General features: G+C 67.1%; 57 protein-coding genes (1 of these 57 only partly in view). 27 read left to right on the top strand and 30 right to left on the bottom strand.

The window, feature by feature from the left end; translation table 11 throughout:
* On the top strand, positions 1-63 hold the 3' portion of the coding sequence (locus ACO2Q2_RS00285; RefSeq protein WP_423253776.1) for an NfuA family Fe-S biogenesis protein. The gene continues 546 nt to the left of window position 1, outside the view; the window shows 63 of its 609 coding nt (coding positions 547-609); its start codon lies off the left edge, out of view; the stop codon is at positions 61-63.
* Between the two features lie 69 nt (positions 64-132).
* Here the strand turns inward: ACO2Q2_RS00285 and ACO2Q2_RS00280 are convergent, their stop codons facing one another.
* The 6 genes from ACO2Q2_RS00280 to ACO2Q2_RS00255 form a co-directional block, all read right to left on the bottom strand.
* Positions 133-483 (bottom strand): c-type cytochrome, encoded by a 351-nt coding sequence (locus ACO2Q2_RS00280; RefSeq protein ID WP_423253775.1) that lies wholly within the window; start codon positions 481-483, stop codon positions 133-135.
* A gap of 19 nt (positions 484-502) precedes the next feature.
* Entirely contained in the window at positions 503-826 is a 324-nt protein-coding gene (locus ACO2Q2_RS00275; RefSeq protein ID WP_423253774.1) for a c-type cytochrome, read from the bottom strand.
* A gap of 139 nt (positions 827-965) precedes the next feature.
* A complete protein-coding gene (locus ACO2Q2_RS00270; RefSeq protein WP_423253773.1) occupies positions 966-2,213 on the bottom strand; it encodes a TraB/GumN family protein in 1,248 nt (415 codons plus the stop codon).
* Positions 2,214-2,310: 97 nt separating this feature from the next.
* Complete coding sequence (locus ACO2Q2_RS00265; RefSeq protein WP_423253772.1) at positions 2,311-3,201, bottom strand: carbon-nitrogen hydrolase; 891 nt, start codon at positions 3,199-3,201, stop codon at positions 2,311-2,313.
* 39 nt (positions 3,202-3,240) lie between these two features.
* A complete protein-coding gene (locus tag ACO2Q2_RS00260; protein ID WP_423253771.1) occupies positions 3,241-4,278 on the bottom strand; it encodes an agmatine deiminase family protein in 1,038 nt (345 codons plus the stop codon).
* Between the two features lie 98 nt (positions 4,279-4,376).
* Positions 4,377-4,715 carry a hypothetical protein gene (locus ACO2Q2_RS00255; protein WP_423253770.1) on the bottom strand — a complete coding sequence of 113 codons (339 nt, stop codon included), beginning with the start codon at positions 4,713-4,715 and terminating at the stop codon, positions 4,377-4,379.
* 161 nt (positions 4,716-4,876) lie between these two features.
* On the opposite strand from ACO2Q2_RS00255, the gene ACO2Q2_RS00250 reads away from it, so the two are divergent.
* The 9 genes from ACO2Q2_RS00250 (at position 4,877) to lysS (ending at position 15,196) form a co-directional block, all read left to right on the top strand.
* Positions 4,877-6,907, top strand: a complete 2,031-nt coding sequence (locus ACO2Q2_RS00250; RefSeq protein ID WP_423253769.1) for an ABC-F family ATP-binding cassette domain-containing protein — start codon at positions 4,877-4,879, stop codon at positions 6,905-6,907.
* 13 nt (positions 6,908-6,920) lie between these two features.
* On the top strand, positions 6,921-7,835 hold the full coding sequence (locus ACO2Q2_RS00245) for a phosphoglycerate mutase (protein ID WP_423253768.1): 915 nt from the start codon (positions 6,921-6,923) through the stop codon (positions 7,833-7,835).
* Positions 7,799-9,544 (top strand): single-stranded-DNA-specific exonuclease RecJ, encoded by a 1,746-nt coding sequence (gene recJ, locus ACO2Q2_RS00240; RefSeq protein WP_423253767.1) that lies wholly within the window; start codon positions 7,799-7,801, stop codon positions 9,542-9,544. Before ACO2Q2_RS00245 ends, recJ begins: the two co-directional genes overlap by 37 nt.
* Before the next feature lie 92 nt (positions 9,545-9,636).
* A complete protein-coding gene (locus ACO2Q2_RS00235; protein ID WP_423253766.1) occupies positions 9,637-10,002 on the top strand; it encodes an STAS/SEC14 domain-containing protein in 366 nt (121 codons plus the stop codon).
* Between the two features lie 62 nt (positions 10,003-10,064).
* Positions 10,065-10,193, top strand: coding sequence for a hypothetical protein (locus ACO2Q2_RS00230; protein WP_423253765.1), 129 nt, complete (start codon positions 10,065-10,067; stop codon positions 10,191-10,193).
* A gap of 97 nt (positions 10,194-10,290) precedes the next feature.
* Entirely contained in the window at positions 10,291-11,982 is a 1,692-nt protein-coding gene (asnB, locus tag ACO2Q2_RS00225) for an asparagine synthase B (protein WP_423253764.1), read from the top strand.
* A gap of 86 nt (positions 11,983-12,068) precedes the next feature.
* Positions 12,069-13,194, top strand: a protein-coding gene (gene prfB / locus ACO2Q2_RS00220; RefSeq protein ID WP_423253763.1) for a peptide chain release factor 2 whose coding sequence is annotated in 2 segments (ribosomal slippage) — positions 12,069-12,143 and positions 12,145-13,194 — 1,125 coding nt in all. Because the reading frame shifts where the segments join, the coding sequence is not laid out codon by codon here.
* A gap of 22 nt (positions 13,195-13,216) precedes the next feature.
* On the top strand, positions 13,217-13,612 hold the full coding sequence (locus ACO2Q2_RS00215; protein ID WP_423253762.1) for a four helix bundle protein: 396 nt from the start codon (positions 13,217-13,219) through the stop codon (positions 13,610-13,612).
* Between the two features lie 57 nt (positions 13,613-13,669).
* Positions 13,670-15,196 carry a lysine--tRNA ligase gene (gene lysS / locus ACO2Q2_RS00210; RefSeq protein WP_423253761.1) on the top strand — a complete coding sequence of 509 codons (1,527 nt, stop codon included), beginning with the start codon at positions 13,670-13,672 and terminating at the stop codon, positions 15,194-15,196.
* A 308-nt stretch (positions 15,197-15,504) separates the two neighbouring features.
* Here the strand turns inward: lysS and ACO2Q2_RS00205 are convergent, their stop codons facing one another.
* From ACO2Q2_RS00205 to ACO2Q2_RS00140, 14 genes are all read right to left on the bottom strand, one after another.
* Entirely contained in the window at positions 15,505-16,353 is an 849-nt protein-coding gene (locus ACO2Q2_RS00205; RefSeq protein ID WP_423253760.1) for a F0F1 ATP synthase subunit gamma, read from the bottom strand.
* Positions 16,350-17,876 (bottom strand): F0F1 ATP synthase subunit alpha, encoded by a 1,527-nt coding sequence (locus ACO2Q2_RS00200; RefSeq protein WP_423253759.1) that lies wholly within the window; start codon positions 17,874-17,876, stop codon positions 16,350-16,352. Before ACO2Q2_RS00200 ends, ACO2Q2_RS00205 begins: the two co-directional genes overlap by 4 nt.
* Complete coding sequence (locus ACO2Q2_RS00195) at positions 17,857-18,603, bottom strand: hypothetical protein (protein ID WP_423253758.1); 747 nt, start codon at positions 18,601-18,603, stop codon at positions 17,857-17,859. Before ACO2Q2_RS00195 ends, ACO2Q2_RS00200 begins: the two co-directional genes overlap by 20 nt.
* 13 nt (positions 18,604-18,616) lie before the next feature.
* Positions 18,617-18,865, bottom strand: a complete 249-nt coding sequence (locus tag ACO2Q2_RS00190; protein ID WP_017461027.1) for a F0F1 ATP synthase subunit C — start codon at positions 18,863-18,865, stop codon at positions 18,617-18,619.
* Complete coding sequence (locus ACO2Q2_RS00185) at positions 18,862-19,578, bottom strand: F0F1 ATP synthase subunit A (RefSeq protein ID WP_423253757.1); 717 nt, start codon at positions 19,576-19,578, stop codon at positions 18,862-18,864. Before ACO2Q2_RS00185 ends, ACO2Q2_RS00190 begins: the two co-directional genes overlap by 4 nt.
* On the bottom strand, positions 19,575-19,889 hold the full coding sequence (locus tag ACO2Q2_RS00180; RefSeq protein ID WP_423253756.1) for an ATP synthase subunit I: 315 nt from the start codon (positions 19,887-19,889) through the stop codon (positions 19,575-19,577). The genes ACO2Q2_RS00185 and ACO2Q2_RS00180 overlap by 4 nt, the downstream gene beginning before the upstream one ends.
* A gap of 10 nt (positions 19,890-19,899) precedes the next feature.
* Positions 19,900-20,202 (bottom strand): AtpZ/AtpI family protein, encoded by a 303-nt coding sequence (locus ACO2Q2_RS00175; protein ID WP_423253755.1) that lies wholly within the window; start codon positions 20,200-20,202, stop codon positions 19,900-19,902.
* Positions 20,199-20,624 carry a F0F1 ATP synthase subunit epsilon gene (locus tag ACO2Q2_RS00170; protein WP_423253754.1) on the bottom strand — a complete coding sequence of 142 codons (426 nt, stop codon included), beginning with the start codon at positions 20,622-20,624 and terminating at the stop codon, positions 20,199-20,201. Before ACO2Q2_RS00170 ends, ACO2Q2_RS00175 begins: the two co-directional genes overlap by 4 nt.
* Complete coding sequence (gene atpD / locus ACO2Q2_RS00165) at positions 20,621-22,033, bottom strand: F0F1 ATP synthase subunit beta (protein WP_423253753.1); 1,413 nt, start codon at positions 22,031-22,033, stop codon at positions 20,621-20,623. The genes ACO2Q2_RS00170 and atpD overlap by 4 nt, the downstream gene beginning before the upstream one ends.
* Positions 22,034-22,102: 69 nt before the next feature.
* Positions 22,103-23,317: an acetate/propionate family kinase gene (locus ACO2Q2_RS00160; RefSeq protein ID WP_423253752.1), complete on the bottom strand. Its 1,215-nt coding sequence runs from the start codon at positions 23,315-23,317 to the stop codon at positions 22,103-22,105.
* Positions 23,314-24,753 (bottom strand): bifunctional enoyl-CoA hydratase/phosphate acetyltransferase, encoded by a 1,440-nt coding sequence (locus ACO2Q2_RS00155; protein ID WP_423253751.1) that lies wholly within the window; start codon positions 24,751-24,753, stop codon positions 23,314-23,316. The genes ACO2Q2_RS00160 and ACO2Q2_RS00155 overlap by 4 nt, the downstream gene beginning before the upstream one ends.
* A gap of 31 nt (positions 24,754-24,784) precedes the next feature.
* Positions 24,785-25,531 (bottom strand): acetoacetyl-CoA reductase, encoded by a 747-nt coding sequence (gene phbB / locus ACO2Q2_RS00150; protein WP_423253750.1) that lies wholly within the window; start codon positions 25,529-25,531, stop codon positions 24,785-24,787.
* Positions 25,521-26,009, bottom strand: coding sequence for a hypothetical protein (locus tag ACO2Q2_RS00145; protein ID WP_423253748.1), 489 nt, complete (start codon positions 26,007-26,009; stop codon positions 25,521-25,523). Before ACO2Q2_RS00145 ends, phbB begins: the two co-directional genes overlap by 11 nt.
* Before the next feature lie 168 nt (positions 26,010-26,177).
* Entirely contained in the window at positions 26,178-27,944 is a 1,767-nt protein-coding gene (locus ACO2Q2_RS00140; protein WP_423253989.1) for a PHA/PHB synthase family protein, read from the bottom strand.
* A 215-nt stretch (positions 27,945-28,159) separates the two neighbouring features.
* Between ACO2Q2_RS00140 and ACO2Q2_RS00135 the strand changes: the two genes are divergently transcribed.
* The 4 genes from ACO2Q2_RS00135 (at position 28,160) to zipA (ending at position 33,345) form a co-directional block, all read left to right on the top strand.
* A complete protein-coding gene (locus ACO2Q2_RS00135; RefSeq protein WP_423253746.1) occupies positions 28,160-28,459 on the top strand; it encodes a YciI family protein in 300 nt (99 codons plus the stop codon).
* The gene (locus ACO2Q2_RS00130) at positions 28,456-28,719 is read left to right on the top strand and encodes a BolA family protein (RefSeq protein ID WP_423253744.1); all 264 of its coding nucleotides are present in this window, start codon (positions 28,456-28,458) and stop codon (positions 28,717-28,719) included. The genes ACO2Q2_RS00135 and ACO2Q2_RS00130 overlap by 4 nt, the downstream gene beginning before the upstream one ends.
* Positions 28,720-28,850: 131 nt before the next feature.
* Entirely contained in the window at positions 28,851-32,351 is a 3,501-nt protein-coding gene (gene smc, locus ACO2Q2_RS00125; protein ID WP_423253742.1) for a chromosome segregation protein SMC, read from the top strand.
* 10 nt (positions 32,352-32,361) lie between these two features.
* Positions 32,362-33,345 carry a cell division protein ZipA gene (gene zipA / locus ACO2Q2_RS00120; RefSeq protein WP_423253740.1) on the top strand — a complete coding sequence of 328 codons (984 nt, stop codon included), beginning with the start codon at positions 32,362-32,364 and terminating at the stop codon, positions 33,343-33,345.
* Positions 33,346-33,471: 126 nt separating this feature from the next.
* On the opposite strand, the gene ACO2Q2_RS00115 is transcribed toward zipA, so the two are convergent.
* Positions 33,472-33,900: an H-NS family nucleoid-associated regulatory protein gene (locus ACO2Q2_RS00115; RefSeq protein WP_423253738.1), complete on the bottom strand. Its 429-nt coding sequence runs from the start codon at positions 33,898-33,900 to the stop codon at positions 33,472-33,474.
* Between the two features lie 99 nt (positions 33,901-33,999).
* Complete coding sequence (locus ACO2Q2_RS00110) at positions 34,000-34,413, bottom strand: HU family DNA-binding protein (RefSeq protein ID WP_423253736.1); 414 nt, start codon at positions 34,411-34,413, stop codon at positions 34,000-34,002.
* A gap of 33 nt (positions 34,414-34,446) precedes the next feature.
* Here ACO2Q2_RS00110 and ACO2Q2_RS00105 point away from each other — a divergent pair, with 33 nt between their 5' ends.
* The 10 genes from ACO2Q2_RS00105 to ACO2Q2_RS00060 all read left to right on the top strand — a co-directional run bounded on the left by ACO2Q2_RS00105 (position 34,447) and on the right by ACO2Q2_RS00060 (position 43,254).
* The gene (locus ACO2Q2_RS00105) at positions 34,447-34,665 is read left to right on the top strand and encodes a hypothetical protein (protein WP_423253734.1); all 219 of its coding nucleotides are present in this window, start codon (positions 34,447-34,449) and stop codon (positions 34,663-34,665) included.
* Between the two features lie 308 nt (positions 34,666-34,973).
* Positions 34,974-36,758, top strand: coding sequence for a methanol/ethanol family PQQ-dependent dehydrogenase (locus ACO2Q2_RS00100; RefSeq protein ID WP_423253732.1), 1,785 nt, complete (start codon positions 34,974-34,976; stop codon positions 36,756-36,758).
* Positions 36,736-37,308 carry a c-type cytochrome gene (locus tag ACO2Q2_RS00095; protein ID WP_423253730.1) on the top strand — a complete coding sequence of 191 codons (573 nt, stop codon included), beginning with the start codon at positions 36,736-36,738 and terminating at the stop codon, positions 37,306-37,308. Before ACO2Q2_RS00100 ends, ACO2Q2_RS00095 begins: the two co-directional genes overlap by 23 nt.
* On the top strand, positions 37,305-38,303 hold the full coding sequence (locus tag ACO2Q2_RS00090; RefSeq protein WP_423253728.1) for a cytochrome c oxidase subunit II: 999 nt from the start codon (positions 37,305-37,307) through the stop codon (positions 38,301-38,303). Before ACO2Q2_RS00095 ends, ACO2Q2_RS00090 begins: the two co-directional genes overlap by 4 nt.
* A gap of 10 nt (positions 38,304-38,313) precedes the next feature.
* Positions 38,314-40,212: a cytochrome c oxidase subunit I gene (gene ctaD, locus ACO2Q2_RS00085; RefSeq protein WP_423253725.1), complete on the top strand. Its 1,899-nt coding sequence runs from the start codon at positions 38,314-38,316 to the stop codon at positions 40,210-40,212.
* Positions 40,209-40,817 carry a cytochrome c oxidase subunit 3 gene (locus ACO2Q2_RS00080; RefSeq protein ID WP_423253723.1) on the top strand — a complete coding sequence of 203 codons (609 nt, stop codon included), beginning with the start codon at positions 40,209-40,211 and terminating at the stop codon, positions 40,815-40,817. Before ctaD ends, ACO2Q2_RS00080 begins: the two co-directional genes overlap by 4 nt.
* On the top strand, positions 40,808-41,152 hold the full coding sequence (locus ACO2Q2_RS00075) for a hypothetical protein (protein WP_423253722.1): 345 nt from the start codon (positions 40,808-40,810) through the stop codon (positions 41,150-41,152). Before ACO2Q2_RS00080 ends, ACO2Q2_RS00075 begins: the two co-directional genes overlap by 10 nt.
* On the top strand, positions 41,149-42,102 hold the full coding sequence (locus ACO2Q2_RS00070; protein WP_423253721.1) for a cytochrome c oxidase assembly protein: 954 nt from the start codon (positions 41,149-41,151) through the stop codon (positions 42,100-42,102). Before ACO2Q2_RS00075 ends, ACO2Q2_RS00070 begins: the two co-directional genes overlap by 4 nt.
* Complete coding sequence (locus tag ACO2Q2_RS00065; protein WP_423253719.1) at positions 42,077-42,403, top strand: hypothetical protein; 327 nt, start codon at positions 42,077-42,079, stop codon at positions 42,401-42,403. The genes ACO2Q2_RS00070 and ACO2Q2_RS00065 overlap by 26 nt, the downstream gene beginning before the upstream one ends.
* Before the next feature lie 35 nt (positions 42,404-42,438).
* Positions 42,439-43,254 (top strand): substrate-binding domain-containing protein, encoded by an 816-nt coding sequence (locus ACO2Q2_RS00060; RefSeq protein ID WP_423253717.1) that lies wholly within the window; start codon positions 42,439-42,441, stop codon positions 43,252-43,254.
* A gap of 400 nt (positions 43,255-43,654) precedes the next feature.
* On the opposite strand, the gene ACO2Q2_RS00055 is transcribed toward ACO2Q2_RS00060, so the two are convergent.
* Entirely contained in the window at positions 43,655-43,963 is a 309-nt protein-coding gene (locus tag ACO2Q2_RS00055; RefSeq protein WP_423253716.1) for a DUF3247 family protein, read from the bottom strand.
* A 215-nt stretch (positions 43,964-44,178) separates the two neighbouring features.
* Here ACO2Q2_RS00055 and ACO2Q2_RS00050 point away from each other — a divergent pair, with 215 nt between their 5' ends.
* Positions 44,179-45,819 carry an ABC1 kinase family protein gene (locus ACO2Q2_RS00050; protein ID WP_423253714.1) on the top strand — a complete coding sequence of 547 codons (1,641 nt, stop codon included), beginning with the start codon at positions 44,179-44,181 and terminating at the stop codon, positions 45,817-45,819.
* 193 nt (positions 45,820-46,012) lie between these two features.
* Here the strand turns inward: ACO2Q2_RS00050 and ACO2Q2_RS00045 are convergent, their stop codons facing one another.
* A complete protein-coding gene (locus ACO2Q2_RS00045) occupies positions 46,013-49,054 on the bottom strand; it encodes a Tn3 family transposase (RefSeq protein WP_423253712.1) in 3,042 nt (1,013 codons plus the stop codon).
* Between the two features lie 31 nt (positions 49,055-49,085).
* Positions 49,086-50,378 (bottom strand): tyrosine-type recombinase/integrase, encoded by a 1,293-nt coding sequence (locus ACO2Q2_RS00040; protein WP_423253710.1) that lies wholly within the window; start codon positions 50,376-50,378, stop codon positions 49,086-49,088.
* A 299-nt stretch (positions 50,379-50,677) separates the two neighbouring features.
* Here ACO2Q2_RS00040 and ACO2Q2_RS00035 point away from each other — a divergent pair, with 299 nt between their 5' ends.
* Positions 50,678-51,745: a DMT family transporter gene (locus tag ACO2Q2_RS00035; protein ID WP_423253709.1), complete on the top strand. Its 1,068-nt coding sequence runs from the start codon at positions 50,678-50,680 to the stop codon at positions 51,743-51,745.
* 188 nt (positions 51,746-51,933) lie between these two features.
* On the opposite strand, the gene ACO2Q2_RS00030 is transcribed toward ACO2Q2_RS00035, so the two are convergent.
* From ACO2Q2_RS00030 to ACO2Q2_RS00020, 3 genes are read right to left on the bottom strand one after another with little or no spacing between them, the layout of a single operon-like run.
* Positions 51,934-52,149, bottom strand: a complete 216-nt coding sequence (locus ACO2Q2_RS00030) for a GDCCVxC domain-containing (seleno)protein (protein WP_423253707.1) — start codon at positions 52,147-52,149, stop codon at positions 51,934-51,936.
* Complete coding sequence (locus ACO2Q2_RS00025) at positions 52,139-52,426, bottom strand: heavy-metal-associated domain-containing protein (RefSeq protein ID WP_423253706.1); 288 nt, start codon at positions 52,424-52,426, stop codon at positions 52,139-52,141. Before ACO2Q2_RS00025 ends, ACO2Q2_RS00030 begins: the two co-directional genes overlap by 11 nt.
* 10 nt (positions 52,427-52,436) lie before the next feature.
* Positions 52,437-52,793, bottom strand: coding sequence for a mercuric transporter MerT family protein (locus ACO2Q2_RS00020; protein ID WP_423253704.1), 357 nt, complete (start codon positions 52,791-52,793; stop codon positions 52,437-52,439).
* Between the two features lie 40 nt (positions 52,794-52,833).
* Between ACO2Q2_RS00020 and ACO2Q2_RS00015 the strand changes: the two genes are divergently transcribed.
* Positions 52,834-53,232, top strand: coding sequence for a MerR family DNA-binding protein (locus tag ACO2Q2_RS00015; protein WP_423253703.1), 399 nt, complete (start codon positions 52,834-52,836; stop codon positions 53,230-53,232).
* Between the two features lie 35 nt (positions 53,233-53,267).
* On the opposite strand, the gene ACO2Q2_RS00010 is transcribed toward ACO2Q2_RS00015, so the two are convergent.
* Both ACO2Q2_RS00010 and ACO2Q2_RS00005 read right to left on the bottom strand, forming a co-directional pair.
* Complete coding sequence (locus tag ACO2Q2_RS00010; RefSeq protein WP_423253701.1) at positions 53,268-53,627, bottom strand: copper-binding protein; 360 nt, start codon at positions 53,625-53,627, stop codon at positions 53,268-53,270.
* A partial coding sequence (locus ACO2Q2_RS00005) for an efflux RND transporter permease subunit (RefSeq protein ID WP_423253700.1) occupies positions 53,624-54,573 on the bottom strand: 950 nt, incomplete at its 5' end. The genes ACO2Q2_RS00010 and ACO2Q2_RS00005, both read right to left, overlap by 4 nt.

Genomic DNA, 54,573 nt, shown 5'->3' with positions numbered 1-54,573 from the left:
GATCATGCCAGCGGCGCCAAACCGTATTACGAAGGCAGGCAGGGCCGCTCGGCGATCGGCTGAAGTCACGCCATGCGCCCACAAAAAAGCCCGCTTGCGCGGGCTTTTTTGTGGGCGACTCGCCGCAGCGGATTACTTGTCGCCCTGGATATGTCCCTGCAGCGTGCCGAGCTTGGTCGGCAGGCGGGAGAAGTAGGCAGTGATGTCCTCGATGTCCTGGTCGGACAACGTGGCGGCGAAGCCCTTCATGATGGCGTTGTTGCGACCGCCGCTCTTGTACTCGCGCAGCGCCTGTTCGAGATAGCCCTGGTACTGGCCGGCGAGGCGCGGGTACTGCGGATCGACGGCATTGCCGTCGGCGCCGTGGCAGGCGAAGCAGACCGCCGCCTTGGTCTTGCCGGCTTCGGGACTGCCCGCGGCCATCAGCGAGGTGGACGCGAACGCCAGCGCGGCGAACGAAAGCAGGGTGAACGCACGGGTCATGCGGAATCCTCTGTACGGCTTACTTGGCAAGGCTGGAGAGATAGGCGGCGATGTCTTCGATGTCCTTGTCGGACAGACTCTGCGCCTGCGCCATCATCGTCGGGTGGGTGCGCTCGCCGCTCTGGTAGCCGTGCAGCGCATTGATGATGTACTGCTCGTTCTGGCCGGCGATGCGCGGCACCGGGTAGTCCGGATAGGCGTTGGTATAGCCTTCCACGCCGTGGCAACCGTTGCAGGTGTAGACAAGCGTGCGTCCGGCGGCCTTGTCGCCTTCAGCGTGCGCGCTGCCGATGGTGAGGAGGGCGGCGGCCGCGGCAAGGCCAAGCAGTTGCAGTCGAGTCATTGAGTTTTTTCCCACGGGTCCGGCCGGTACAGGGCAACAAAGTCGCGGAAGTATAGTCGTTGGCTGCAAGCAGCGACAACCGCGCGGCACCGTGGTGGCACGCCGCAGCGGCCGCCGCCGGCGCGGCAGGTTCTTGCGCTCAGAACAGGCTCTTGACGATGTGGACGCCGGCGCTGTACTCGCCGATCAGGGTGCCCACGCTGACCAGGAAAAAGTTGAGCAGGGTGCGCGCCACCCGGTTCTTCCACCAGCCACTCCAGTGGCCGACCTGTTCGCGCAGCATCTCGAAGTCGCCCACGCGCGGCTTGCGCACCCATGCTTCGACCATCGCACTGATGCCGCCGGCGGGGATGCCCGGCCGGAACGGCTTGATCGGTGCGGCGACGAAGGCGGCGGCAATGCTGAGCGGATGACCGCCGGCCAGCAGCGCACCGAGCGCCGCAAAGCCGCCGGTGAACAGCACCCAGTTCATCAGCACTTGGGTGCCCAGCGCGGTGTTGCGATGGAACGCGTAGGCGATCAGCGCGAATACCGCGATCACCAGGCCGACCGCCAGCCACTTCGGCCAGCGCGCCTTGGGCGGTGTCTGCGCCAGCGTGGCGACGGTGGTGGCCGGATCGTCCTGGCCATCGCGCAACCGGGTCGCCAGACCCTTGAGGTGACCTGCGCCGATCACCACCAGCACCCGGCGCATCTCGCCGGTGACACCGCGCCCGGCCTCCTCGCGCAATCGCGCGGCCATGTAGTCATCGCGCTCGGCGATCAGGCTGCGGTAGAGCGGCTCGGACTGGCTGGCGAAGTCGCTGAAGGCGCTCTCCAGCAGGTCGCTCTGCTTGAGCTTCTCGATCTCGTGCTCGGCGATGTCCTCGCGGTCGAACACGCTGGCCAGCAATCCGCCGAGCAGGCCGAAGCGCTGCCAGAAGCCGACGCTGCGCCAGGCGCGCTTGAGCGTGATGCCGACGTCGCGATCGACCACCCACAGCGGCGTGCCGCGCGCTTCGGCGTCGTCCATCGCCGCCTTCATCTCGGCGCCGGGCTGGATGCCGTACTGGTCGGCCAGACGCTGCTGGAACGAGGACAGCACCAGGCTCGCCGCCACCATGCCGGCCTTGCCCTGGCGGATCACCTGGAACAGGTCGGTCTGGCGGAACGCGTCCGGATCGCGCATGCCCTGGGCGCGGCTTTCGCACAGCTCGATCGCCACGGCGTCGAAGCTTTCGTGCGCCAGCATGGCGTTGACCGCATCCACGCTTGCACGCGATACGTGCGCCGTGCCCAGCAGCACGTAGTCCACGCCGTCGCGCCGCACGCGCTCGATCGGCTGGTCGACGAGCGCCTGTGGCAGGACCTCGCGCAGGGCGTCGGTGGGAATCGCGTCAAGGCTCATGCGCGGGGCAGATCCATCAGGGGGGAAGTCCAAGCATGGGGACCGCGCCGCGCCCCGACAAGCGCGACCTGCGGCACGGTTCAGCCAGGGCCGCCGATCAATCGCGGAAGCGCTTCAGCAGATCGCCATAGGCGTCGATGCGGCGGTCGCGCAGGAACGGCCAGATGCGCCGCACCTGCTCGCTGCGCGCCATGTCCACGTCGACGATCAGCAGCTCGCGCGCGTCGGTGCCGGCGCGGGCGAGGAACTCGCCCTGCGGCCCGGCCACGAAGCTGGTGCCCCAGAACTGGATGCCCGCGCCCACGCCCGACGGATCGGCCTCGTGACCGGTGCGGTTGCATGCCAGCAACGGCAGGCCGTTGGCCACCGCATGGCCGCGCTGCACGGTGACCCACGCCTCGCGCTGGCGGTCCTTCTCGTCGGGCGCGTCGTTCGGGTCCCAGCCGATCGCGGTGGGGTAGAGCAGCAGTTCGGCGCCGGCCAGCGCCATCAGGCGCGCGGCCTCCGGATACCACTGGTCCCAGCACACCAGCACGCCGAGCCGGCCGACCGAGGTGTCGATCGGATCGAAGCCCAGGTCGCCCGGCGTGAAGTAGAACTTTTCGTAGAACGCCGGATCGTCCGGGATGTGCATCTTGCGGTACTTGCCGGCGATCACCGCCGAGCAGTCGAACACCACCGCGGTGTTGTGGTATAGCCCGGTGGCGCGCTTCTCGAACAGCGAGGCGACCACCACCAGCTTGAGTTCCTCGGCGAGCTTGCCGATGCGCGCGGTGCTGTGGCCGGGGATCGTCTCGGCCAGGTCGAACTCGTCCACCGACTCGCGCTGGCAGAAGTACGGCCCGTTGTGCAGCTCCTGCAGCAGCACCAGTTCGGCGCCGGCGGCGGCCGCTTCGCGCAGGCCGGCCTCGATCGCGTCGAGATTGGCGTCGCGGCTGCCGCGATGGGATTCCTGCAGCAGGGCCACCTTGAGGGTCTTGCGGGTCATGTCCTGGATCCTGTCTCGTGGAGCGTTGTGGCGGGCGGCTCAGCCCACCAGGCCGGCCGGCAGTTGCATGGTGATGCAGTGCAGGCTGCCGTTCTGCCAGATCAGCGGGCGACACGGCACCTGCACCACCTCTCGGCCGGGATGCGCCTCGCCGATGATGCGCGCCGCCGCGTCGTCCGCGGCGTCGCCGTAAGCCGGCACCAGCACGGCGCCGTTGACGATCAGGTAGTTCGCGTACGACGCCGCCAACCGGCGGCCCTCGTCGACGATCGGCTTGGCCCACGGCAGCGGATACAGCGTGTACGGTCTGCCGTCGGTGGTGCGCAACGCGGCCAGCTCACCGGCCATGCGCTGCAGCTCGTCGAAATGGGGGTCGCCAGCGTCGTCGCAAGCCTGGAACACGATGCGATCGCCCGGCGCGAAGCGGGCAAGGGTGTCGATGTGTGCGTCGGTGTCGTCGCCTTCCAGGTAGCCGAAGTCCAGCCACAGAATGCGCGAGGCATGCAGGCTGTCGCGCAGGATCGCGCTCATCTCCTCGCGTGACTGTTCCGGATGGCGCTGGGTGAGGCAGCGCCAAGTGGTGAGCACGGTGCCGGCGCCATCGCTTTCCACGCCACCGCCTTCCAGCGCCCAGTCCACGCGCTTGTGCGCGGCGTGGCCGAACACGCCGGCTTCCACCAGGCCGGCGACCAGCGCGTCGTCCTGCTCGGCGCCGAACTTGCCGCCCCAGCCGGTGAAGCGGAAGTCGGTGAGCTGGAACTGTCCCGCATCGTTGCGCAGCGTCAGCGGGCCGGAGTCGCGCAGCCAGGTGTCGTCGTACGGCAGCTCGACGAAGCGCATGCGCGCCAGGTCGGCGCCGGCGGCGCGGATCAATCCCTCGGCATGGCTGCGCACCGCGGCGTCCGGCACCACGATCAGCAGCGATTCGAAGCGCGTCACCGCCGCGGCGAGCGCGGCATACGTCGCCTCCACCGAGGCGAGGCGTTCGGCCCAGTCGGTATCGGCATGCGGCCACGCAATCAGCACCGCGGCCTGCGGTTCCCATTCCGCCGGCAGGCGCAGGGTGGAGTCACTCATGGGGGAGTTCGCACGTCGAAGAAATACGGACGGCGAATTGTAAGGCACCGGCCGTGCCGGTGACGCGGCCCCGGGCCAGTGCCCGGGACCGGTGGCGATCAGTTCATCGCCGACGGATTGGTGTTGTTGCCGGCCGGCGTATTGAGCACGCTGTGGATCACGTGGTTCTTCTCGAAGTACACGATGAACTTCGCATAGTCCCAGCGATTGATCACCGGATGCCTCGCGCTGTCGCCGCCGCGCGGGGCGAGCTTGCGCTGCGGTGCGCCGTAACGCTTTTCCACCTGCGCCATGCTCATGCCGCGAGCGGGCAGGTGCATGCCCTTCTCCTGCTGCACGCGGTGGATGAGCAGGTTGTCGCCACGGGCGAATGCGGGAGCGGCAAAGCCGACCACCAGCAATCCGAGCAAGGCCAGGCCGTAACGATGGTTGGTCATGATTCCCTCTCCCCACGAGTGCTTGTCCCGCGCCGTTTTAGCAGAAGCCATCACGCTTGACCACGCCGTTTTGCGGCGTTTGCGATGGGTTGGGCGTTCGCCACCGGCTATCATGTCCGGCTGCGGGTGCGCGACGCACCCGGAACGGAACGGTTTCCCACATGATCGCCTTTCGCCACTTCGCCCTGCGCCGCGGCAGCCGCCTGCTGCTGGCCGACATCGACCTGGTCATCCAGAGCGGTTGGCGGCTGGGCGTGATCGGTCGCAACGGCTGCGGCAAGTCCAGCCTGTTTGCCGCGCTGCAGGGTCAGCTGGAAGGCGATACCGGCGAGCTGGACATGCCCGGCAAGCTGCGCCTGGCCTCGGTGGCGCAGGAGACGCCGGCACTGCCGGACCTGGCCATCGACTACGTGATGGGCGGTGACGAGGAACTGGCCGCCGCGCTGCGCGACGAGGCGGACGCGCAGGAGCGGGGCGATACCGAGGCGATGGCGCGCGCCCACCACCGTATCGAAGAGCTGCACGGCTACGACGCCCGCGCCCGTGCCGGTCGCCTGATGCACGGCCTGGGCTTTGCGCCGGAAACCCACGAGCGCACGGTGCAGGAATTCTCCGGCGGATGGCGCGGACGGCTGAACCTGGCGCGCGCCCTGATGTGCCCGTCCGACCTGCTGCTGCTCGACGAGCCCACCAACCACCTCGACCTCGATGCCGTGCTGTGGCTGGAAGAGTGGCTGCGCCGCTACCAGGGCACGCTGCTGATCATTTCGCACGACCGCGAGTTCCTCGACGGCGTGATCACCCACACCCTGCACCTCGACGAGGGCCGGGCGAAGCTCTACACCGGCAACTACAGCGCGTTCGAGCGCCTGCGCGCCGAGCAGCTGCGCCAGCAGCAGATCAGCTTCGAGCGCGAGCAGGCCGAGCGGGCGCACCTGCAGTCCTTCATCGACCGCTTCAAGGCCAAGGCCAGCAAGGCCAAGCAGGCGCAGTCGCGCATGAAGCGGCTGGAGAAGCTGGCCGGCACCGAGGCGGTGCGTGCCGAGCGGCCGTTCAATTTCAGCTTTCCGCCGCCCGATCGCGTGCCCGACGCCATGCTGCAGCTGGAAGACATCGCCGCCGGCTACGAATTGCCCCCTCTCCCCGCCAGGGAGAGGGTTGGGGTGAGGGGACACGGCCAAGGTGAAGATGGGGCGGAGCGCGCTTCGATGGACTCCAGCGCAAGCCCCAGCCCCTCACCTCATTCCTCTCCCCAGCGGGGAGAGGAGGTCAACGTCGTCCTTGCAGACGTGCGCTTCTCCATCGAGGCCGGCGATCGCATCGGCCTGATCGGTCCCAACGGCGCGGGCAAGTCGACCCTGGTCAAGACCCTGGTCGGCGAGCTCGAACCGCTGGGCGGCGAGCGCAAGGCGCACAAGGATCTGAAGATCGGCTACTTCGCCCAGCATACGGTGGAGAGCCTGCGCGCCGGCACCAGCTCGCTCGACCACCTGCAGGCGCGCGCGCCCGGCGTGGCCAACCAGGTGCTGCGCGATTTCCTCGGCACCTGGAATTTCCCCGGCGACCGCGCGTTCGAGTCGGTCGACGGCTTCTCCGGCGGCGAGCGCGCGCGCCTGGCGCTGGCGCTGATCGCCTGGCACAAGCCGAACCTGCTGCTGCTCGACGAGCCGACCAACCATCTGGATCTGGAAATGCGCGAGGCACTGGCCGACGCGCTGGCCGACTTCGACGGCGCACTGGTGCTGGTGTCGCACGATCGCCACCTGCTGGGCATGGTCTGCGACAGCTTCTGGCGCGTGGCCGACCGTGTGGTGGAACCGTTCGATGGCGACCTCGACGACTACGCCAAATGGCTGCGTTCGCGCGGCGCGGCCAACAAGAAGGCCGGCAAGGTCGCCGCGGCGGAAAAGTCGTCGGCACCCGTCGAGACGCCGGAGGAGCGCCGCCGCAGCGCGGCCGCCCAGCGCGAGGGCGACAAGAGCTCGCGCTCGCGCGTGAAAAAGATCGAGACCCGCGTGGCCGCGATCGACGCCGCGCTGGGCAAGCTGGAAGCCCGTCTGGCCGATCCGGCCACCTACAACGCTCCCACCGCCGAGCTGATGAAGCTCGGCCAGCAGCAGGCCGAGCTGCGACGCGAGAAGGAAACGCTCGAAGCCGAATGGCTCGAACTGTACGAGCAACTCGAAGCGTGAGGTGCGCCGCGCGATGAGTGATTCCGCACCGCTCGAACTGTGGCTGCCGGCGCTGGCGCGCTTCGCCCCCGATCACCCGCTGCGCCTGCGGCAGGCGCGCGCCGATCGCCTGGCCGACGGGGCGCGCGGCTACCTCGCCGGACTCTCGCATTACTTCCGCAGCGACGACACCGGTCTGGCCGCGGCGGCGCTGCTGCGCGAGCACACCGCGCACGATGCCGGCGACGCGCCGTGGCTGTGCGCCGACCCGTGCTGGGTGCAGGCCGAGATGAACGGTGCGCGCCTGCTGGCGTGTGGCCAACTGGGGTTGTCGATGGAAGAAGCCGAGGCGCTGGCAGCGCCGCTGCGTCCGTTATTCGGCGATGCCGGCATGGTCCTCGAAATCACCACGCCCGATCGCTGGCAACTGCGGCTTGCGCCCGGCACGTCGGTGCCGGCCTTTGCCGCGCCCGAACAGGCGTTGGGCGAGGATCTGTTCCAGCACCTGCCGCAAGGTGCCGAAGGCAGGCGCTGGCGCGTGCTGATCAACGAGGCACAGGTGCTGCTGCACCAGCATCCGGTCAACGCCGGGCGGCGCGCGCGCGGCCTGTCGCCGGTCAACAGCCTGTGGCTGTGGGGCGGCGGCCGCTTGCCGTCGCGGGTGGCTGCCACGCATTCCGCGGTGGTCGGCGAGGATCCGTTGCTCGCGGCGCTGGCGGCGCGGGCCGGCGTGTCGGTGATGCCGCGCAGCCACGCGTCCGTCCTCGGCGCCGCGGCCGGTACGCTGGTCGATCTGCAGGATCTGCCGGTGGCCGAGATCGAGCAGGCGTGGTGGCCGATGATCGATGCGCTGTTGCGCCGGCAGGCCGTGCAGCTGAGCTTTGCCAGCGGCGAACGCTGGCGACATCGCCCGTGGCATCGTTGGCGGCTGTGGCGGCGCGCCCGGTGAGCCTGCGGCTGCGCCGGCGCGAGCCGAAAGGACGTCCGGACGGCTGGTCGTCCGACGTGCACCCGGTGCTGCAGGCGGTCTACGCGGCGCGCGGCGTGCTCACCCCGGCGCAGGTCGAGCATCGGCTGGCGCGCCTGCTCTCGCCGCAGGCGCTGGGCGGCATGGCGCAGGCGGTGGACCTGCTGATCGAGGCGATCGGCGCGCAGTGGAGCATCGTCGTGGCCGGCGACTACGACTGCGACGGCGCCACCGGCACGGCGGTGGCGCTGCGCGGCCTGCGCCTGCTGGGTGCCACTCGGGTGAGTTACGCCATTCCCAATCGCTTCGTGCACGGTTACGGGTTGAGTGCGGCGCTGGTCGAGTCGCTGCAGCCCACGCCGCAGCTGATCGTCACCGTCGACAACGGCGTGGCCAGCGTGGCGGGCGTGGCGACGGCCCGCGCGCGCGGCATCCGTGTGCTGGTGACCGACCACCATCTGCCCGGCGAGCAGTTGCCCGCGGCCGACGCGATGGTCAATCCCAACCTGGCCGGCGACGGTTTTCCCAGCAAGGCGCTGGCCGGCGTGGGCGTGATGTTCTACCTGCTGCTGGCGACCCGCGCGGCGCTGCGCGAACGCGGCGCCTTCACGGCAGAGGCGGAACCGGACCTGTCCTGCCTGCTGGATCTGGTGGCGCTGGGCACGGTGGCCGACCTGGTGCCGCTGGATTTCAACAACCGCGTGCTGGTGGAGTCCGGGCTCAAGCGCATCCGCGCCGGGCGCGCCTGTCCGGGCATCACGGCGCTGATCGAGGCTGGCAGGCGCAGCGTATCCGGCGCCTGCGCCAGCGACCTCGGCTACGTGGTCGGCCCCCGGCTCAACGCCGCGGGGCGGCTGGAGGACATGAGCCTGGGCGTCGAATGCCTGCTCACCGATGATCCCTCACGGGCACAACTGCTCGCCGCCGAGCTCGACCGGATCAATCGCGAGCGACGCGACCTGCAGGCCGGGATGGTGGCCGAGGCCGAGCAGATGGTCTCCGGCGCCCGCGCCACCGACGCGGCGGGCGTGGCGCTGTTCGAACCAAGCTGGCACGCCGGCGTGGTGGGCCTGGTCGCGTCCAAATTGAAGGAGCGCCTGCATCGCCCGGTGATCGCGTTCGCGCCGGCGAGCGAGGACAACCCCGGCGAGCTGCGCGGCTCGGCCCGGTCGATTCCCGGCTTCCACGTGCGCGACGCGCTGGCCGCCGTCGATGCGCGCCACCCGGGCCTGATCGAGCGCTTCGGCGGACACGCCATGGCCGCCGGCCTGAGCCTGCGCGCTGACGACTTCGAGCGCTTCGCCGCCGCGTTTGACGCAGTGGCCCGCGAATGGCTGGGCGATGAAGCGCTGCAGGCGGTGCTGGATACCGACGGCGAGCTGGCGCCCGAGCATTTCACCCTTCAGCTGGCCGGGCTGCTGCGCCATGCCGCGCCATGGGGGCAGGCGTTCCCCGCGCCGGTATTCGACAACCTGTTCGAGTGCCGCAGCTGGCGCGTGATGGCTGAGAAGCACCTGCGGCTCGATCTGCGCGATCCCCGCGACGGGCGCGTGCACGAGGCGGTGATGTTCAACGCCTATCGCGGCGAGGCGCCGCCGCCGGTGCTGCGTGCCGCCTACGAGCTGGGCATCAACGACTGGCAGGGCCGCGAGAGTCTGCGCCTGCTGTTGCGGCACATCGAGCCGGCCTGAGGCTCTTCACATCGCACCGCTTGCGCGCGCCGGCCGATCGGAGTGCGATGGCGGCATCGTCCCGCAAGGATCGTCCCGCAAGGAGTGTCATCATGATCGAGCAGATCACCGATCTTCCCACTGGCGTGCTGGGCTTTCGTGCCCGCGGCCAGGTGACCGCCGCCGACTACGAGAACGTGCTGGTGCCCGACGTGGAGGCTGCGTTCGCGCTGAACCCCAAGCTGCGCCTGCTGTACCACTGCGGCGAGGATTTCACCGGCTTCGACGCCAGGGCCGCCTGGGACGACGCCAAGCTCGGCCTGCGCCACTTCAGCGGCTGGGAACGCGTGGCGCTGGTGACCGACGTGGGCTGGCTGCGCTTCGCCGCCAGGGCCCTTGGCTTTGCCGTGCCGGGCGAATTCCGCCTGTTCGGCAACGCGCAGCTGGACGAGGCGAAGCAATGGCTGCTGGCGCCGTGAGCGCAGATGGCTATCCAAAAATAATTCTTGCGCCGCAGCAGGAGTCGTGATCTAGTCGGCTCATGTCCAGCCTTCACGCCCGCATCGCCAACCTCGCCGATGCTGCGCATCGCGCGCAGGCGTGCGTGGTCAAAGGCCTGAATAACCGCAATGGCAATAACCATCGCCTCACCGGGCGGGCCATCGCGTAGACGCAAGTTTCAGCTCCACATACGCGAAAAAGGCCCGCCCAGTGCGGGCCTTTTTCATTGTCTGTCCAACGGTTTCTATTTGAAGAGGGGAAAGGCCATGTGTTCGATCTTCGGGATGTTCGACCTGCAGCCGGGTGACGATCTCGCTGCGTTGCGCCGACAGGCGCTGGAACTGTCGCAGCGCCAGCGCCATCGCGGCCCGGACTGGAGCGGGGTGTACGTCGACGCCGGGGTGATCCTGGTGCACGAGCGCCTCGCCATCGTCGATCCGGCCAGCGGCGCGCAGCCGCTGCGCTCGCGCGACGGCGCGCTGGCGCTGGCGGTGAACGGCGAGATCTACAACCACCGCGAGCTGCGTGCGGCCAGCGATTACGACTTCACCACCGGCTCGGACTGCGAGGTGATCAACGCGCTGTACCGCGACCTCGGCGGCGACGCGTTCGTGCGCGAGGGCATGAACAGGCTCAACGGCATCTTCGCCTTCGCGCTGTGGGACGGCGCCGGCCGGCGCTACCTGATCGCCCGCGACCCGATCGGCGTGTGCCCGCTGTACTGGGGGCATGACGGGGAAGGGCGCTTGTGCGTGGCCTCGGAGATGAAGGCGCTGGTGGGCGTGTGCAACGACGTGGCTGCGTTCCCTCCCGGCCACGTCTATGACAGTGCCACGGGCGAGCTGACCCGCTACTACGTCAAGCCGTGGCGCGATTACGAGGCGACCCGGGGCCACGCGCCGGAAGGGCTGCGCGAGGCCTTCGAGCAGGCCGTGCACCGCCAGCTGATGACCGACGTGCCCTACGGCGTGCTGCTCTCCGGCGGACTGGATTCCTCGCTGGTCGCCGCCTGCGCGGCCCGCTTCGCCCGCGAGCGCATCGAGGACGACGACCGTACCGAGGCCTGGTGGCCGCGCCTGCACTCGTTCGCGATCGGGCTGGAAGGCTCGCCGGACCTGGCCGCCGCGCAGATCGCCGCCGACGCGCTGGGCACCGTGCACCACGGCTTCGTCTACACCTTCTGGGAAGGGCTGGACGCGGTGCCGGAGGTGATCCGCCACCTGGAAACCTACGACGTCACCACCATTCGCGCGGCCACGCCGATGTACCTGCTGGCGCGCCGGATCAAGGCGATGGGGGTGAAGATGGTGCTCTCCGGCGAGGGTTCGGATGAGCTCTTCGGCGGCTACCTGTACTTCCACAAGGCGCCGTCGGCCGAGGCCTTCCACGAGGAGACCGTGCGCAAGCTCGACGCCCTGCACAGCTACGACTGCCTGCGCGCCAACAAGGCGATGATGGCCTGGGGCGTGGAGGCGCGCGTGCCGTTCCTGGACCTGGAGTTCATCGACGTGGCGATGGGCATGGACGCCGCGCACAAGATGGCCGGCACGATGCCCGACGGAAGCCGCAAGATCGAGAAGCACGTGCTGCGTGCCGCCTTCGAGGGCGCACTGCCGAAGGAGATCCTGTGGCGACAGAAGGAGCAGTTCTCCGACGGCGTCGGTTACGGCTGGATCGATGGCCTCAAGGCGCACGCCGAGCAGGAGGTCAGCGACCGCGAGTTCGCCGCGGCCGCCTCGCGCTTTCCGTTCAACACGCCGGCGACCAAGGAGGCGTATTTCTATCGCCGCATCTTCGAGCAGTTCTATCCCGGCGAGGCCTGCGCGGCGACGGTGCCGGGCGGCAAGTCGATCGCCTGCTCGTCGCCGGCGGCATTGGCCTGGGATCCGGCCTTCGCGGCCGCGGCCGATCCATCCGGCCGAGCGGTGCGGGGGGTGCATGCCGACGCGCTGGCCTGAGCGGTTTGCTATCCTTGCGTGCTTTGAATCGTGCCTGTTTCACATCCGGGCGACGCGCCCGCGTCGCCCCACCATCTGGTTGAATCATGATCGAGACCAATCCGATCCTTGCGCAGATCGCGGACCTTGCCGGCCGCGTCGAGTCGCTCAGGGGGTATCTTTGACTACGCCACCAAGCGCGAGCGCCTCGAAGAGGTAAGCCGCGAGCTGGAAAATCCCAACGTCTGGGACGACCCCGCCCGCGCCCAGGAGCTGGGCCGCGAACGCGCCCGCCTGGACACCATCGTCAACGGCATCGACCGGCTCGGCGCCGGCCTCGCCGATGCGCGCGAACTGGTCGAACTGGCCGCCGCCGATGGCGACGAGGACACCGTGGCATCGGTGCAGAAGGACGTGTCCCGCCTCGACGCCGAGGTGAACAAGCTGGAATTCCAGCGCATGTTCTCCGGCAAGATGGATTCGGCCAATGCCTTTGTCGACATCCAGGCCGGCGCCGGCGGTACCGAGGCGCAGGACTGGGCCGAGATGCTGCTGCGCATGTACCTGCGCTGGTGCGAGTCGCGCGGCTGGAAGACCGAGCTGATGGAAGTCTCCGGCGGCGACGTGGCCGGCATCAAGTCCGCCACGTTCCGCGTGGAAGGCGACTACGCCTACGGCTGGCTGAAGACCGAGATCGGCGTGCACCGCCTGGTGCGCAAGAGCCCGTTCGACTCGGACAACCGGCGCCACACCAGCTTCACCTCGGTGTTCGTGTCGCCGGAAGTCGACGACGACATCGAGATCGACATCAACCCCGCCGACCTCAAGACCGACGTCTACCGCTCCTCCGGCGCCGGCGGCCAGCACGTCAACAAGACCGAGTCGGCGGTGCGCATCACGCACATCCCCACCGGCGTGGTGGTGGCCTGCCAGACCGGCCGCAGCCAGCACGCCAACCGCGACACCGCGATGAAGATGCTGGCCGCCAAGCTGTACGAGCTGGAGGTGCAGAAGCGCAACGCGGAGAAGGACGCGCTGGAAGCGACCAAGTCCGACATCGGCTGGGGCAGCCAGATCCGCAACTACGTGCTCGACCAGAGCCGCATCAAGGATCTGCGCACCGGCATCGAGCGCACCGACACGCAGAAGGTGCTCGACGGCGACCTGGACGAGTTCGTCGAGGCCAGCCTGAAGTCGGGTCTGGAAGCGGGTTCCAAACGAGCGGATGCTTGAGCGCAGGGGCGGGGGGCGAGGGATGAGCAACGAGGGCGCAGTCGTGCGGTCGTATCGCGACTTGGTCGCCTGGCAGGAATCGATGCGGCTGGTCGAGCTGGTTTATGCTCTGCTCTCTACCCTGCCTGTGGACGAGCGTTATGGCTTGGCTTCGCAACTGAAACGATGCTCGGTTTCTATTCCATCCAATATTGCCGAGGGTCATGCGCGCGAATCCACCCGTGAGTTTGCCCGGTTTATCAGCATTGCTCGCGGTTCCCTCGCAGAGGTTGAAACACAGCTCGAACTGATCTCGCGCCTGGGCATGAGTTCGGCCATCGCACTTGAGCCTGCCGTCGCCTGTTGCGACGAAGTGGGCCGGATCCTGCGCGGCCTGCGTAAGTCCCTGGACAACAAACTCGCGGCGTTGCCGCGATAGCGCGCCCTCGCCACTCGCTACTCGTCCCTTGTTGAAGTTGCCGAAAGTCCCCAAACAATGACCGAAAACACCCGGCTGCCCGAACCTGTCCACCTGGACGAGAACAAGCTGATCGCCGAGCGCCGCGAGAAACTCAAGGCGCTGCGCGGGCAGGGCATCGCGTTCCCGAACGACTTCACCGTGGACAGCTTCGCCGGCGACCTGAAGGACGAGTTCGCCGACGCCGAACGCTGGACCGCCGAAGCCATCGAGGCCGCAGCCAAGCGCGTGAAGGTCGCCGGCCGCATCGTGCTCAAGCGCGTGCAGGGCAAGGTCAGCTTCGTGCAGATGCAGGACATGAGCGGCCGCATCCAGCTGTTCATCCATGCCGGCACGGTGGGCGACGTGTACGAGGCCTTCAAGGGCTGGGACATGGGCGACATCGTCGGCGCCGAGGGCGTACTCATGCGCACCAGGACTGGTGAGCTGTCGGTCAAGGTCGATGCCTTGCGCCTGCTCACCAAGAGCCTGCGTCCGCTGCCGGACAAGCACCACGGCATGGCCGACGTGGAGCAGCGCTATCGCCAGCGCTACGTCGACCTGATCGTTACCGAGGAGGCGCGCCGCACCTTCCGGCTGCGCTCGCGCATCATCGGTTTCATCCGCCAGTGGCTGGAGGCGCCCGAGCGCCGCTTCATGGAAGTGGAGACGCCGATGATGCACGTCATCCCCGGCGGCGCCACGGCGCGTCCGTTCGTCACCCACCACAACGCGCTGGACATGGACCTCTACCTGCGCGTGGCGCCGGAGCTGTACCTCAAGCGGCTGGTGGTCGGCGGCTTCGACCGCGTCTACGAGATCAACCGCAACTTCCGCAACGAGGGCGTGTCGACCCGGCACAACCCCGAATTCACCATGCTCGAGCTGTACCAGGCGTACGCCACCTACAACGAGATCATGGACCTCACCGAGCAGCTGATCCGCGACACCGCCAGGCAGGTGATCGGCAGCACCGAGCTGCACTGGGACGGCGCCGCCATCGACGTCGGCCCGGCGTTCCGCCGCTGGACGATGGAAGACGCGGTGCTCGAGCACAACCCGCAGATCAAGCGCGACGAACTGCGCGACCGTGCCGCGATGGCGGCGCATGCCAAGCGCCTGGGCGTGCAGGTCAAGGACGGCTACGGCTGGGGCAAGCTGCTGCTGGAGATCTTCGAGAAGACGGTGGAACACACGCTGATCCAGCCCACCTTCATCACCCAGCACCCGGTCGAGGTCTCGCCGCTGGCGCGCGAGAACGACAACGACCCGGGCATCACCGACCGCTTCGAGCTGTTCGTCAACGGCAAGGAGATCGCCAACGGCTTCTCCGAGCTCAACGACCCGGAAGACCAGGCCGCGCGCTTCCAGGCCCAGGTCGACGCCAAGGACGCCGGCGACGACGAGGCGATGCACTTCGACGCCGACTATATCCGCGCGCTGGAAGTGGGCCTGCCGCCCACTGGCGGCCTCGGCATCGGCATCGACCGGCTGGTGATGCTGCTCACCGATGCGTCCTCGATCCGCGATGTGCTGCTGTTCCCCTACATGCGCCCGGAAGCCTGATTCCCCGCGCGCCCCCTCGTAGGAGCCCACCCTGTGGGCGACCGATGCAGCGGCGAGGCGAAGAGCGTTCGCGCACAGGGTGCGCTCCTGCAACACCCCTCGTAGGAGCCCACCCTGTGGGCGACCGATGCAGCGGCGAGGCGAAACCGGGTCGCGCAGCCGCGTGCTTCCGAATGGCCCATGCTCCTAGCCGCGGTTCTTCCGCAGGCGACTTGGGGCACTCCCAGGGCAGCGGAGTCCTGCGCGAGTGCGGCGGCTGGGGATCGTGATGGCGTCGGTGATTCACGGGAACGGTTCCTTGAAGTGCTTCAGGTTCGCGCGGCGGACAGTTCGAGGATCTCGTCGGTGATGTCCTCCTGGCGCACGCGCTGGAACGCCAGCGCGAGACGCGCCTCGGTGCGTTCGAGGTTGCCGTGCGCGGCGATCATCGCCTGCATGCGCGCCTGGTTCTCCGCGGCGTAGGAGAGCATCAGCGCTTCGCACAGCTCGGCATGCACGTACTCCACCGCCAGTTGTTCGAGCAGCGTCGCCGGCGGCAGGTTCATCAGCGGTGCCTGGCTGTCCGCCGGGTGCGGGGGGAAGCGGTCGAAGTCGAACGGCAGCAGCGAGCGTTGCGCGATGTCCTGTTCCTCGCCTTCGCCGGGACGGCCATGCACCAGCAGCACGCGGCTGACGCCGCGGTCGGCCAAGGCAGCATAGATCGTGTCGGACACGCGATCGGCCAGTGCGGATACTTCGTCGGTGCGCGCCGCCATCGGCACGTTCCACGCCGGGGTACAGTCGCGGTTGGCGGCGGCCATCAGGCCGCGGTCGCCGACGATGAACAGACGTCCGCGTTCGCCCGCCGTCAGCGGCAGGGCGACGTCGAGCACGCGCTCATTGAAGCTGCCGGCAAAACCCTGTTCGGCGCACAGCGCCACCACCAGTGCACCGTCCGGATGAGTCGATGCGGCGGGTCTCGCCTGGCCGGCGGGCAGGGTGACCAGCACCTGGCCGATCGCCTGGCCGATGGTGGCGGCGTAGAGACGGATCGCATCCAGCTCGCGCCGCGCCCGCTGCGAGCGGCTGGCGGCGATGGCGCGCATGGCGGCGATCACGCTGCCGAGCTGGCGGGTGGATTCCAGCCGCGTGGCGACTTCGGCCAACCGTCCGCTCATGCCGGCTTCTCCGTCTCGGCGGCGATCGCCGCGGCCAGTTCGCGCACTGCGCCGACCAGCGCCTTGCGAGTGGCATCGTCGAGCGTCGCGGGCAGCGTCGCCGGTGCCACGTCGGCGAGCCGGGCCGGCAATCGCCGGCGCAGCTCGGCCAGTACCGGCGCGGGGTGCGCGTCCAGCGCGCCATCGTCCAGCGCTGCGAGCAGGGCGATCTGTTCGATCGGTTGCTGCGCCGAGAAGCGCGGCTGGGTGAGCAGGGCGCGGATGCAACGGCCGTGCGCGATCTGTGCCTTCACGCGGGTGTCGCTGAGATTGCCGAAGCGGGTGAACAGTTCCAGTTCGAGGAACTGCGAATACGCCAGCCGCAGCGTGCCGGCCACCTCGCGCATCACCGGCGGCTGCGCCTTGCCGCCGACGCGGCTCACCGACAGGCCGACGTCCACCGCTGGCCGCTGGTCGGCGGCGAACAGCGTGGTGTCGAAGACGATCTGGCCATCGGTGATCGAAATCAGGTTGGTCGGAATGTAGGCGGCGAGGTTGCCCGCCTCGGTCTGCGCGATCGGCAGCGCGGTCAGCGAGCCGCCACCCTTGGCCGTCGACAGCCTGGCGGCGCGTTCGAGCATCCGCGCATGCAGGTAGAACACGTCGCCGGGATAGGCCTCGCGGCCGGCCGGCTGGTGGGTGAGCAGGGCCAGTTCGCGATGGGTGGCGGCGTGCTTGGTGAGGTCGTCGATGACGATCAGCGCGTGCTGGCCGCGATCGCGGAAGTACTCGGCGATGCTGAAGCCGGCGAACGGCGCCACCCATTGCAGCCCGGCTGACGCGGACGCCGCGGCCACCACGAAGATGCAGCGCTCCGGTGCGCCGTGCGTGCGCACCGCCTCGATCACCTGCTGCACGGCATGGGCGCGCTGGCCGACCGAGACGTATACGCAGACCATGTCCGAGTGCTTCTGGTTGATCATCACGTCCACCGCCAGCGAGGTCTTGCCGGTGGCGCGGTCGCCGATCAGCAGTTCGCGCTGGCCACGGCCGATCGGAAACATCGCATCGATCACCAGCACGCCGGTGGCGACCGGCTCGCTGACCAGGTCGCGTTCGATGATCGCCGGTGCCGGGCGTTCGATCGGCAGGTGGTCCTCGGCCGGCACCGGTTCGCCGCGATCCAGCGGACGGCCGAGCGGGTCCACCACGCGGCCGAGCAGGCCCGGCCCGACCGGCACGCGCAGCACTTCGCCGGTGCCCAGTACCACCGAGCCGGCCTCGACGCTGCCGTCGTCGTCCAGCAGCACGGCGTCGAGCGTGTACTCGTCGAGCGACAGCACGAAACCCATGCGGTCGTGCTGGAAGCGCAGCAACTCGTGCAGTCGTGCCTGCGCCAGACCGGAGACGACGGCGATGCCATCGGCGATTCGCTCGACGTGGCCCATGCCGACCGAGCGCACGCCCAGCCGGCTTTGCGCGACGACCTCGCGGCTGCGGCGCAGCCAGTCGTCGGTGATGGCGTCAGGCGTGTTGGTCGACATGGCTCAGCTCGTGCTGAAGATGGTCGAGGTCGGCGCGCAGGTGATTGCTGACCACCAGGTCGGTGCTGCGCAGTTCCAGGCCGGCGATCAGGTTGGGATCCACCGCCGGCTGCAGCGGGGCGGAGCGGCTGATGGCCTGCTGGATCGCCTGCACGCAGCGATCCCTTTCGCTCGCTTCGAGCGTGCGCGGCGCTACCAGCGCGAGCGGCGTTGCCAGATCGGCCAGCTTCTGCCGCTGCGAATCCGGCAGTGCCCGCAGCGAGGCGACGAGGTCGTCGAGAAAACCCGCGACGCGTGCCGAGGCCGGCAGGCGATCGAGCAGCCGCGCGGCAATGTCGACGGCCAGCGCGGCGGCGCGCTGCTCGTCGGCGCGCCGCTGCGCGACAAGCTGCTTGTCCCGTTCGGCCTGTGCCTGCTGGCGCAGGGCCTCGGCCTCGGCCTGCGCGGCGGCCAGCAGGCGGGTGCGTGCCGCCTCGGCATCGGTCTGCGCGGCCTTCATCGCCGCGTCGCGCCTGGCGGCGAGTTCGGTCTGCTGTGCCGTCGCTGCCGCCGTGGCCTGGCGCGCGCGGTCGCGTTCGGCCTCGGCGTCGGCCAGCAGTTTCGCCGCGGCCTCGCGCCGCTGCGCGATCACGCGCACCACCGGGCGATACAGCACGCGCGACAGCAGCCAGATCAGGACCAGCGCATTGATCGCCTGCAGCGCCAGCGTCCAGAAGTCGATCTTCATCGAAGGTCGCCGCCTACTTGAGGAACGGGTTGGCGAACAGCAGCAGGATGGCGATCACCAGGCAGTAGATCGCCATCGTCTCGATCATCGCCAGGCCGACGAACAACGTGCGCGAGATGGTGCCGGCCGATTCCGGCTGGCGCGCGATCGCATCCATCGCGGCCGCCACCGCGCGGCCCTCGGCGAGCGCCGGGCCGATCGCACCGAAGCTCACCGACAGCGCGGCGGCGAGGATGCTGACAACGGGAATGAGGTCGTTCATGACGGGGCTCTCCGATCGGAAGATGCAGGCGCGTCCGGCGCGTGGGAAGGCGGGGCGGAGTGCACGGCAGCGCCGATGAACACCATCGCCAGCACGCTGAAGATGTAAGCCTGGATGGCGCCGGTGAGCAGGTCCAGTGCCATGAACGGGATCGGCACGACCAGCCCGGCCAGCGACAGCGCGATGCCGACCACGAACACGCCGCTCATCACGTTGCCGAACAGGCGCACCATCAGCGAGAAGGTGCGGGTGATCTGCTCGACCAGGTTCAGCGGCACCATCAGCCAGCCTGGTTCGGCGAAGGTGGCGAGGTAGCCGCGCACGCCGCGGGCACGCAGACCGAACACGATGGTGGCGAGGAACACGATGCCGGCCAGCGCGGCGTCGGTCTCCAGGTGGGCCGTGGGCGGTTCGATACCGGGCATCAGCCCCGACCAGTTCGCGGTCAGCACGAACAGGAAGATGCTGCCGATCAGCGCGCGGTAGGGCGCCGGGTCCACCTGCATGGTGTCGCGGATCTGCCCGTCGATGGTTTCCACCAGCAGTTCCAGCACCGCCTGCGTGCGCGAGGGGCGCAGCGAGAGGCGTCGCGTGGCCAGCCAAGAACCGAGCGCCAGCGCCGCCACGATCCCCCAGCTCACGGCCACGGCCGAGCTGATCGGGACTGGGCCGAGATGGAACAGGACGTCGGTGCGCAGCGGCGAGCCGATCATGGCCGGGGCTCCCTGACCGGCGGCGCGTGGGTCGCCGCGCGGTCGCGCAGCAGCATGTGGCGCGCCACCAGGAAGCCGGCGAAGCCCGCCAGCAGCGCGGCCAGGCCGAAGTGGAACAGGGCCGCCAGCAGCAGCGCGCTGAGCAGCACGCGCAGGCCTTGCGACGCCAGCGCCAGTCCGGTGCGACCGGCGGCGAGCAGGCGCACGGTGTAGCGCAGTCCGACGAAATGGAGCAGGCCGACCGCGCCACCGGCGAGCAGCCCGATGCCGATGGCCGGGGCCAACGGAAGCGTTGCGAGGGGAGGGCTCATGGCAGGTTCCTCATTGACGGTGCATCCAGCGCCAGGCGAACCACAGGCCCAGCCCGGCACCGACGGTGAGCAGGGCGGCGGCGAAAGTGACGCCGGTACGCAGCCAGCGGTCCAGCCAGTGCCCGGCCAGCACGCCGAGCAGGATCGGCGTGACGATGGTCCAGCCCAGCACGCCGATCTGCGCCAGGCGGATGCTGGCCGGGGTGGCCGGATCGTCGCGGTTGGCCTCGTCGCGCTGGCGCGCGCGCCGGGCGGCCGTGGTGACCGGGTTGCGGCTCTCTTCCGTGCGCGGGTCGGGTGCCGGCGTCGTCATGGTGCGACGTTCCTCGGGCCGGGGCGCAGATAGCGCAGCAGGGTGCGCACGGCGCGGGCGTGCAACTGCATCTGTTCGACCCGTGCGCGGCGGTCGGCATCGGCCTGGTCGGCGCGCGCGGTACGCACGGTGGTTTCCAGGGTGTCGAGATCGTCGCCGTGCACGGCGCCACGGCAGGCCACGTGCAGCTCCTTGCCATCGCTCATCCGGAGCACGCCGCCGCGCAGCGCGCAGAAACCTTTTTCGCCACCGGCACGCTGCCAGCGCAGCACGGTGGGCACCAGCACGGTCACCAGGTCGGCGTGGCCGGGCAGGATGCCGAAGCTGCCGCTGGCGTCTTCGCCGCGCACCGCGCCCACGTCGTCCAGGTCGAGCACGACCTGCTGCGGCGTGGCGAGCACCAGGTGCAGATGCCGGTTCATGCCGCCGCCTTCATCGCCGCCGCTTCCTTGGCCCGCGCTTCGTCCAGCGTACCGACCATGTACAGCGAGCTCTCGCGCCAGCCGTCGCATTCGCCGTCGAGGATCGCCTGGCAGCCGTCCAGCGTGTCGGCCAGCGCCACGCTGCGGCCGGGCATGCCGGTGAACGCTTCGGTCACCGCGAACGGCTGGGTGAGAAAGCGCTGCAGCCGGCGTGCGCGCTCGACCAGACGGCGATCGTCGGCGCCCAGTTCGTCCATGCCGAGCAGGGCGATCACATCCTGCAACTGGCGGTAGTGCTCGATCACCCGGCGCACTTCGGTGGCGATGTGCACGTGACGTTCGCCGAGCAGATCGGCATCGAGCATGATCGAGGAGGAGGCGATCGGGTCGATCGCCGGGTACATGCCCTGCGCGGCCATCTCGCGCGAGAGCACCACCATCGAATCCACGTGCGAGGCGAGCGCGGTGACCGCCGGGTCGGTGAAGTCGTCGGCCGGCACGTAGACCGCCTCGATCGCGGTGACCGCCACGCCGTCCACCGAGACGATGCGCTCCTGCAGCGCGGCGACCTCGTCGGCCAGGGTGGGCTGATAGCCGACCCGCGAAGGCTGCCGGCCGAGCAGGCCGGAAATCTCGGAGCCGGCCTGGACGAAGCGGAAGATGTTGTCCATCAGCAGCAGCACGTTCTGCCGCCGCTCGTCGCGGAAATGCTCGGCCATGGTCAGTGCGGTGAACGGCACGCGCCAGCGTGCGCCGGGTGGCTCGTTCATCTGGCCGTAGACCAGCACGGTATGGTCGAGCACGCCGGAGTTGCGCATGTCCAGCAGCATCTCGTGGCCCTCGCGCGAGCGTTCGCCCACGCCGGCGAACACCGAGATGCCCTGATAGCGCTCGACCATCGCGTGGATCAGCTCCATCACCAGCACGGTCTTGCCGACGCCGGCGCCGCCAAACATTGCCGCCTTGCCGCCCTGCACCAGCGGGGTGAGCAGGTCGATCACCTTCAGTCCGGTGGTGAACAGGGTGCTGGTGCCGCTCTGTGCGGACAGCGGCGGGGGTGCGCGATGGATCGGCCGGCGTGGCACGTCGGCGGGCAGGGCGGGGCCGTCGTCACCAAGCTGGCCGGTGACGTCGAGCAGCCGGCCGAGCACTGCGGGCCCGACCGGCACCTGCAACGGTTTGCCGAGCGCCTGCACCCGCAGGTCGCGGGCGACACCTTCGGTGGATCGCAGCGCGATCGCACGAACGTCCGTCGCGGAAAGTTGCGAGGTGACTTCCAGCAGCAGCGGCACATCGTCGTCGCGCAGCACGTGCAGGGCTTCGCCGACCGCGGGCAGCGGCGGCCGCGCGAAGCGCACGTCGAGCACCGCGCCGCGCACGGCCGTCAGCTGTCCTTCGTTTCCTGCCATCGGTGCATGTCCTCCCGGCCTGTGAGGACTCATGGTCGGACGATGGCTCCGGTCGACGGTTGACCCGGGTCAAACAGAAGTGGATTGACGCGTGATCAGTGCGAGCGCGGCGGAGGCGGCGACCCATTCCTCGTTGGTCGGCTCGACCGCCACGCGCACCTTGCTGTCGCCGGCGGAGATCACGGCGGCATGCGCGGCGTTGGCGTCGTCGTCCAGCGTGAGCCCAAGCCAGTCCAGCGCACGGCAGACGCGCTCGCGGATGATCGCGTTGTGCTCGCCGATGCCGGCGGTGAACACCAGCATGTCCAGGCCGCCGAGCACCGCGGTGAGCGCACCGATCTCGCGCACGATGCGCCGAACGTACATCGCCAGCGCTTCGCGCACCGGCTTTTCGTCCTCGCGCGGCAGCAGCACGCGCGGATCGGCTGAGACGCCGGAAACGCCGAGCAGGCCGGACTCGTGGTAGAGCAGATGGCCGACCTGGTCGACGTCGAGTCCGCGCGTCTGCATCAGGTACAGCACGGCGCCGGGATCGAGCGCGCCGCAGCGCGTGCCCATCATCAGGCCGTCCAGCGCGGAGAACCCCATGGTGGTGGCGACGCTGCGCAGCTCGTGCATGGCGCACAGACTGGCGCCGCTGCCGAGATGGGCGCAGATCGTGCGGCCGTGCGCCCGGGCGCCGTGGCGTTCGTCCAGCGCCTTGGCCATGTACGCATAGGACAAGCCGTGGAAGCCGTAGCGGCGCAGCCCTTCGTCCCAGAACGCGCGCGGCAGCGGCAGCATCTGTTCGACCCTGGGCACGGTGTGATGGAAGGTGGTGTCGAAGCAGGCGACCTGCGGCAGCTCCGGATGCAGCCCGAGCAGCGCCTCGATCGCTTCCAGCGCGAACGGCTGGTGCAGCGGCGCCAGCGGGATGTAGCTGCGCAGGTCGGCCAGCACCGCGGCATCCACCCGCACCGGTGCGAAGTACTTGCTGCCGCCGTGCACCACGCGGTGCGCCACGGCAGCGAGCTGCCGCGCGCCGATCCGCGTCGCGAGCCGGCTGCGGATGTGCGTGAGTGCGCCGGTGTACGGATCGTCGGCCGCCAATGCGAGCGGTTCCGCCGGCTGGCCGGCTTCTTCGTAGCGCGGCGCCGCGGCGGTGATGTTCTCCACCTTGCCGCTCCAGCACGGCCGGCGCGGCAGCGGCGACACCGCGGCATCGAACAGCGCGAACTTGATGCTGGACGAGCCGCAGTTGAGCACCAGCAGCAGGTCGCCCGCGGGCTCGGCAATCGTGGTCACAGCGGTTGCGTCCGGTAGCGATGGGCCAGCAGCAGTGCCACCGCACAGGAGGCCATCCGCGACTCGCGCGAGTCGGCGCGGCTGGTGAGCACGATCGGCACCTTGGCACCGATCACGATGCCGGCGCTGGCGGCGCCGCCGAGATATTCCAGTTGCTTGGCCAGCATGTTGCCGCTCTCCAGATCCGGCACCACCAGCACGTCGGCCTGGCCGGCCACCGGCGAGACGATGCCCTTGATCCGCGCTGCCGCGGCGGACACCGCGTTGTCGAAGGCCAGCGGGCCGTCCAGGACCGCGCCGGCGATCTGGCCGCGATCGGCCATCTTGCACAGCGCGGCGGCGTCCAGCGTGGCCGGCATGCGCGGATTGACCGTCTCCACCGCGGCGAGGATCGCCACGCGCGGTCGCTCCACGCCGATCACCTGGGCCAGGTCGATCGCGTTGCGCACGATGTCGGCCTTCTCCTCCAGCGTGGGTGTGATGTTGATCGCCGCGTCGGTGATGATGAACGGGCGCGGATAGGCCGGTGTCTGCATCAGGTAGCAATGGCTGATCCGTCGCTTGGTGCGCAGCCCGCTGTCCGCGGCGATCACCGCGGTCATCAGCTCGTCGGTGTGCAGGCTGCCTTTCATCAGGGCGTCCACCTTGCAGGCGACGGCCAGCTCCACCGCGCGCTGCACGGCGGCATGGCTGTGTGGCACGTCCTCGATGGCCAGCCCGGACAAGTCGATGCCGGCCGCGGTGGCCACGGCGTCGAGCCGGGCGCGCGGGCCGATCAGCACCGGCTCGATCAGCCCAGCGCGCCAGGCGTCGATGGCGCCGCCGAGGCTGGACTCGTCGCAGGGATGCACCACCGCCACGCGGATCGTGCCCAGCGGCCGCGCGTAGTCGAGCAGGCGGCGCACGCCGCCGTTGCCGTCGGTCAGGCGGACCTCGGGCAGGGTGGCGCGGGTGCGTACGATCTTTTCCATCGGCGCCAGCACCTCGGCCTCGCCCTGGATCGCGCACTGGCCGGTCTGGTCGGTGCAGCTGCAGTCGAGCACCAGGCGCTTCTTCGCCTCGTCCTTCGAGCGCACGGTCACGCGGATGGTCAGCGTGTCGCCGATGTGCACCGGCGCCAGGAACTTCAGCGTCTGCGCCAGGTAGATCGTGCCGGGTCCGGGCAGGCGGGTGCCGAGCACCGCCGAGATCAGCGCTGCGCCCCACATGCCGTGGGCGATCACGCCGTGGAAGCGGGTGGAGGCGGCGAAGTCCGGATCCAGGTGCTGTGGGTTGACGTCGCCGGACATCACGGCGAACAGCTGGATGTCCTCGGCGGTGAGCGTGCGCTCGATCGCCGCCGTGTCGCCGACGGCGATCTCGTCGAAGGTGCGGTTGTGGATGTAGCCGATGTCGTCGTCGGTCGGAAGTGGGGCGGCGGTGACGGTCTCGGGCATGGACAAGCTCCGTGGTCCGGGAAGGGGCGATTCAGGCCATGTGCTGGCCGCCGTTCATCGCCAGGTTGGCCCCGGTCATGAAGGCGGCCGCATCGCTGCAGACGAAGGCGACCAGGGCCGCCACTTCATCGGTGCGTCCGAGTCGACCCAGCGGGATCTGCGAGAGTACCTTGCTCTTCAATACGTCCTCGGGCACCTGCATGACCATGCGTGTCTGCAGGTAGCCGGGCGAGACCGTGTTCACCGTCACGCCCTTGCCGGCCAGTTCCAGCGCCAGCGATTTGGTGAAGCCGTGCATGCCGGCCTTCGATGCGGCGTAGTTGGTCTGGCCGAACGCGCCCTTGGAACCGTTCACCGAGGCGATATTGACGACGCGCCCCCAGCCCCGGTCCACCATGCCGCCGATGAACGCCTTGGTGACGTTGAACAGCGAGTCGAGGTTGGTGTGCATCACCGCGTCCCAGTCCACCTTGTGCATCTTGCGGAAGGTCGCGTCGCGGGTGATGCCGGCGTTGTTGACCAGCACGTCCACCGCGTGGCCGTCGGCGCGCACGCGTTCGGCGCAGGCATCGCAGGACGCCTCGTCGGCCACGTCCATCTCGTAGGTGAGATAGCGGCGACCCTGCACGGCGTGCGCGTCCAGCCAGGACTGTACGTCATCGCGGCCGGGCGAGTGGGTGACGATCACGCGGTGCCCGCTGTCGTGGAGCGCCTGGGCGATCGCCTCGCCCAGGCAGCCCATGCCGCCGGTGATCAGCGCGGTGCGTTCACTCGGCATGGCTCTTGCCCTTGCCGGGCTTGGCCGGAGCGGACTTGCCGGCCGGGGTGAACATCGCCATCAGTGCGCCGAAATCCGGCACCGTGCCTTTCAGCGGAAGCGCCATCGGCAGGCTCTTGCCCGCTTCGGTGAACGCCTGGGTGGTGGATTTCTGCCAGTGGGCCAGTGCCTGCTGCAGGCCCGAGGCGAAGCGGGTCTGCTCGGCGATCGCGGTTTCGGTGCACGCCTGCAGGTCGCCGATGCGCTTCTGCATGCGACGCCAGACCGCCGAGCCGGGCAGGTTGGTGAAGTCTTTCCAGTCGGTGGCCTTGGCCAGTTCGTCCAGTTCGGTGCGGGTTTCCTCGACGTCGTCGCCCAGCGTCTTGTCGCCGAGGTCGGCCCATTGCTGGCGGGTCTCCTGCAGCAGCAGGTTCATCTGCATCCACAGCTGGACGTTGGCCTTGTACAGATCCAGCGGAAGGTTGGTATCGGTGCTCATGATCATGTCCTCGCTTCAGGTGTGAGGGTTGGCGTGCGGCCGGCAGTTCCGATCGGGTCCTGCGGGCGATACCGGTCGTCGTCCGCGAGGGTGGCCGCTCACCATGACATTCCGTGTGGCCACTTGGCTTGGGATGCGGGGCGCGTTCCGGCGTTCGCGTTCCGTCGTTCAGTCGATGATGCGATAGGCCTCCCGCACGTATTGGCCGGGAGCATCGGCGAGCGGCCGGTAGCCGGCGCGTGGGTTGCCCATGCGCGGCGGATCGACCGGTGCGCCGGAATGTTCGTCCAGCCAGTGCAACCAGGCCGGCCACCAGGAGCCGTCGTGCAGCGGGACCTGCTCCAGCCAGGCGTCGGGGCCGAGATAGGCGCTGCCGGCCGCACGCCGCAGCAGCTGGTAGCTGCGGTGCGGATGGCCCGGCTCGCTGACGATGCCAGTGTTGTGCCCGCCGCTGGTCAGCACGAAGGTGAGGTCGGCGACGGTGAGGTAATGCAGCTTGTAGACCGAGCGCCACGGCGCGACGTGGTCGGTCTGCGTGCCGACGCAGAACATCGGCAAGGCGATGTCGCTGAGCGCGACCGGTCGTCCGCCGACCGGGAAGCGCCCTTCGGCGAGATCGTTGTCCAGGAACAGCCGGCGCAGGTATTCCGAATGCATGCGCGCCGGCATGCGGGTGGCGTCGGCGTTCCAGGCCATCAGGTCGTTCATCGGCCGGCGCGTGCCCATCAGGTACTCGCCGACCAGGCGCGACCACAGCAGGTCGTACGAGCGCAGCATCTGGAACGCACCGGCCATCTGCTGCGCGGTGAGATAGCCGGTCTGCGCCATCTGCGCCTCGAGCAGGCTGACCTGGCTCTCGTCGATGAACAGGCCCAGTTCGCCCGGCTCGGTGAAATCGGTTTGCGCGGCGAACAGAGTGACCGAGGCGAGGCGATGGTCGTCGTCGCGCGCCATCGCCGCCGCGGCGACCGACAGCAGGGTACCGCCGAGGCAGTAGCCCACCGCGTGCACCGGTTGTTTCGGCATGATCGCGTTCACCGCGTCGAGCGCCGCCATCACACCGAGCTGGAGGTAGTCCTCCATGCCTAGGTCGCGATCGTCCGCGTCCGGGTTCTTCCAGGAAATGCAGAACACGGTGTGGCCCTGGTCCACCAGGTAGCGGATCAGCGAGTTGTGCGGCGAAAGATCCAGGATGTAGTACTTCATGATCCACGCCGGCACGATCAGGATCGGCTCCGGCCGCACCTGTGCCGTGCTGGGCGCGTACTGGATCAGTTCGACCAGGCGGTTGCGCATCACCACCTTGCCCGGCGTCACTGCGAGGTTGCGGCCGACCGCGAAATCCTCGGTGCCGGCCGGCGGCATGCCAGTGACCAGGCGGTCGAGATCGTCCAGGCCGTTGAGCCAGCCGCGCAGCAGATTGGTGCCGCCCTGTTGCAGGGTCTGCTTCAGCACCACCGGATTGGTCAGCAACTGGTTGCCGGGCGACCACATGTCCAGCCACTGCCGGGCGACGAAGCCGACCACGTCCTCGTGGTGCTTTTCGACGCCGGGCACGCCATGGGTGGCCTGTTCCCACAAGCGCTCGGTCATCAGGAACGACTGCTGCAGCACGTTGAACGGCCACTGGTTCCATTCCGGTTCGCGGAAGCGGCGGTCGCCGGGGTGGGCGGTTACGCAGCAGGGATTCGCCTCCGGATCGGCGCCGGGCAGGGCGCAGTGGGCGGCGTAGTTCGCCAGGTCGCGCATCTGCAGCAGACCCAGCCGGAGTAGTTCGAGCCGCTTGCCGGGCGCGCCGGCCAAGTGCGCGGCCCAGTCGTTCCAGGCCAGTTGCAACGAGGCCGGCGAGATCGAGGCGGTCCAGCGCGCCACGGTGGCGCGGACCATCCGGTCGATCCGGTCGGTGGTGCTGACAGGGGAGGTGGTGGCTTCCATCGACACGGAGTCCGGGGAAACGGAGAGGGGCGCCTTGGCGCCAACGAGGTTTTCAGGATGCGCCGCCGCATAGCGCAGGCTCTTGATCGAGGTCAACCGGCCTGTCGTTGTTCATTGCGATGCAGCAGGCGCGGCGGCCCGGTGTCGACCCCGGTGTCGACATGGATGCCGCGGCAGTAAACTGGCGGTTTTTCGCCAGCTTAGGAAAACGCGCCATGTGGTTCGCCATCCACGCCACGGATCATCCCGACTCGCTCGCCAGGCGCCTCGCCGCGCGGCCCGAACACTTGGCCCGCCTGCACGCGCTGCAGTCCGAAGGGCGCCTGCTGCTGGCCGGTCCGTTCCCGGCGATCGCCGCGGAGGATCCGGGCCCGGCCGGCTTCACCGGCAGCCTGATCATCGCCGAATTCACCACCCAGGCGGACGCCGAGGCGTGGGCCGCCGCCGATCCGTACGTCGCGACAGGCGTCTACGCACAGGTCGAGATCAAGCCGTTCCGCAAGACCCTGCCATGAGCGCGGCGATGGTCGAGCAGATCCGCGAGCGGTTGGTCGCCGCCCTGGCACCGACCGAGCTGGAGGTGCTGGACGAGGGCCACAAGCATGCCGGCCACGCCAACGCCGGCAAGGGCCATTTCCACGTGCGCATCATCAGCCCGGTGTTCGCCGGCGTGCTGCCGATCAAGCGCCACCGCATGGTGTACGCGGCACTGGACGGCCTGATGGATCAGGGTATCCACGCCCTGTCCATCGATGCGCGGGCACCTGACGCGTAAAATCAACTGCTTGCCGCACCTTCCCCAAGTAAATTGCGCCGCCGCAATGCATTGCGGCGGCGCCTGCCGTTTGGCACAGTGCTTTGTCGCCTCACGCCCGTGCGGGCGTTCCATGGAATGTTGACCTGCCGATGCGCCTGACCACGATCAAACTCGCCGGATTCAAGTCGTTCGTCGATCCGACCACGTTGCACCTGCCCACCAACATGACCGGCGTGGTCGGTCCCAACGGCTGCGGCAAGTCCAACATCATTGACGCGATCCGCTGGGTGATGGGCGAGAGCGCCGCCAGCCGCCTGCGCGGCGATTCGCTGACCGACGTGATCTTCTCCGGCTCCACCTCGCGCAAGCCGGTGGGGCAGGCCACGGTGGAGCTGATCTTCGACAACGCCGACGGCTCGGTGCAGGGCGAATACGGCCAGTACGCCGAAATTTCGGTCAAGCGCCAGGTCAGCCGCGACGGCCAGTCCGCCTACTTCCTCAACGGCGCGCGCTGCCGCCGTCGCGACATCACCGATCTGTTCCTTGGCACCGGCCTGGGCCCGCGCAGCTACTCGATCATCGAGCAGGGCATGATCAGCCAGATCATCGAGGCGGCGCCGGAAGACCTGCGCACCCATCTGGAAGAGGCCGCCGGCATCTCCAAGTACAAGGAGCGCCGCAAGGAGACCGAGAGCCGCATCAAGTCCACCCGCGAGAACCTCGACCGCGTGAAGGACGTGCGCGACGAGGTGGACAAGCAGCTCGAACACCTCAACCGCCAGGCCCGCGCCGCCGAGCGCTGGAAGGCGCTGAAGGAAGAACAGATCCGCAGGGAAGCCGAGCTGCGCGCGCTGGAATACCGCGCGCTGAAAGGCCAGCACGACGGCGAGGGGCAGGAGCTGTCCGCCGCCGAGATCGCCATCGAGAAGCAGCTCGCCGAACAGCGCCAGATCGAGGCGCAGCTGGAAAGCGTGCGCGATCGCCACGTCGGCGCCAGCGAGCATCTGAACGCGGTGCAGGCCGAGGTCTACAAGGTCGGCGCCGAGATCGCGCGCGTCGAGCAGCAGGTGCGCTACAACAGGGAAACCGCCGAGCGCCTGCAGCGCGCCCAGGCCGAGGCCGAGCGCGAGCACGCCGAACTGTCCGTGCACATCGCCGCCGACCGCGAGCAGATCGAGACGCTGCGCCTGGCGCTGGCCGAAGGCGAGCCGAAGCTCGAAGCGCTGCAGCAGTTGCAGGACGACACCGCCGAGGCCCAGCGCAGCACCGAGGCCAAGCTGGCCGACTGGCAGCAGCGCTGGGACGCCTACACCCGCACCGCCGGCGAATCCAGCCGCGCCGCCGAGGTGGAGCGCACCAAGCTCAACTACCTCGATCGCCAGGCGATCGATCTCTCCAGGCGCCGCGAAGCACTCGATGCCGAACGGAAGGCCACCGACGTCGCCGCGCTCGACGCCGCCGCCGAACAGCTGGAAACCGAACACGAGACGCAGCGCGAGCGCGTCGAGACGCTGGGCAGCCTGCTCGACCAGTACAAGTCCAGCCACGAAAAGGTGCTGGACGAAGAGCGCCAGGTGCAGTCCACGCTCAACGAGACGCGCCAGCAGCTGCAGAGTGCGCGCGGCCGGCTGTCCTCGCTCGAAGCCCTGCAGCACGCCGCGCTCGGCCAGGAGGAAACCGCCGCCAGCGGCTGGCTCGCCGGCTTTGGTCTCGACAAGGCGCGCCGACTCGGCGAATCGCTGCAGGTCGATGCCGGCTGGGAATCGGCGGTGGAAACCGTGCTGGCGGGTTTGCTCGACGGCGTGCTGGTGGACGATCCACTGGCGCTGTCCGGCGACTTCGGCTCGCTGGGCGAGGCCGACCTCGCGCTGCTCGCCGCGCAAGCCGGCGGGCAGGGTGCCGAGGGCACGCTCGCCGCGCGCGTGCGCGGCCCGGCGGCAGCGATGCAGATGCTGGCTCAGGTGCATACCGCCGAGACGCTGGATGAAGCGCGCCGTCGCATCGCCTCGCTGCCGGCGGGTCAATCCGTGATCACCCGCACCGGCGAATGGCTGGCGCCGCAGTGGGCGCGCGTGCGCCGCGCGCAGGGCAACCAGGTGGGCGTGCTGGCGCGCGAGCGCGAGATTCGTCTGCTCACCGAACAGGTGGCCACGCTGGAAGCGCGCATCGAGGAAGCCACCGGCCAGCTCGAAGACCTGCGCACCGCCAAGTTCGAAGCCGAGCGCGCCCGCGACGACGCGCAGCGCGAGCTGTACAACGCCCACCGCCGCCAGTCCGAACTGGCCGGCCAGCTGCAGAGCCATCGCGGCAAGGTGGAGACCGCGCGAGCACGCGCCGAGAAGGTGGCCGGCGAGCTGTCGGCGCTGATCGAGCAGCTGGACGAGCTGCAGTCGCAGACGCGCGAGGCGCGCGCCCGGCTGGACGAGTCGGTCAACCACATGGGCGACCTCGAAGACCAGCGCCGCGAGCTGGAAAACGAGCGCCGCACCCTGCTCGAAGCGCGCGAGGAAGCGCGCATGAACGCGCGCGAGGCGGCCGACCAGGCGCATTCGCTGGCGCTGTCGATGGAGTCCAAGCGTTCCTCGCTGGCCTCGCTGGAGCAGGCGCTGGCGCGACTGGACGCGCAGATCCGCGTGGTCGAGGCGCGGCGCAGCGAGATCACCGAACAGCTCGCCTCCGGCGCCGATCCGATCGCCGAACTGGAGGCCGAACGCCAGACCTACCTCGACCAGCGCCTGCTGGTCGATCGCCAGCTGGTGGACGCGCGCCGCGCGCTGGAAGACTGCGACATCGAAGTGCGCAAGCTGGAGCAGCAGCGCCAACTGGCCGAGCAGACGCTGGCCGGCCTGCGCGAGCAGCTTTCCGAGAAGCGTCTCGCCGCGCAGGCGCTGCAGATGCGCGCGCAGCAGTTGGCCGATGCGATCACCGCCTCCGGCCTGGAGCTGGAGCCGCTGCTGGCCGAGCTGCCCGAAGACGCCGATGCCGACGCCTGGCGCCGCCAACTCACCGACATCGGCCAGAAGATCGTGCGGCTGGAACCGGTGAACCTGGCCGCGATCCAGGAGCACGCCGAGCAGAGCGAGCGCAAGACCTACCTGGACAACCAGATCGTCGACCTCACCAGCGCAATGGAAACGCTGGAAGGCGCGATCAAGAAGATCGACCGCGAGACGCGCCAGCGTTTCAAGGAAACCTTCGACAAGGTCAACGCCGGCGTGCAGGAGCTGTTCCCGCGCCTGTTCGGCGGCGGCCATGCCTACCTCGAACTCACCGGCGACGACCTGCTCAACACCGGCGTGGCGATCATGGCGCGGCCGCCCGGCAAGCGCGTGTCCAACATTTCGCTGCTGTCCGGCGGCGAGAAGGCGCTCACCGCGGTGTCGCTGGTGTTCTCCATCTTCGGCCTCAATCCCGCGCCGTTCTGCCTGCTCGACGAGGTGGACGCGCCGCTGGACGAGGCCAACGTGGGCCGCTTCTCGGCGATGGTGCGCGAGATGAGCGAGAAGGTGCAGTTCATCTTCATCAGCCACAACAAGGCCACGATGGAAGCGGCCACCCAGCTGTGCGGCGTGACCATGCGCGAGCCGGGCGTGTCGCGCCTGGTGCAGGTGGACCTGGCCGAAGCGGCTAAACTGGCCGGTGCCGCCTGAGGACACCGCGATGCATATCGACCCCACGCCCGTCCAGTCGACGCCCGTCGACGCCACGTTCGCCCTGGCCTGGAATGCCAACGTCGGCATCCCGCTGCTCATCGCCGGCCTGATCGTGCTCGGCCTGATCTGGCTGTTCGGCCAGCCGAAGAAGGAGCAGGGCAGGCGCCGCGCCGCATCGGAGCCCGCGCCCGGCGAACGGCGTGAGCCGACCGTGGGGCGGCAGGCGAGCCTGGCCGACGATCCGTTCTTCACCACGCTCGATCGCGACTATCCGCAGTCGCCTGCCGGCCCGCAGCAGGGCGAGCTGGACATGGGGTTGCGTGCGGAACTGGAGAAACTCGGCGCCACGCTGGCCGGCGGGCGCGCCGGCGCCGACACGCCCAAACCGTCCAGCCAGGCCGCGTCGATCATCGATGCCCTGCGTTCGCCGACCCAGGCGGAGCATCCGCTGCCGCCGGCGCCACAACCGTTCGCCACCGCCACGCCGACGCCCGAACCACGCCCCACGCCACGTTCGGATCTCGGCAAGCGGCCGGCGCAGCTGCCGGTGGAACGCATTGTCACGCTGTTCGTGGTGGCGCGCGAAGGACAGCTGTTCAATGGCCCCGACCTCATCGTGGCCGCGGAAAAGGCCGGCCTCGACTTCGGCGACATGGGCATCTACCACCGCCTGCTCGACGGCAGGCGCGAGCTGGGCCCGATCTTCAGCGTGGCCAACATGCTCAAGCCGGGCAACTTCGACCTCGGCCGGCTGGACGCGCTGCGCACCCCGGGCGTGAGCTTCTTCATGACCCTGCCCGCGCCGATCCCCGCGCTCGATGCCTGGGATGCCATGCTGCCCACCGCCCAGCGCATGGCCGAGCTGCTCGACGGCCAGGTGCTGGACGAGGAGCGCAACGCACTCGGCCGCCAGCGCATCGCCCACATCCGCGACGAGCTGCGCGGCTGGGATCGCGACCACGAAGGCCCGGAAATCACCTTCGGCCGCTGATCCCGCATCCGGTCACGCGTACAACAGGAAGGGCCGCATCGCGGCCCTTCCTGTTGCTGTCCCTGGCTCTGTCGCGACTGTGTCGCCAGGACCCGCAGGGCCTACTTTCTTCCGCGCGGAAGCGGCTTACTTCTTCGCAGATTTCCGTGCCGGCGCCTTCCTGGCGACCTTCCTGGTGGCCTTGGTCGCCACCTTCTTCGCCACTGCGGACTTCGACGCGGAGCCGGCAATGAGCAGGCTCTCCGCCGTGACGCCCTTTTTCTTCAAGGCCGCGGAGAACCATAGCGGACGTTTGCCACGGCCGGACCAGGTCTGGGCGGCATTCTCCGGGTTGCGATACTTCGGTGCGACAGACGCCTTCGTGCCTTTGGCGCCCTTGCCGCCGCGCCGCGGGTAAACATCGTCGATGCTCAGACCGGCACCCTTGAGAAGCGCGTCAATCCGGGTGCGGACCTGCTGGACCTGATTCTTGCGGGCGGATTCCATCTGCGCCTCGGCGGTCTTGATGAGCGACTGGAGTTCGGCAGGGGAGAGCGAGTCGAGATTGATAGCCATGTTTTTCCTCGAGAATAGAACCATTAGCTGATGGGAAAGCGCCCGCTCCGCCCGGAATCTCCTGCGGCCCGTGGGCGTTGCAGGAGATCCGGGCCGACATCAGACGGCCGCGTCCTTGAGCTTCTTGAGCGGACGCACCTTCACCTTCACGGTGGCCGGCTTGGCGGCAAATACCTGCTCCTCACCGGTGAAGGGATTCTTGCCCTTGCGCCTGGGCTTGGCCGGCACGTGCACGGCGTTGATCTTGAACAGGCCGGGGAGGGTGAAATGGCCCGCCCCCTTCTTGTGCACCGCGCCGAGCACGGTGCGCTCGAGTGCCGCGAGCACCGCCTTGACGTGCTTCGCCTCGATGCTGGCCTGCTCGGCCAGGTGGGTGATGAGCGCCGATTTGCTCAGTGCATCCTTGATCGGCTTGATGGCGGGCGCCGCCTTGGGAGCGGCCTTCGCTTTGGCGGTCTTCTTGGCAGTGGATTTCTTGGCAGTGGATTTGGTGGCCATTATCTCTGGTCTCATGAAATGCATCGCTCCTTATGGAGCGATGGCCGCTTGGCCCGCCAAATTTACGTGGTTATGGCGTTGCAGGCCATCCTGCCGCGCTTCGCGGGCGGCTTTATCGCGCTTTTCATCATGCTGATCTCAAATGGCGTGATCATCGGCTCCATTCCGTTCGACTGGCATCTCACCGAACGTGGGCAGCTGGATTTCCCGATGGGTGGCATTGGAGACGTCCGCTTTCGGCCCGAAGCGGCTCATCCTTCAGGATGAGCACTAACCTGGAGACCGGGCTGGCCGCCCGGGAGGAGCACGGGCTGAGCACGTTGATAGTGCAGACATGCGCTGTTTCAAGCCGATCCGAACGAGCTGCTTGCTCCAGCGCCATCTCCTTGATTGGTCCTTCACCGATCGCTGCTTAAGGTTCTCATTCGGAAGACGACGGCGTGGGTTGGTGGGCGCTTGGGGTGGAGGTGCGCAGACGAATCCGTGGTCGAGTGATGTGCGCTGAATACTCACACCGTCCTCGCGCCAGCTGATAGCTCGCTCATCAAATCGACGTCTATCAGGTCGGAGGACCGATGAGAGCCCGTTTCGCAGGTTCCTTTGTCTTGGTGGTCGCGCTCCTATGCGTGGCCTGTGCTGCGTGGGGCTCAACGTCCGCGCCGCAGGCCGTCGACGGCGACTGGACGATGCCCGCAGGCGACTACGCCAGCACACGTTTCAGTCCGCTCGCGCAGATCAATCGCAACAACGTGCGTCAGCTCAAGGTGGTGTTCACCTTTTCCACCGGCGTCGATCGCGGCCAGGAAGCCGCGCCCATAGTGGTCGGTGACACGATGTACATCGTCACGCCGTTCCCGAACATCCTTTACGCGCTGGACCTCTCCAAGCCCGGCGCGCCGCTGAAATGGAAGTACGAACCCCATCCGGAACCGGCTGCGCAGGGCGTGGCGTGCTGCGACGTGGTCAATCGCGGCGCGGTGTACTGGCGGGGCAAGATTTTCATCAACACGCTCGATGGCAACACCATCGGCGTCGATGCGAACACCGGCAAGCAACTGTGGAAGACCAAGCTCGGCGACATCAACAAGGGCGAAAGCATCACCATGGCGCCGCTGGTGGTGAAGGGCAAAGTGCTGGTCGGCAATTCTGGTGGCGAGTTCGGGGTCCGCGGCTGGATCGCTGCGCTCGACGCGGATACCGGGAAGGTCATGTGGAAGGCGTTCAACACCGGGCCCGACAAGGACGTATTGATCGGACCCGGATTCAAGCCTTTCTATCCGAGCGACCAGGGCTCCGATCTCGGCGTCAACACCTGGCCCGCGGAAGCCTGGAAGATTGGCGGCGGCGCGGTCTGGGGCTGGATTTCCTACGATCCGCAGCTCGACCTCATCTACTACGGCACGGCGAATCCAGGCCCATGGAATGCCGACCAGCGGCCGGGCGACAACAAGTGGACGTCGGGCATGTTCGCGCGCGATCCCGATACCGGACAGGCGCGCTGGTACTACCAATTCAGTCCGCACGATCTGTATGACTACGACGCGATTAACGAAAGCGTATTGCTCGACCTGCCGGTCAACGGCGTACGCCGCAGGGTACTGGTGCGCGCCGAGCGCAACGGCTTCTTCTACGTCATGGATCGTGCCACGGGGCAGGTGCTGTCGGCCGATCCCTACGGCTACGTCAATTCGATACTGAGCATCGACCTCAAGAGCGGCCGGGCGATCTACAACCCGGCCAAGCAACCGAAGGCGGGCCGCGTCACCCGTCACGTCTGTCCCGCCTCCCCAGGCGCGAAGGACTGGAATCCGTCGGCGTTCTCGCCACGCACGGGCCTGGTCTACATCCCGCACATCAACCTGTGCATGGACGAGCAGCCGTCGGAAGTGAACTACATCGCCGGCACACCCTATGTCGGCATGGACGAGCGCATGTACGCCGGCCCCGGGGGCAACCGCGGTGTGGTCACTGCGTGGAATCCGGTGCTGCGCAAGGCAGTGTGGGAAATCAAGGAAGACCTGCCGGTATGGAGCGGTGCGCTCGCCACAGCGGGCGACCTGGTTTTCTACGGAACGATGGATGGCTGGTTCAAAGCCGTCGACGCGCGCACCGGCTCGTTGATATGGAAATTCAAGACGGCCTCCGGAATCATCGGCCAACCAGTGAGCTATCGAGGTCCTGATGGGCACCAATATATCGCCGTGCTGTCTGGCGTCGGCGGCTGGGCCGGTGCAATCGTGGTTAACAATCTTGACCCGCGCGATGCAACCGGCGCGAGCGGTTTCGTCAACGCCACGCGCGACCTCAAGGAGAAGACCGTACCCGGGGGGACGCTGTATGTCTTCGCGCTTCCGAACTGATATCGCGCTGATCGCAGTCACGCTATGCGCGATGCTTGGCGCCGGTTGTGATCGCGAGCGCCGCGAATTCTACGCCGCGCCGACAAAGGCCGCGCCGCCGCATCCGCGCCTGTCGGTTCTCCAGCCGGGCGACCGACTGGTCACCGCCGCGGATCCGATCGGCGCGCATTACGAAAACAACGCCTACCACATCAATCAGGGCAGCCGACTGTATCGGTGGTTCAACTGCAACGGCTGCCATGCCAATGGCGGCGGTTCGATCGGACCGGCGCTGATGGACGACCAGTGGCGCTACGGCGGCAGCATCGACCAGATCCACGCCAGCATCCTGGAGGGCCGACCCAACGGCATGCCGTCGTGGCGCGGCAAGATAACCGACCAGCAGGCGTGGCAGATTGCAGCGTATGTGCGTGCGCTGTCAGGTAACGTGGCGAAGGCCGCCGCGCCGAGCCGCCGCGATGCCATGGCTGCCACTCCGCCGCTGACGCAGGTCCCCAAGCAATCGCCGCGGAACGGCGATGCCAGCGCGTCGGCGGTGCCCTCCCCATGAAAACTCGTCGTGCGACGGCACTGCTCGCGGCGGGCGCGGCCTCGCTCCTCGCCGGTTGCAGCCATGTGCAGTCGGCGCTTGCGCCAGCCGGGGACCAGGCCGCCGCGATCGAGCGTGTGTGGGACCTGATGCTGTGGATCTGCGTGCCGATGTACCTGCTGGTACTGGCTGCGCTGGGATGGGCGCTGTGGCGCAAGCACTCGCGCGGCCACACCATGGGAGGCGACCGGCACGCCGCATTCGGCCTCGCCGCATTCGTCATACTGGTCGCCGGCCTGCTGACCGTGCTCACGGCATCGAGCTATATCGCCGACCGCCGGCTGCACGTCGCAGTCACCGATCCGGTCAAGGTGCGCATTACCGCCATGCAGTGGTGGTGGCAGGTGGACTACCTGGACGCCGATCCATCCAGGCAATTCACCACCGCCAACGAGTTGCACCTGCCGGTCGATCGGCCCACGCGCATCGAGCTGCGCAGCAATGACGTGATCCACAGCCTTTGGATCCCCGTGCTCAACGGCAAGGAAGACCTCATCCCAGGCCGCACGAACGTCATCGTGATGACACCCCGTAAGACCGGCACGTATCGCGGACAATGCGCAGAATTCTGCGGCCTGCAGCACGCCAACATGGCGCTGGACGTGCAGGTGGACGACACCTCGGCGTTTGCCGCGTGGAAGGCACGCCAGCTGGCTCCGGCGGCAACGCCATCCACGCCGACCGCGCTGGCCGGCATGCGGGCCTTCAACGCCACTGCCTGCGCGATGTGCCACACGATCGCTGGCACCGACGCCGGCGGCGTCACCGGGCCGAATCTCACGCATCTGGCCTCGCGCCGCACTCTGGCCGCGGGCGCGCTACCGTTCAATCGCGGCACGCTTTCGGCGTGGATTGCCGACCCGCAGCGGCAAAAACCTGGCACCAACATGCCCGAGGTGCCGCTGCAGCAACAGCAGTTGGCTGACATCGTCGACTACCTGATGACCTTGCAATGACGAGGCGCGCATGACCGACACCGCTACCGTGTTACGCGAACGCGACCGGCAGACGCTGCTCGCCACCTGGGCAGATCGCCCCGGCCTGATGGGCTGGCTGACCACGGTCGACCATAAGCGCATCGGTCGCCGTTACATCGTCACGGCGCTGGTGTTCTTCGTCCTCGCCGGCATCATGGCAATACTGATGCGCATCCAGCTGTCGCGGCCGGAGAACCATTTCCTCGGACCCGATCGCTACAACCAGCTGTTCTCGATGCACGGTTCGGTAATGATGTTCCTGTTCGCCGTGCCCGTGATGGAAGCCGTGGCGGTGTACATGGTTCCGCTGATGGTCGGCGCGCGGAACATTTCGTTCCCGCGCCTGAATGCCTTCAGCTACTGGGTCTACCTGTTCGGCGGCGTCATGATTTTTCTTGCCTTCATCGGCGATGTCGGGCCCGAGGCCGGCTGGTCGGGCTATGTCCCGTTGTCGGGCCCCGATTTTTCGCCCGGCAAGCGCACCGACTTCTGGGCGCAGATGATTACCTTCACCGAGGTCGCTGCGCTGTGCGTCGCGGTGGAACTGGTCGCCACCATCCTGTGCATGCGCGCACCGGGCATGACCCTGCGACGCATCCCGCTGTTCGTGTGGTCGATGCTGGTCACCAGCCTGATGGTGATCTTCGCGATGCCTTCGGTGATGGTTGGCAGCACGTTTCTGATCACCGACCGGTTGGTCGGCACGCAGTTCTACAACGCATCGGAGGGGGGCGATGCACTGTTGTGGCAGCACCTGTTCTGGTTCTTCGGGCATCCGGAGGTCTACATCATCTTCATGCCGGCGCTGGGAATGATCTCCAGCATCGTGGAGACTTTCTCCCGGCGCCCGATCTTCGGCTACACCGCCATGGTGCTGGCGCTGTTCGCGACCGGGTTCCTGGCGTTCGGCTTGTGGGTGCACCACATGTTCGCGACGGGCCTGCCGCCGCTGGGCAACAGCTTCTACACCGCGGCCAGTATGATGATCGCCATCCCCAGCGGCGTGCAGATCTTCTGCTGGATCGCGACGCTGTGGACCGGCAAGCCCGTGGTCACCGTGCCCTTGCTGTTCGTGCTGGGCTTCTTCGCGTTGTTCGTGCTCGGCGGGATGACCGGCGTCATGGTCGCAGCGGTACCGCTGGACCTGCAGGTGCATGACACCTATTTTGTCGTTGCGCACTTCCACTACGTGCTGATCGGCGGCGCGGTGTTTCCGCTGATGGGCGCGCTGTATTACTGGTTCCCGAAGTTCACCGGCCGCATGCTCAGCGAGCGGCTCGGGCGCTGGCAATTCTGGCTGTTCTTCATCGGCTTCAATGTGACCTTTTTCCCGATGCACATTCTCGGGCTGATGGGCATGCCGCGGCGGGTGTACACCTACCCGGCGGGGCTGGACTGGGACCTGCCCAACCTCATCGCCTCGGTCGGTTCGTGGATCATCGCTGTGAGCGTGCTGTTATTCGCCATCAACTTCGTGCTCGCGATGCGGTCGCGCGATCCGATAGGCGACAACCCGTGGGGAGCACCGGATCTCGCATGGGCAACGGCTTCGCCACCGCCGCCGTACAACTTCGAGGAAATGCCCGCCGTGTACGGCCCCGAGCCGCTTTGGCCACTGGACAATGACCTTGCGGTGATGACCGGATTGAGCAAAACCAAGCGCGAGGCGCTGCTCACTTCCTCGACCGATGCCCATCCGGCCACGCGCTGGACGATGCCTGATCCGGACATCTGGCCGCTGCTCTCGGCGCTGGCGATCACGCTGCTGTTCGTATGGTCGATTTTCAGCCCATGGGGCGTGGTCTGGGGCGCGATTCCGGTGGCTATTGCGCTGACCGCCTGGTTCTGGCCCAGGCGCAGCCAGCCGAGCATGGGAGGCTCGCAATGAGCCGCACGATCACCATCGTCGGCGATGTTTCGGAACTGCCGGACCACAACTTCGGTTCGACCAGCCTGGGCTGGTGGGGCGTGATTGGCTTCATGCTGATCGAGGGCATGGGTTTCGTGCTGGCCGTTGGGGCGTACTACTACCTGCTGCATTACGAGACCTCCTGGCCGCCGGCCAGCTCGCCGCCGTCGCTGCTGTGGGGCACGCTGTTTACGGGTATCGCCATCGCCAGCGAGATTCCGAACCAGTGGTTGAAAAAGCGCGGGGAAAACTACGATCTGCCGGCGGTGCGTTTCGGGCTGGTGTTGATGACGCTGGTCTGTGCAGTGCTGCTGGCAATCCGTGCGATGGAATTCACCGCGCTCAACGTCAGCTGGGACAAGAACGCCTATGGCTCGATCGTATGGGCGATCCTCGCTCTGCACACGCTGCACATGGCCACCGACACCTTCGACAGTGGCGTGCTCGTCGTGCTCGCCTTCGTGAAGAAGTTCGACGGCCGCAGGTTCTCCGACGTTTCAGACAACGCACTGTACTGGCACTTCATCGTGTGGAGCTGGGTCGTGCTCTACATCGTCGTGTATTGGACGCCGCGATGGCTGTGAAGGCGTTGATGAAAATGTCAAATTCCGCTGAATTCAAGCCGTGGGCCGGATTGATAGCCGGCATGGTTGGCGCTGGCCTGCAACATCAGCTCATTTCTGATTCGATGCATTTCGACTGCCGCTACGGCCAATACGACCTGCTGGTGGGACTGACGGCACTGCTGTTGATCGTGGTCGGAGCGGCCTTCTCCTGGTCGGCCGTGCGTGCGCATCCCGGGCCCGACTCCACGCGCCGCTTCGTCGCACACATGAGCCTGATGGCTGCGGCGCTGTTTGCGCTGATGGTGCTGTGGGGAATCATGGCCGGCGCGATCCTGCCCGCGTGCCTGCCATGATGCTTGCGGTTCGAATGGCGATGGCAGCATCGGCGGCGGCCTCGTTCACGGTGCTCGCGCATGGCGTGCATGATGGCACCGCCGCGCCCGAATGGACCTTTGACGGCTGGGTTGTCGGCCCGCTGCTGGCCAGTCTCGCCTGGTACGCAGTGGGCTATCTTCGCCTGCGCCATCGTACGACCGCCGCCACCGCGCACCACGCGAGCGCGAGCTTGTTCATCGCAGGCTGGCTGGTGCTGGCCGCGGCGCTGGTCACGCCGCTGCACGAAGCCGGCGAGCGGTCGTTCGCGGCGCACATGGTCGAGCACGAACTGCTGATGCTCGTCGCGGCGCCGCTGCTGGTGCTGTCGCATCCGATCGGCATCGCCCTATGGGCGTATCCGCAAGGCGGACGTCGGGCGCTGGCGGCGTTCGGGCGCGGCATCAGCACGCCATGGCACATGTTGACGGCACCGATGACGGCGACGATGTTGCAGGCCGTCGCACTGTGGGCGTGGCACGCGCCGCGTCTGTTCGATCTGGCGCTGGCGAATCAGGGATGGCACGTCGTCCAGCACCTGTCGTTCCTGGTCACCGCGCTGCTGTTCTGGTGGGCCGTGCTTCGTGGGCACGAGCATCGCGTGGGCGTCTCGGTCGGCTGCCTGTTCTTCACCGCCACGGTGAGTGGCGCACTCGGCGCGCTGATGGCGTTTTCGTCCAGCCCTTGGTACGCCGGCTACGCAATAAGTGGACTGGATGCCTTCGGGCTCACGCCCGCCGAGGACCAGCAACTGGCTGGACTGCTGATGTGGATTCCCGGCGGCGTGGTGCATGCGCTTGCCGGGCTCGCGCTGTTCGCGCGCCGGCTCGGCCGGGAGGGAGGGCGATTCGATGCGTTCGATAACGCGTGCCACCGTGGCGGTCTTCGCGGTACCCTCCCGAAAGGTGCTGCACACGATCGATTTCGATGATGACGACAAGGCGCCGGCGACCGTGCAGGCGGTCGGGCTCGTATTGCGTCCGGACCGTGCATTCGTCGCGCTTGGCCGCGGCGACGCCGTGGCGGAAGTGGATCCGAAAACCTTCGCGATCAGCCGCTATTTTCCGGTCGGCCACCGCAACTGGGGTATCGGCATCGCGCCTGATGGCAAGCAACTTGTTGCCGCGAATGGCTTGTCCGGGGACGGCACGGTGATCGATCTGGTCGCGAACAAGCCAGTCGCCACGATAGCGGTTGGCGGCAAACCATGGGGTGTGGTGGTGACGCCATGACCGTTTTTTTTCGCAGGAGCTTTCCTCGCCCGTGCATGCCGCTTGCCATGCTGCTGCTTGGCTTCGCTGCGTGTACCGCGGCCACCGCCCACGACCTTCGCGTCTGCGCCGATCCGAACAACCTACCGTTCTCCAACGCCACCGGCGAAGGCTTCGAAAACCGTATCGTCGAGCTGCTCGCCAAAGACCTCGGTGCGCACGTCAAATACACCTGGTGGGCGCAGCGCCGCGGCGCAGTCCGCAATACGCTCAACGCCGGCGCTTGCGACGTTATCCCGGGCATGGCCAGCAGTGCCGACATGACCGGCACCACTGATCCGTACTACCGCTCCACCTACGTTTTCGTCAGCCGCATGGATCGCGGCCTGCGGACGCTGACCTCGCTGGACGATCCACGCCTGCGCACGCTGCACATCGGCGTGCAGCTGGTCGGCGACGACGGCGTCAACCCACCCCCAGCGATGTCGCTCGCACGCCGCGGCATCACCGGAAACGTGCGCGGTTACACCGTGTATGGCAATTATGCGGACAAGGCGCCGCAGGCTGCGGTCATCCAGGCGGTCGTACACGGTGACATCGACGTGGCCGTAGTTTGGGGCCCCACCGCCGGCTACTTCGCTGCACTGTCGGGTGTGCCCATGGTGCTGACGCCCGTCACGCCCTGGCTCGATGGGCCACAGTCGCCGATGGTGTTCGACATCTCGATGGGCCTGCGCCGCGGTGACCGCGTGCTGCGGCGCGAGCTCGACCGCGCACTCGCACGCAACCATGCAGCCATCGATAAAATCCTCGATGACTACCATGTGCCACGCGTAAACGATCCGACGCTACCGGCGCCACCGACTCGCTGACCTGAGGTCCGCTTCCGGCTGAAGCAGGCGCCAGTCGGACTCCAGCCGCTATCAGCTCCAGCCGCGATCATTACCTCTGGCGCAAGCGACATGTGGCAGGGCAAATGCTCGGGAGGCAATCACCGGCGAACCGGGCGTTCGCTGGTACTCCGATCCACGACGTGAGCAGTAGCGGTTGTAGACATCGCCGCTGCACGGTAGCGATGTCGCATGTCCATGCTTACCGGCATCTTCGGTCCTTGAACAAGGATGCGATCAACCAGAAGAGTTCAACCGCGAGGACTTAAGCGGGCATGTTTATGCAGGTTCATCCGGGGCTCTTGGGCGCCGGGTCAGTTCGTAACTCCTATCTTCCAGAGATGCCCCGGATGAACAACCTACTGAGAAATCCAGGAATCGATCAGGCCTTGGACGAGCCGAACGTCGTCGAATCCAGATGCTCTATGCCGGTGATGTCGCCGAGCCAGATCGCGCCATCCCAGTCCGGGCGCTGGATGCTTTCGAGTTTCACGATGCCGTTGAGGCCTTCGTTACCGTCGCCGTCCTGGAACACCTGCACCGTGGGCGTCACCGTCACCACGCCCTCCTGTGGCGCCGTGTGACCGCAGTGCACGCGCACGCGGGCGTTGACCGCCAGCTCGGTTACCCAATGCTCCAGGCGGGCTATGTCGGCCGGCTGCGTGAATACCTTTGTGGCGGAACGACCCATGACGTAACCTCCGGAAGGGCTGTGGATGGCGGGCTGGCGGGGCCTTTCAGAAGGTAGACGCCGCGCCGTCACGTGCGTGGCTGGAGCGCGTGCAGCGCCGGTGATGCCCGCGCCCTGCTGCAGCCTCGCGGCGAGCCCGCACCACGGCATCTGCACATCGATGGCCGCACGATCGCTCTGGTCCTGTGCGCTGCTTGCACCCCGCGGAGCCCGGCATGTTTCCCACCACCCGACGCTATCGACAGATCGGCGCCTTCATTCTGAAGTACCGCCGTGCCGGCGTGCTCCGTGCGCCGGGCGATCCGCCCGGCATGGACACCGGCGAAGGCGACATTCCACCCGAACAGTTTTCAGAGGACATCGAGGCGCTCGGTCCGGCCTTCGTGAAGCTGGCGCAGGCGCTGTCCACCCGGCCCGACCTGGTGGCGCCGCGTTATCTGTCGGCGTTGCAGCGCATGCAGGACGGCGTGGGCGAAGTGGCCGCGCTGGAGATCGAAGGCGTCGTCGCGCAGGAGCTTGGCGCCCCGGTCGGCGCCCTGTTCCTCCGCTTCGATCCCACGCCAATCGCAGCCGGCTCGCTGGCCCAGGTGCATGCGGCGGAGTTGCCCGATGGCACACCAGTGGCGGTGAAGGTGCAGCGTCCCGGCATCGAGGCCCGCGTCGCCTCGGATATGGAGCTGCTGACCGCGGTGGCGCGCTTCGCCGAAGGCCACGCCGACACGGCACGGCGCCTGGGGGTGTGCGATTGGGTCGCCGCCTCCTACGAGGCACTGAACGAAGAGCTGGATTTCGTCGCCGAGGCCGAGAACCTGGAGGCGCTGGCGGAGGTGTTCGATCCATATCCCGGCCTGGTGGTGCCGCTGCCGCATCGCAGCTTCTGCACGCGGCGGGTACTGACCATGGACCTGATCCGCGGAAGCAAGGTGGAGGCGGGCGCGATCGATGCGCAACGCGGCGAAGCGCTGGGCGGTTCGCTGCTGCGTGCCTACCTCGACCAGGTGTTCGCCCGCGGCCGCGTGCATGCCGACCCGCACCCGGGCAATGTGCTGCTTGATGAAGACGGACAGCTGGCTGTAATCGACGCAGGCATGGTCACCTATCTGTCGCGTTCGTCACGGCTGGCGCTGCTGCGGATCATGCTGCATGCGATCCAGGGCGACGGCGACACTGTGGCCTGCCTGTGCGAGACGATGGGCCGGCGCCTGCCCGAATACGATCGCCAGAGCTACCGCCGCGCCGTGCGCAACCTGGTGGGCCGCTACGCTGCACGACGCGCGGACGGCGCTTTCGCCGAGGGCACCTTGCTGCTCGATCTTACCGCCCGTGGCGCCCAGTGTGGTCTGCAGCCACCGCCGGAGTTGAGCCTGCTGGGCAAGACCCTGATCAATCTCGAAGCGACACTGAGTGCGCTGCATCCGCGACTGCCGACGCGACGCATCATCGAGCAGCACCTCGAATCGCTGCTGCTCACTCTGCTGCGCCACGAAACCTCCAAGACCGGCGCGGCCGCGCTCGCCTTCGACGTGTACGCGCTGGGTCACGGCATGCCCGGCAAGGTCGCGCGCCTGCTGGACACGCTGGCCGACAACGACCTGCGCGTGCGCGTGGACGGTCTGGAGGAATCGCACCTGATCGAGAACCTGCAGAAGATCGCCAACCGCGTGGCGATCGGCCTGATCTCCTCGGCGCTGATCGTGGGCGCGGCGCTGCTGGCGCGCTCCGGCGCACGCGACCTCCCTACCTGGACGATCGTGCTGTTTGCCCTCGCGGCGCTGCTCGGGCTGGGGCTGATCGTCAACGCCTGGCGGGTCGATCGCAGCACGGCACGTGCGATCAAGCGGGTCGACCGCGGCTGATGGCGCGAGCTCCGGCTTGCTTCTTCACGGACGTCGCGACACTTTCATCGGCTGCGTACGGGCACTAGAGCCGCAGGCACCTAGCGTACACCGGCACCGGTCGGTCAGGCCGAGGGTCGGCAGGGATCCACCCAAAAACCGGCAATTCGCCGCCTAAGTTCGCGCGGCATCTAGAATTTGCTGTGGGTTACATCTAGTTAGCCACCGTCTCTTCTTTGTCACGATCGGCGGCTGCGGCCTCCTCGGCTGCACGAAGAATTCGACGTGCAAAGTCGATTGGCGTGACTTCCCTGCTCGTGTCCACCGTGTAGTCCCCGAAACGGTTGATGTGCGCGGTTCGGTATGGCGATAGGCCGGCCAGCACTTCCGGGCTGATCTCGACACCCTCATCTCGGAGCTCGGCCAGAACCCGAGACATCTGCTCAACGTTGTGTAGGATCACGAGGTTGGCCACCAGGTGGTTGTAGCCGACGATCTTCTGCTGCTCGTGCAGCACGTTCTCGGCAATGATCCCCTGCCCGCCGAAAAACGCCCACTTGGTGAAGTTGTTGAACTCCTCACTTTTGTTGGTCGCCGCCTGTATGGTCTTGCGCACCTCGACATCGTCGATGTAGCGCAACAGGAACAGCGTGCGGATGACACGGCCCAGCTCCTTGAAGGCAAAATAGAGCTTGTTCTTGCGGCTGTAATTGCCCAAGCGACGCAGAATCGTAGAGGCAGAAATCTTGCCGGTTTTGATCGATACAGCCACGCGAAGCATGTCGTGCAGGTGGTTTTCGATCAGGTTCCAGTCGATGCTTCCGTCCCCGAAGAGTGCCTGGATGTGCGGGTAAGACCCTTGCGGGTCTGGCCTGGATAGCGCGAGGTCCTTGATGTTGCGGATGCGAGGCATGAGTTCGATGCCCAGGAGGTGAGCCAAGCCAAACACGGGGAAATTCTGGGCTTGGGTATCGCCGTGCACCGTGTCAGGCCGGATCTCTGACCGATTCTCGATCAGGCCATCGAGGATGTAGATGGCCTCGTAGGCGCCGCAGGGAATGAAGCGGCTGAAAAGCGCGATGTACTTGTCCGACACGTGGTAATAGCCGATGCCACCGTAGCCTCCGTAGCGGATGTGGTATTCGGAGAGCAGGTTCTGCTCGTAGACGCTCCACTTCGTCCCATCGGCTGAGGCGGACTTGCCGCTGCCCCAGTAGCCAGGGAGCTCGAACTTGTTGTACAGGTTGATTGTGTCGACCGTGGCACGCTCGAGGGTGTCTTCCGTGACGTACTTGAGGTTCAGCCAGGCGGTCTGCCGCCGACTGAACCCACGGATTGACCGCGCCGTCTGGGTGGGCCCCAGGTTGCACCCGTAGCAGAACAGCGTCGTCACCACGCGGTGGTGCAAGTCACGTACGCGTGCCTCGGTGCCGGCGAGCGGCTTGAAGTGTCGGGTCAGATCCACCCAGCTGGTTGCATCGACCAGCACGTCAACAATGCTCGTCTCGGGCAGGCGCTCGGTGATGAAGCTGTCGACCAGGGCGATCGCTTTAGACAACTCCGTTCGCGGTAGCTTGCGGAGGATCAACCTGCCGTCAACGATATCGGCGTGTGCGTTCTCGGGGAAACGAGCGTCGACCTCACGGCACTTCGTTCGCAGCTGCTCGCGCAGCGTTTGGACAAAGGTGGCGGGCTCGGTCGCGATCCCGGACACCTCGCCGTAACTGGCCAGCTCCTCCTGAAAAGTGCACTCGTCGACCAGCTCTTCGCGATAGTCGTCGTAACGCTCGCCTCCGGGAATAAACAGGTCACCTGACTTCAGCTCGTCCTTGATCTGAAAGAGCACCGACAACTCGAAGTATCGCCGTTGCATCCAACCTTCCCGATCCACGCCCCAGTCCTTCGGGAACACATGCCGGCGCCAGTTGGCAGTCATCCAGCCAAAGTCTTGGTCCAAGCTCAGTCCCAGCGGTGCCACCTCCACCACGTCTCTTCTTTGGGATCGCAGCGTCGCTAGAGCCCGGATCAGGCGCTCCATGGCAGGATCTTGGGAAGAGGTACGCAGGTCCATCACGTCCAGGCAGTTGAGCAGCAAAGCGCGCTGTTGAGCGTAGGGTTTGGCCAGGAACGGCAGGAAGTTCTTGCTGGCGTAGGCCATGTGCTCATCGCATTCGGCAAGTGTTCGAGTCAAGTTCGGCCCGACCACGTCTCCGATCGCGGAGATTCGCTGACTGTCGGTTCCGTCGACCTGATAGGCCTGAAGGATCTCTTTCAATTGCGCCACCAGGTGATCGGTTCGCTTCAAATGTTCGACCTGGTAAACCATGAGGTTCTTCTGGGCCGTGTTCTCCAGGTTCTGCATCAACCGGATGAAAAGGTCCGCTGCATCATCCAGCGCCTTGCCGTGCCGGGAGCGAATGAACACGGCCGCCAGCGCATAGCGCTTGGCGGGCTTGAGCTCGGCCAACTCGGCGGCATCCAGTGCCCGCGCCATGGCGCGAAAGTATTTCAGCTTGGGTACCGGTACATCGATCGCTGGGATCATCGCCGCTAGCTTCTGCAGTCGGTCGATGTGCTGCAGATAAAAGCGCACCTCCTTGTTTCCTGGGCGCTTGGGTTCGCGCTTCAGGGCCTGCCAGCCGCTATGGGTGTCCCCCGGCGTGACGGATAACAACTCGTCGATCTTCTTGCGCACCGCCGGCGCCAACAGAGCGCTGATGCGTTCGAAATGGCTTTCGTGAACGCTTTCGCGGGCGGCGGCGGCCATGTCGTCGAGCGTGCGGAAGGCCGGCAGCTCGTACCGGTGGTGGTACAGCTCCTCGATCATCACGTTAATGATGTCCGGCAGCATGTGCTTGGTCTGGGCAGCCTGCTCAGCCACCGTCCGCAGCCACTGCCGTCCAGACTCTCCCAGCGGGCGCACGTTCAAGTAGTGCCGGATCTTGGCCACGTGCTCGCGCTTCATGCGCGAGGCGTCGTAAGCCTCCAGATCGCTGACGGTGAAGGCTCGACGGTAACTCAACGCTTCCGCCACATGGCGCACAACGCGCTCGGGAATGTCGCGCAGCGCGCCGAAGCCGCCGCGGTGCGGAAGGGTTTTCAAGTGAAGCATCACCGCCAAGCGGATGGCCGGCTGCTTGCTCAACGCCTGCACGAAGGCCAGATCGTCCGCGGAGGGCGTGAAGTGCTGATTCAGCTCGCGGGCTGTGGGGTCTTGCTTCAGTCGCGGATAGGCAGTCTCGTGAGGTGCGGTCATGCGTGGTGCATCTCCAATATCGAACGAGAGGTCAGTTCCAGTGGCGCTCTCCCGCTTCATCGTGAAGCGAGGCGTCCGCCTGCAGGTCGTGGTTATCGGCGATCCGGTAGATGTCTTCGATCAGTGCCGATGCCACTTCGTCCAGATCGACGTCATCGGATACATCGACCTTGAGCCGGTACCGGGTGCACTCAGGATTCACCGCAACGCCTTGGTGTGGCGACAGGCAAAGGGTCTCGATTGTCCGCCGTGCCTTGGCGACGCTGCGGCCCTTATGGCGGGGTGTCAGGCGCAGCGCTAGCATCAAGGTGACGGTGACCGACGATGAGCCGGAGGGTGGCGGCAAGGGCGCCGGCGGAGAACCCGTTACTGGAGCTGGCATGCTGGCGAGAGCTGTTTCGATGCGTTGCTGGCCGAACGTGTCCGGTGCATCGATGTATCGCATGGCCGAGTGCATGTCTTTCCATCCCACATATTCCATGAGGGCGCGCACGTCCCAACCGTTGGCGCTGGCCCAACCAGCAAACCCACGTCGTAGCGAGTGGCCGCTGTAGATCTCCGGCGACGCCATGCCCGCGCGCGTGAAAAGCCGCCGCAGCAGGGGCACGACGCTGTTGGAGTGCAGCGAGCCCACCCTGATCCCTCCCGTACGGGTGATGCCGCGAAAAAGCGGCCCCTCGGTGAGGCCGGCTGTAGCAATCCAGTCGAGCGTGGACGCCACCGGGCACCACCGACTAAGCGCGGGAACCCGATAGGTGGTACCGACGAGTTGCCGGTCTGTTTTGCTGCGGGCCAGGAAGCAGGTCATGCCTTGTCCCGGTACCGCAGCCACATCTGCGGTCTGCAGGCTGACCAGCTCGTCCACGCGAAAGCCTCGCCAGAACCCCAGCAGAAGCATGGCGCGGTCGCGACGGCAGCGCAGTCCTTCGGCTCGGTCATGTCGCTGGTCCGCTGCAATGACAGCGGCATCAAGCCAATCGGAAACCCGGGCCACCGCGGACAGCTGCAGGGGGGCGGCACGCTTCTCGCGTGCTGGGTGGAGCGCCTGGATGCCCTTAAGGGTCTGTTTGACCCGCGCCGCCGTGGTGGGGTCGGCAAAGCCGTGGGCCTGGTGCCACTGCGACAGTGCCGCCAGCCGTTGCCGGAGCGTGTTAATCGAGAGCGTGGCCGCATGGGCCACCAAGTACTGCGCCACTGTATCGGCCGTGGCCGGCAGCAACCCGCCCCAGCTCACCTCGAAGTGACGAACCGCGGAGGCGTAGCTGCGCTGGGTATTTTCCCGCCGCGCCGCCTCCAGATAGGTTTCAAGGGTATGGGGTGGCATGTTCACGCTACGGCTGGGGCGGCTCCATTGTCCGCGATTTCAGGAGTGGTGGCCGCCATGGGCCGCGTCGTGAGCATCACAGGCGGGAGTGGAGCATGTTGCATCCCCCCGTTCCACCTTGAGCGTGACGTGCTTGATATGAAAGCGCTCGTCCAGCACAGCACTGAGCCGTTCCCGAGTGATCGTCTCATCGGCCTGGGGTTCTATGACGATAGGTACAGCCAAGGCCGGCTCGCCCGGCAGTTAACTCATTGTTGACGCCACCAATCCGCAGCACGGACATCGCTTTATGATGGGCCATGAATAACGCCACACGTGATCAAACCCGCAGCGTTCTGCAAGCGCTGGCCGCGGCCGCCCTGTTCGGACTGAGCACGCCGTTGGCCAAGCTTCTCGTCGGCACGATCCCTCCGCTGCTGCTAGCCGGATTGCTTTATGCCGGTTCAGGCATTGGGCTCGCCCTGTTGATAGCCATGCGTGCGCTGCGCCGCCAGCCGATAACCGAAGCCCCACTGGTGCGTCGCGATGTGCAGTGGCTGGCTGGTGCGGTGTTGGCCGGTGGCGTGTTCGGTCCGATCCTGCTGATGCTTGGCCTGACCCACACATCGGCTTCGACTGCTTCACTGCTGCTCAATCTGGAGGGTGTGCTGACCGCCGTCATCGCGTGGGTGGTGTTTCGCGAGAACGTCGACCGGCGGGTGTTCCTCGGCATGGTGGCGATCATTGCCGGCAGCGCGCTGCTCTCCTGGCAGCGACAAACGCGCCCCGAAATTCCATGGGGCGCCCTGGCGATCGCCGGTGCTTGCCTGTGCTGGGCGATCGACAACAATCTGACCCGCCAGGTGGCCGGCGGCGATCCGATGCAGATCGCCGCGATCAAGGGCGGTGTAGCCGGCACCATCAACGTGCTGCTGGCGCTGGTCATGGGCTACCGCTTTCCCAGTGCACTGCCACTGTTGGCCACCGGAGTACTCGGCTTCGTGGGGTACGGGTTGAGCTTGGTACTGTTCGTTCTGGCTTTGCGCGGGCTCGGCACCGCGCGCACCGGCGCGTATTTTTCCACCGCCCCGTTCCTGGGCGCTGCGTTATCGCTGCTGCTCTTCACCGAACATCCGGATATGGCGTTTTGGCTGGCAGGCGGATTGATGGCCATCGGCGTGTGGCTGCACGTAAGTGAAAACCACGATCACCTGCATGAGCACCACAAACTGATGCATAACCATCAGCATCGGCACGACGCGCATCACCAGCACGCCCATGATTTCCTTTGGAACGGTGAAGAGCCGCACACGCATCCGCACGTGCACGAACCGATGACTCACAGTCATCCGCACTATCCGGATATGCATCATCGTCATGACCACTGAAGCCGCCACGACATGAATTGCCAGCAGCACTGGGACAATGTTTATGGCACCACGGCCGCCGACGCGGTCAGCTGGTATCGACTGCACCTGGACAGCTCGCTCATGCTGATCGAGCGTGCAGCGCCCGACCGTGCTGCTGCCTTGCTTAAAGAACGACACGGAATGCCGTGCCGGCATGGGTAACCAGCTCAGCGACAGCAGGATTTATCCTGCTGGATCGGCGGACATGGTGCGCTACCATAAGAGCAGAACACGCAGCAGTCACCGGGTCGAGGACGCAGCAGCTCCCCGCAACCCTTGCAGTCATAAAAAAACTGACACGCATCGGTCGGCATGGTCTCGATGACTCGATGGCCGCAATGCGGACAGGTGAGCGTGCTCTGCAGGATCGGCTCAGCCACCATGAGTTTGCGCCGTAGCCGGAAAACCAGCATCGGTGATGGTACGCATCAGCACCGGCACCGTGGTGCGATCGGCATCGTACGTCACAGTGATTGTCTCGGCTTTCAGATCGACCTTCGTGCTTGTCACGCCGGCCACGCGACTCAAAGCCTTCTTGATCGTCACGTTGCAGGCCGGACAGGTCATGTTTGCTGCATGCAGCACCGCCGTCGTTGGCGTTGCCGCCTGCGCCAGGCCAAACCACAGCGTTGCCACCATTCCAGCGATCACGTTACGCATCGTTCATCTCCTACAGAAACCAGCCCGCCGCATAGGGAAATAGCAATAGAAGCACGATCAACGCCGTGGCCAGCCATAGCCAGCGCCGACGTCGGCGCAAGACCAGCGGATCAACGCAAACGCCATCCGTACGGCAGCGCGACGCTGGTCCATACAACGCCCAGAACGCGAGCGCGAGGCAAAGCAAGGTGGCCGAGACGAACCACGGCCGCCAGGAATCGAGCGCCGTGAGATGAGCGATCCATGCGCCACTGATGCCCAGCAAGACCAGCACCAGCGGTACCACGCAACACACTGAGGCGCCTATCGCCGCGAACAACGCGACGATCACGGCGGGCAGCGACGATTTGGCAAGCAGCGTAGTCATTGGCTCATACTAACCTCCGTACCCAACTACGGAGTCAAGCATGGCTTCTGCCCTCACCATTGGTGGGTTGGCCCTGGCCGCCGACGTGCACGTTGAGACCGTGCGCTATTACCAGCGTGTCGGACTGATGCGTGAGCCCCAGCGCCCCCTGGGCGGGGTGCGTCGTTATGAGCGTCAGGATCTGGCGCGCCTCCAGTTCATCCGACGCGCCAAGACCATGGGCTTTACGCTGGAAGAGATTGCCGGGCTGCTGCAACTGAGGGGTAAGCGGGCCTGCGCGCAGACACGTCGGCTGACCGAGCTCAAGCTCCTCGACGTACGCCGCAAGCTGGAGGAACTGCAGCGGTTGGAGGCTGAACTCGTTCAGCTTGCTGACGACTGTGCGCACGCACCACGTGGCGGACACTGTCCCACCTTGGAATTTCTGCGACAGCAGTAGCTTCCGCCAGTCCGTGCAGGTATGCGTGTATTGGTTTATGGCCGCACCGTGATGGATGTGACCGTGCTCGTCATGCCGCTCTGGTGCAGAGTGAAATTCACCGTGTCGCCAATCTTGGCGACTTGGAGCAAACCGGGTGAGGCCACCTTGAAGGCCATGGTCATCGCCGGCCAGCCGATCGAGGCGATGGCCTGATGCTGTAGGGTGATCGTGCCGTTGGGGATGTCGATGGCCTTGACGATGCCGATACCCCGAGCTTCTTGGGGAGGTTGCATCCCCTGCATGTCCTGCATGCCAGCCATTCCCTTCATGTCCTTGGCCTGAGTCGCTGCTATCGAGGTGCTGGCCAGGGTGAGGGCAACGAGGGCCAATGCGATGTTGAAACAATACTTCATGGTGCTTCTCCGGGTGGGTTGGAAACTGAGGGGCTGGGAATGGGGGATTGCGGGGCCGCGACGCGACGCAGGCGGCGCAGCGCCAGCAGCCGGTAGGCGGCCGGCAGCACGAGCATGGACAGCAGCGGCGCGGTGAGCATGCCGCCGATCATCGGCGCGGCGATGCGCTGCATCACCTCCGACCCCGCGCCGTGGCCGAGCAGGATCGGAAACAGGCCGGCGAGGATCACCGCCACGGTCATCGCCTTGGGCCGCACGCGCTGCACGGCGCCTTCGCGGATCGCCGCGTCGAGCGCGGCGGCATCCGCATGGGGATCGAGCGCCAGCCGACGATCCCAGGCCTGGCGCAGGTAGAGCAGCATCACCACGCCGAACTCGGCGGCCACGCCGGCCAGTGCGATGAAGCCGATCAGCGTCGCCACCGACACGGCATGTCCGAGCGCCCAGATCAGCCACAGCCCGCCGACCAGCGCCAGCGGCACGCTGGCCATGATCAGCGCGGTCTCGCTGGCGCGGCGGAACACCGCGTAGATCAGCCCGAAAATGATCGCCAGCGCGATCGGCACCACCAGCTTCAGTCGCTGCATCGCGCTGGCCAGATACTCGAACTGGCCCGACCACGCGAGGGTCACACCGGGCGGCAGCCGCACCCGGTCGGCCATGGCCCGTTTGAGTCGCGCCACCGTGCCGCCGAGGTCGCTGCCGGCGGCGGTGTCGACGTAGACGTAGGTGGCCAGCTGGCCGTCCTCGCTCCTGAGCATCGACGGACCGCTGGTCACCGTCACGTCGGCCACCTGCGCAAGCACCAGCTGGGCGCCGCCGGGAGCCACGATCGGCAACTGCCTGATCGCCGCCAGCGAGTCGCGCTCCGCGCGCGGATAACGCAGCACGATCGGAAAGCGCTCGCGGCCCTGCACCGTCTGTCCGATCGGCGCGCCGCCGACCA

Source organism: Dyella sp. KRB-257, from assembly GCF_049445995.1.
In the GTDB taxonomy this organism is placed as follows: domain Bacteria; phylum Pseudomonadota; class Gammaproteobacteria; order Xanthomonadales; family Rhodanobacteraceae; genus Dyella_A.
This window is presented reverse-complemented; position numbering and strand designations above follow the sequence as displayed.

Excerpts from the sequence above, each read along its gene's own strand:
- ACO2Q2_RS00280 (WP_423253775.1), bottom strand. The coding sequence starts at position 483 with ATGACCCGTGCGTTCACCCTGCTTTCGTTCGCCGCGCTGGCGTTCGCG.
- ACO2Q2_RS00275 (WP_423253774.1), bottom strand. The coding sequence starts at position 826 with ATGACTCGACTGCAACTGCTTGGCCTTGCCGCGGCCGCCGCCCTCCTC.
- ACO2Q2_RS00270 (WP_423253773.1), bottom strand. The coding sequence starts at position 2,213 with ATGAGCCTTGACGCGATTCCCACCGACGCCCTGCGCGAGGTCCTGCCA.
- ACO2Q2_RS00265 (WP_423253772.1), bottom strand. The coding sequence starts at position 3,201 with ATGACCCGCAAGACCCTCAAGGTGGCCCTGCTGCAGGAATCCCATCGC.
- ACO2Q2_RS00260 (WP_423253771.1), bottom strand. The coding sequence starts at position 4,278 with ATGAGTGACTCCACCCTGCGCCTGCCGGCGGAATGGGAACCGCAGGCC.
- ACO2Q2_RS00255 (WP_423253770.1), bottom strand. The coding sequence starts at position 4,715 with ATGACCAACCATCGTTACGGCCTGGCCTTGCTCGGATTGCTGGTGGTC.
- ACO2Q2_RS00250 (WP_423253769.1), top strand. The coding sequence starts at position 4,877 with ATGATCGCCTTTCGCCACTTCGCCCTGCGCCGCGGCAGCCGCCTGCTG.
- ACO2Q2_RS00245 (WP_423253768.1), top strand. The coding sequence starts at position 6,921 with ATGAGTGATTCCGCACCGCTCGAACTGTGGCTGCCGGCGCTGGCGCGC.
- ACO2Q2_RS00235 (WP_423253766.1), top strand. The coding sequence starts at position 9,637 with ATGATCGAGCAGATCACCGATCTTCCCACTGGCGTGCTGGGCTTTCGT.
- ACO2Q2_RS00230 (WP_423253765.1), top strand. The coding sequence starts at position 10,065 with ATGTCCAGCCTTCACGCCCGCATCGCCAACCTCGCCGATGCTGCGCAT.
- asnB (WP_423253764.1), top strand. The coding sequence starts at position 10,291 with ATGTGTTCGATCTTCGGGATGTTCGACCTGCAGCCGGGTGACGATCTC.
- ACO2Q2_RS00215 (WP_423253762.1), top strand. The coding sequence starts at position 13,217 with ATGAGCAACGAGGGCGCAGTCGTGCGGTCGTATCGCGACTTGGTCGCC.
- lysS (WP_423253761.1), top strand. The coding sequence starts at position 13,670 with ATGACCGAAAACACCCGGCTGCCCGAACCTGTCCACCTGGACGAGAAC.
- ACO2Q2_RS00205 (WP_423253760.1), bottom strand. The coding sequence starts at position 16,353 with ATGAGCGGACGGTTGGCCGAAGTCGCCACGCGGCTGGAATCCACCCGC.
- ACO2Q2_RS00200 (WP_423253759.1), bottom strand. The coding sequence starts at position 17,876 with ATGTCGACCAACACGCCTGACGCCATCACCGACGACTGGCTGCGCCGC.
- ACO2Q2_RS00195 (WP_423253758.1), bottom strand. The coding sequence starts at position 18,603 with ATGAAGATCGACTTCTGGACGCTGGCGCTGCAGGCGATCAATGCGCTG.
- ACO2Q2_RS00190 (WP_017461027.1), bottom strand. The coding sequence starts at position 18,865 with ATGAACGACCTCATTCCCGTTGTCAGCATCCTCGCCGCCGCGCTGTCG.
- ACO2Q2_RS00185 (WP_423253757.1), bottom strand. The coding sequence starts at position 19,578 with ATGATCGGCTCGCCGCTGCGCACCGACGTCCTGTTCCATCTCGGCCCA.
- ACO2Q2_RS00180 (WP_423253756.1), bottom strand. The coding sequence starts at position 19,889 with ATGAGCCCTCCCCTCGCAACGCTTCCGTTGGCCCCGGCCATCGGCATC.
- ACO2Q2_RS00175 (WP_423253755.1), bottom strand. The coding sequence starts at position 20,202 with ATGACGACGCCGGCACCCGACCCGCGCACGGAAGAGAGCCGCAACCCG.
- ACO2Q2_RS00170 (WP_423253754.1), bottom strand. The coding sequence starts at position 20,624 with ATGAACCGGCATCTGCACCTGGTGCTCGCCACGCCGCAGCAGGTCGTG.
- atpD (WP_423253753.1), bottom strand. The coding sequence starts at position 22,033 with ATGGCAGGAAACGAAGGACAGCTGACGGCCGTGCGCGGCGCGGTGCTC.
- ACO2Q2_RS00155 (WP_423253751.1), bottom strand. The coding sequence starts at position 24,753 with ATGCCCGAGACCGTCACCGCCGCCCCACTTCCGACCGACGACGACATC.
- phbB (WP_423253750.1), bottom strand. The coding sequence starts at position 25,531 with ATGCCGAGTGAACGCACCGCGCTGATCACCGGCGGCATGGGCTGCCTG.
- ACO2Q2_RS00145 (WP_423253748.1), bottom strand. The coding sequence starts at position 26,009 with ATGAGCACCGATACCAACCTTCCGCTGGATCTGTACAAGGCCAACGTC.
- ACO2Q2_RS00140 (WP_423253989.1), bottom strand. The coding sequence starts at position 27,944 with ATGGAAGCCACCACCTCCCCTGTCAGCACCACCGACCGGATCGACCGG.
- ACO2Q2_RS00135 (WP_423253746.1), top strand. The coding sequence starts at position 28,160 with ATGTGGTTCGCCATCCACGCCACGGATCATCCCGACTCGCTCGCCAGG.
- ACO2Q2_RS00130 (WP_423253744.1), top strand. The coding sequence starts at position 28,456 with ATGAGCGCGGCGATGGTCGAGCAGATCCGCGAGCGGTTGGTCGCCGCC.
- smc (WP_423253742.1), top strand. The coding sequence starts at position 28,851 with ATGCGCCTGACCACGATCAAACTCGCCGGATTCAAGTCGTTCGTCGAT.
- zipA (WP_423253740.1), top strand. The coding sequence starts at position 32,362 with ATGCATATCGACCCCACGCCCGTCCAGTCGACGCCCGTCGACGCCACG.
- ACO2Q2_RS00115 (WP_423253738.1), bottom strand. The coding sequence starts at position 33,900 with ATGGCTATCAATCTCGACTCGCTCTCCCCTGCCGAACTCCAGTCGCTC.
- ACO2Q2_RS00110 (WP_423253736.1), bottom strand. The coding sequence starts at position 34,413 with ATGAGACCAGAGATAATGGCCACCAAATCCACTGCCAAGAAATCCACT.
- ACO2Q2_RS00100 (WP_423253732.1), top strand. The coding sequence starts at position 34,974 with ATGAGAGCCCGTTTCGCAGGTTCCTTTGTCTTGGTGGTCGCGCTCCTA.
- ACO2Q2_RS00095 (WP_423253730.1), top strand. The coding sequence starts at position 36,736 with ATGTCTTCGCGCTTCCGAACTGATATCGCGCTGATCGCAGTCACGCTA.
- ACO2Q2_RS00090 (WP_423253728.1), top strand. The coding sequence starts at position 37,305 with ATGAAAACTCGTCGTGCGACGGCACTGCTCGCGGCGGGCGCGGCCTCG.
- ctaD (WP_423253725.1), top strand. The coding sequence starts at position 38,314 with ATGACCGACACCGCTACCGTGTTACGCGAACGCGACCGGCAGACGCTG.
- ACO2Q2_RS00080 (WP_423253723.1), top strand. The coding sequence starts at position 40,209 with ATGAGCCGCACGATCACCATCGTCGGCGATGTTTCGGAACTGCCGGAC.
- ACO2Q2_RS00075 (WP_423253722.1), top strand. The coding sequence starts at position 40,808 with ATGGCTGTGAAGGCGTTGATGAAAATGTCAAATTCCGCTGAATTCAAG.
- ACO2Q2_RS00070 (WP_423253721.1), top strand. The coding sequence starts at position 41,149 with ATGATGCTTGCGGTTCGAATGGCGATGGCAGCATCGGCGGCGGCCTCG.
- ACO2Q2_RS00060 (WP_423253717.1), top strand. The coding sequence starts at position 42,439 with ATGCCGCTTGCCATGCTGCTGCTTGGCTTCGCTGCGTGTACCGCGGCC.
- ACO2Q2_RS00055 (WP_423253716.1), bottom strand. The coding sequence starts at position 43,963 with ATGGGTCGTTCCGCCACAAAGGTATTCACGCAGCCGGCCGACATAGCC.
- ACO2Q2_RS00050 (WP_423253714.1), top strand. The coding sequence starts at position 44,179 with ATGTTTCCCACCACCCGACGCTATCGACAGATCGGCGCCTTCATTCTG.
- ACO2Q2_RS00045 (WP_423253712.1), bottom strand. The coding sequence starts at position 49,054 with ATGACCGCACCTCACGAGACTGCCTATCCGCGACTGAAGCAAGACCCC.
- ACO2Q2_RS00040 (WP_423253710.1), bottom strand. The coding sequence starts at position 50,378 with ATGCCACCCCATACCCTTGAAACCTATCTGGAGGCGGCGCGGCGGGAA.
- ACO2Q2_RS00035 (WP_423253709.1), top strand. The coding sequence starts at position 50,678 with ATGAATAACGCCACACGTGATCAAACCCGCAGCGTTCTGCAAGCGCTG.
- ACO2Q2_RS00030 (WP_423253707.1), bottom strand. The coding sequence starts at position 52,149 with ATGGTGGCTGAGCCGATCCTGCAGAGCACGCTCACCTGTCCGCATTGC.
- ACO2Q2_RS00025 (WP_423253706.1), bottom strand. The coding sequence starts at position 52,426 with ATGCGTAACGTGATCGCTGGAATGGTGGCAACGCTGTGGTTTGGCCTG.
- ACO2Q2_RS00020 (WP_423253704.1), bottom strand. The coding sequence starts at position 52,793 with ATGACTACGCTGCTTGCCAAATCGTCGCTGCCCGCCGTGATCGTCGCG.
- ACO2Q2_RS00015 (WP_423253703.1), top strand. The coding sequence starts at position 52,834 with ATGGCTTCTGCCCTCACCATTGGTGGGTTGGCCCTGGCCGCCGACGTG.
- ACO2Q2_RS00010 (WP_423253701.1), bottom strand. The coding sequence starts at position 53,627 with ATGAAGTATTGTTTCAACATCGCATTGGCCCTCGTTGCCCTCACCCTG.